39 protein-coding genes and 1 pseudogene are annotated in these 48,584 nt (G+C 56.1%); 25 read left to right on the forward strand and 15 right to left on the reverse strand.

The window, feature by feature from the left end; genetic code table 11:
* Nucleotides 1-462 precede the first annotated feature (462 nt).
* Complete coding sequence (locus KY379_RS22805; protein WP_058131653.1) at nt 463-3,153, forward strand: AAA family ATPase; 2,691 nt, start codon at nt 463-465, stop codon at nt 3,151-3,153.
* A 67-nt stretch (nt 3,154-3,220) separates the two neighbouring features.
* On the opposite strand, the gene KY379_RS22810 is transcribed toward KY379_RS22805, so the two are convergent.
* From KY379_RS22810 to KY379_RS22835, 6 genes and pseudogenes are all read right to left on the reverse strand, one after another.
* Complete coding sequence (locus KY379_RS22810) at nt 3,221-3,685, reverse strand: hypothetical protein (protein WP_023443007.1); 465 nt, start codon at nt 3,683-3,685, stop codon at nt 3,221-3,223.
* Complete coding sequence (locus KY379_RS22815; RefSeq protein ID WP_034039551.1) at nt 3,666-5,705, reverse strand: hypothetical protein; 2,040 nt, start codon at nt 5,703-5,705, stop codon at nt 3,666-3,668. The genes KY379_RS22810 and KY379_RS22815 overlap by 20 nt, the downstream gene beginning before the upstream one ends.
* Nucleotides 5,702-7,432 carry a site-specific integrase gene (locus KY379_RS22820; RefSeq protein ID WP_034039553.1) on the reverse strand — a complete coding sequence of 577 codons (1,731 nt, stop codon included), beginning with the start codon at nt 7,430-7,432 and terminating at the stop codon, nt 5,702-5,704. The genes KY379_RS22815 and KY379_RS22820 overlap by 4 nt, the downstream gene beginning before the upstream one ends.
* Nucleotides 7,425-8,714, reverse strand: a complete 1,290-nt coding sequence (locus tag KY379_RS22825) for a site-specific integrase (RefSeq protein WP_034039555.1) — start codon at nt 8,712-8,714, stop codon at nt 7,425-7,427. Before KY379_RS22825 ends, KY379_RS22820 begins: the two co-directional genes overlap by 8 nt.
* A gap of 73 nt (nt 8,715-8,787) precedes the next feature.
* Nucleotides 8,788-9,114 (reverse strand): annotated as a pseudogene (locus KY379_RS22830) (DNA polymerase V subunit UmuC); the annotation flags it as partial.
* On the reverse strand, nt 9,104-9,532 hold the full coding sequence (locus KY379_RS22835; RefSeq protein ID WP_084850860.1) for a LexA family protein: 429 nt from the start codon (nt 9,530-9,532) through the stop codon (nt 9,104-9,106). The gene KY379_RS22835 and the pseudogene KY379_RS22830, both read right to left, overlap by 11 nt.
* Before the next feature lie 1,086 nt (nt 9,533-10,618).
* Here KY379_RS22835 and KY379_RS22840 point away from each other — a divergent pair.
* From KY379_RS22840 to KY379_RS22915, 16 genes are all read left to right on the forward strand, one after another.
* Entirely contained in the window at nt 10,619-12,568 is a 1,950-nt protein-coding gene (locus KY379_RS22840) for a hypothetical protein (RefSeq protein WP_084852243.1), read from the forward strand.
* Between the two features lie 172 nt (nt 12,569-12,740).
* Nucleotides 12,741-13,553: a cold-shock protein gene (locus tag KY379_RS22845; protein WP_084852241.1), complete on the forward strand. Its 813-nt coding sequence runs from the start codon at nt 12,741-12,743 to the stop codon at nt 13,551-13,553.
* Between the two features lie 179 nt (nt 13,554-13,732).
* Complete coding sequence (locus KY379_RS22850; RefSeq protein ID WP_172402877.1) at nt 13,733-14,029, forward strand: hypothetical protein; 297 nt, start codon at nt 13,733-13,735, stop codon at nt 14,027-14,029.
* Between the two features lie 78 nt (nt 14,030-14,107).
* Nucleotides 14,108-15,115, forward strand: coding sequence for a nucleoid-associated protein YejK (gene yejK, locus KY379_RS22855; protein ID WP_084852239.1), 1,008 nt, complete (start codon nt 14,108-14,110; stop codon nt 15,113-15,115).
* 468 nt (nt 15,116-15,583) lie between these two features.
* A complete protein-coding gene (locus KY379_RS22860) occupies nt 15,584-15,970 on the forward strand; it encodes a phage protein NinX family protein (protein WP_084852233.1) in 387 nt (128 codons plus the stop codon).
* 1 nt (nt 15,971) lies between these two features.
* A complete protein-coding gene (locus KY379_RS22865; RefSeq protein WP_084852229.1) occupies nt 15,972-16,520 on the forward strand; it encodes a hypothetical protein in 549 nt (182 codons plus the stop codon).
* Nucleotides 16,517-16,720, forward strand: a complete 204-nt coding sequence (locus tag KY379_RS22870; protein ID WP_084852222.1) for a hypothetical protein — start codon at nt 16,517-16,519, stop codon at nt 16,718-16,720. Before KY379_RS22865 ends, KY379_RS22870 begins: the two co-directional genes overlap by 4 nt.
* Before the next feature lie 151 nt (nt 16,721-16,871).
* Complete coding sequence (locus KY379_RS22875; protein WP_084852221.1) at nt 16,872-17,507, forward strand: hypothetical protein; 636 nt, start codon at nt 16,872-16,874, stop codon at nt 17,505-17,507.
* Between the two features lie 460 nt (nt 17,508-17,967).
* The gene (locus tag KY379_RS22880) at nt 17,968-19,074 is read left to right on the forward strand and encodes a hypothetical protein (RefSeq protein WP_084852220.1); all 1,107 of its coding nucleotides are present in this window, start codon (nt 17,968-17,970) and stop codon (nt 19,072-19,074) included.
* Between the two features lie 245 nt (nt 19,075-19,319).
* The gene (locus KY379_RS22885) at nt 19,320-20,828 is read left to right on the forward strand and encodes a Fic family protein (RefSeq protein WP_084852219.1); all 1,509 of its coding nucleotides are present in this window, start codon (nt 19,320-19,322) and stop codon (nt 20,826-20,828) included.
* A 159-nt stretch (nt 20,829-20,987) separates the two neighbouring features.
* Nucleotides 20,988-21,734 carry a hypothetical protein gene (locus KY379_RS22890; RefSeq protein ID WP_084852218.1) on the forward strand — a complete coding sequence of 249 codons (747 nt, stop codon included), beginning with the start codon at nt 20,988-20,990 and terminating at the stop codon, nt 21,732-21,734.
* Between the two features lie 57 nt (nt 21,735-21,791).
* Nucleotides 21,792-22,751, forward strand: coding sequence for a hypothetical protein (locus KY379_RS22895; protein WP_084852216.1), 960 nt, complete (start codon nt 21,792-21,794; stop codon nt 22,749-22,751).
* A gap of 571 nt (nt 22,752-23,322) precedes the next feature.
* Complete coding sequence (locus KY379_RS22900) at nt 23,323-23,829, forward strand: hypothetical protein (RefSeq protein ID WP_139813993.1); 507 nt, start codon at nt 23,323-23,325, stop codon at nt 23,827-23,829.
* 209 nt (nt 23,830-24,038) lie between these two features.
* A complete protein-coding gene (locus KY379_RS22905; RefSeq protein ID WP_084852212.1) occupies nt 24,039-24,431 on the forward strand; it encodes a hypothetical protein in 393 nt (130 codons plus the stop codon).
* Between the two features lie 80 nt (nt 24,432-24,511).
* The gene (locus KY379_RS22910) at nt 24,512-24,748 is read left to right on the forward strand and encodes a hypothetical protein (RefSeq protein ID WP_084852209.1); all 237 of its coding nucleotides are present in this window, start codon (nt 24,512-24,514) and stop codon (nt 24,746-24,748) included.
* A 543-nt stretch (nt 24,749-25,291) separates the two neighbouring features.
* Nucleotides 25,292-25,900, forward strand: coding sequence for a lasso peptide biosynthesis protein (locus KY379_RS22915; RefSeq protein ID WP_084852207.1), 609 nt, complete (start codon nt 25,292-25,294; stop codon nt 25,898-25,900).
* A gap of 795 nt (nt 25,901-26,695) precedes the next feature.
* Here the strand turns inward: KY379_RS22915 and KY379_RS22920 are convergent.
* Nucleotides 26,696-27,436 (reverse strand): hypothetical protein, encoded by a 741-nt coding sequence (locus tag KY379_RS22920; protein WP_249414268.1) that lies wholly within the window; start codon nt 27,434-27,436, stop codon nt 26,696-26,698.
* 940 nt (nt 27,437-28,376) lie between these two features.
* Between KY379_RS22920 and KY379_RS22925 the strand changes: the two genes are divergently transcribed.
* The 3 genes from KY379_RS22925 to KY379_RS22935 all read left to right on the forward strand — a co-directional run bounded on the left by KY379_RS22925 (nt 28,377) and on the right by KY379_RS22935 (nt 31,688).
* Nucleotides 28,377-28,763, forward strand: coding sequence for a hypothetical protein (locus KY379_RS22925; RefSeq protein ID WP_102059611.1), 387 nt, complete (start codon nt 28,377-28,379; stop codon nt 28,761-28,763).
* Nucleotides 28,764-28,944: 181 nt separating this feature from the next.
* Nucleotides 28,945-29,136 (forward strand): hypothetical protein, encoded by a 192-nt coding sequence (locus tag KY379_RS22930; RefSeq protein WP_145994193.1) that lies wholly within the window; start codon nt 28,945-28,947, stop codon nt 29,134-29,136.
* Between the two features lie 2,015 nt (nt 29,137-31,151).
* Complete coding sequence (locus KY379_RS22935; RefSeq protein WP_158242121.1) at nt 31,152-31,688, forward strand: RNA chaperone Hfq; 537 nt, start codon at nt 31,152-31,154, stop codon at nt 31,686-31,688.
* A 9-nt stretch (nt 31,689-31,697) separates the two neighbouring features.
* Here the strand turns inward: KY379_RS22935 and KY379_RS22940 are convergent, their stop codons facing one another.
* A complete protein-coding gene (locus KY379_RS22940; RefSeq protein WP_261241507.1) occupies nt 31,698-33,575 on the reverse strand; it encodes a hypothetical protein in 1,878 nt (625 codons plus the stop codon).
* Nucleotides 33,576-33,921: 346 nt separating this feature from the next.
* The gene (locus KY379_RS22945; RefSeq protein ID WP_145994194.1) at nt 33,922-35,091 is read right to left on the reverse strand and encodes a hypothetical protein; all 1,170 of its coding nucleotides are present in this window, start codon (nt 35,089-35,091) and stop codon (nt 33,922-33,924) included.
* 607 nt (nt 35,092-35,698) lie between these two features.
* On the opposite strand from KY379_RS22945, the gene KY379_RS22950 reads away from it, so the two are divergent.
* From KY379_RS22950 to KY379_RS22960, 3 genes are all read left to right on the forward strand, one after another.
* Nucleotides 35,699-38,305: an autotransporter outer membrane beta-barrel domain-containing protein gene (locus tag KY379_RS22950; protein WP_102059620.1), complete on the forward strand. Its 2,607-nt coding sequence runs from the start codon at nt 35,699-35,701 to the stop codon at nt 38,303-38,305.
* 120 nt (nt 38,306-38,425) lie between these two features.
* Nucleotides 38,426-39,235: an alpha/beta fold hydrolase gene (locus KY379_RS22955; RefSeq protein ID WP_102059621.1), complete on the forward strand. Its 810-nt coding sequence runs from the start codon at nt 38,426-38,428 to the stop codon at nt 39,233-39,235.
* Between the two features lie 1,273 nt (nt 39,236-40,508).
* Nucleotides 40,509-40,706, forward strand: coding sequence for a hypothetical protein (locus KY379_RS22960; protein ID WP_145994195.1), 198 nt, complete (start codon nt 40,509-40,511; stop codon nt 40,704-40,706).
* Between the two features lie 74 nt (nt 40,707-40,780).
* On the opposite strand, the gene KY379_RS22965 is transcribed toward KY379_RS22960, so the two are convergent.
* Nucleotides 40,781-41,752, reverse strand: a complete 972-nt coding sequence (locus KY379_RS22965) for a TonB family protein (RefSeq protein WP_102059624.1) — start codon at nt 41,750-41,752, stop codon at nt 40,781-40,783.
* Nucleotides 41,753-41,925: 173 nt separating this feature from the next.
* Here KY379_RS22965 and KY379_RS22970 point away from each other — a divergent pair, with 173 nt between their 5' ends.
* Entirely contained in the window at nt 41,926-42,627 is a 702-nt protein-coding gene (locus KY379_RS22970) for an ERCC4 domain-containing protein (protein ID WP_102059625.1), read from the forward strand.
* Nucleotides 42,628-42,666: 39 nt separating this feature from the next.
* Here the strand turns inward: KY379_RS22970 and KY379_RS22975 are convergent, their stop codons facing one another.
* Nucleotides 42,667-43,401, reverse strand: a complete 735-nt coding sequence (locus KY379_RS22975) for a TonB C-terminal domain-containing protein (RefSeq protein WP_102059626.1) — start codon at nt 43,399-43,401, stop codon at nt 42,667-42,669.
* A 337-nt stretch (nt 43,402-43,738) separates the two neighbouring features.
* Between KY379_RS22975 and KY379_RS27500 the strand changes: the two genes are divergently transcribed.
* Nucleotides 43,739-44,392 carry an Ig-like domain-containing protein gene (locus KY379_RS27500; protein WP_409977293.1) on the forward strand — a complete coding sequence of 218 codons (654 nt, stop codon included), beginning with the start codon at nt 43,739-43,741 and terminating at the stop codon, nt 44,390-44,392.
* A 45-nt stretch (nt 44,393-44,437) separates the two neighbouring features.
* On the opposite strand, the gene KY379_RS22980 is transcribed toward KY379_RS27500, so the two are convergent.
* From KY379_RS22980 to KY379_RS22995, 4 genes are read right to left on the reverse strand one after another with little or no spacing between them, the layout of a single operon-like run.
* Nucleotides 44,438-45,400, reverse strand: a complete 963-nt coding sequence (locus KY379_RS22980) for an SdiA-regulated domain-containing protein (protein WP_010794530.1) — start codon at nt 45,398-45,400, stop codon at nt 44,438-44,440.
* 45 nt (nt 45,401-45,445) lie between these two features.
* Nucleotides 45,446-45,805: a TraR/DksA family transcriptional regulator gene (locus tag KY379_RS22985; protein ID WP_003090764.1), complete on the reverse strand. Its 360-nt coding sequence runs from the start codon at nt 45,803-45,805 to the stop codon at nt 45,446-45,448.
* The gene (locus KY379_RS22990; RefSeq protein ID WP_003090760.1) at nt 45,805-46,656 is read right to left on the reverse strand and encodes a universal stress protein; all 852 of its coding nucleotides are present in this window, start codon (nt 46,654-46,656) and stop codon (nt 45,805-45,807) included. Before KY379_RS22990 ends, KY379_RS22985 begins: the two co-directional genes overlap by 1 nt.
* A 14-nt stretch (nt 46,657-46,670) precedes the next feature.
* Nucleotides 46,671-48,158: a SulP family inorganic anion transporter gene (locus KY379_RS22995; RefSeq protein WP_003090759.1), complete on the reverse strand. Its 1,488-nt coding sequence runs from the start codon at nt 48,156-48,158 to the stop codon at nt 46,671-46,673.
* Between the last annotated feature and the right edge of the window lie 426 nt (nt 48,159-48,584).

Genomic DNA, 48,584 nt, shown 5'->3' on the forward strand with positions numbered 1-48,584 from the left:
GGCTTGCAGTCACTTCGACAGCAGGCACACCTGATCGGCAGGCCGCCGCTAAACCTACTTTTTCAACAGAATCGGCCGTTCTCTGACGGTCGTGACAGTGACACGCCCTGGTCAAGTTGAACGCAATCCGTGGTCAACGCCAACCCAAATTGGTGGTCAAGAGGAGTGCAATTTCGCACATACCTGAGGACTGCTCACCACATCGCTTGCGTCGGTAGTAGCTTCCGCACTTTCCCCGTCTCTCACCGCTAAACAGCGCTTTCCGGTAGCGGACTTTAGAGCGGCTTGATACTGGCCAGCATGCAGAAATTCTGCCCGTGTAGCGTCACGACCGGACAAGCCACTAGGGTGGCGGTCAGGAAGGCAGGCAAACGGAACACGGCGAAGCACCTCGAAGGCGCTGGCCACTTGCCATCCAACTGGGCGCGGCCTTTAATCGGCGGATCTGGAAAGGAGACGGATATGCCATTGTTGGACGAGATTATTGGGTGGGCCGGCGGACTCAGACCCTGGCAGCAGGAAGCACTGCGCCGGATATTTGCCCGGGCCGAACTAACCCAAGATGACATCGAGACCATTCTGCGAATGGTTCGCGAGCAAGAACGGGAAGACGCAACCACGGGGGGAGCACGGCCATTCACGCTGGACGACGTACCAGGCGCCGGAAGTGGCGCAACCGTGCGGTTGGTGGGTGTCTCGGGGCTAGACCAGGTAAACGGCTTCCCGTCCGGTCGTGCCTTTGACCTCGCACCGGAGGGCATGACCATTTTCTTTGGTCATAACGGCGCCGGCAAATCCGGCTACGCCCGCGTCTTCAAGAATGCCTGCAACGCTCGGCATCGGGTGGAGGTCCTGCCCGACGCTTTTGGGGCGGCAACCCCAGCTAGACTGCCATCAGCAGATTTCGCCATTTTGGTGGATGGCACTCCGGAAACCGCACGTTGGGTCCAGAACGGGCCGGCCCATTTGCATTTGAGTTCGGTCTCGGTCTACGACGCGGCCTGTGCCAATGACTACATCGACGCGGAAGGGACCCCTGCATTTCAGCCCTACGGACTCACTCATCTGACGCGCCTGGTCCTACTTCAGCGTGATTTACAGGCACGGATTGGGACCGAACGCAATGCCTTGGCTCTGGATACCCGGCAATTCGAACCGCTGAAGGGTGACACCGAAGTCGGCCGCTACATCGCCAAATTAGGTGGGGACTCGGACCGCGCCGTGCTTGCTCGATTAGGGACGGTCGGTGACGATGAACTCCGGCGACTGGAGTTTCTGAAGCGGACATTACTGGAAAGCGATCCTGTGCCGCAGGCGCTGGCCTTGGAACGTTTGGCGACACGCTTGGACCAGGCGCAGCGTCGAGCCGAGGAAGTCCAGCGCTGGGTGAATGATCGTGCCATAGCACGGGCAAAGGAACTGATTACAACGGAAAAAACCGCGCATCTCGCCATGCAACTGGCGCAAGCGCGTCTTCAGGATCGAGACACACTGAACGCCATGGAGTTGCCGGTAACGTCCTCACCCACCGCCACGCTGCTGGAAGGCACAGGAGCTGAACTCTGGCAAACGATGTACCGAGCCGCTGAGGCTTTCTCTCAGCAGACGGCATACCCTGAACATCCCTTCCCGCACCTGGAACCGGACGCTTACTGCGTACTCTGCCAGCAACCTTATTCAACGGATGCCTCGGAGCGCATGCGGCGTTTCGCGGCATTTGTCGCCGACAGCGCCACGGCGGATGCGCAAGCCGCCACGCTTGCGCGCATGAACGCTCTAGGGAAGGTGCAGGCTGTCGATCTAAACGTTCTGGATGTGCCAACACGGGCTGACGTGGAGGAGCGACTGCCCGACCTACACGCTGCCATCACCGCAGCGGCATCGGTCTGGACCGCCCGGCATACTTGGGTTAGCCAAGCCCTGCAAACTGGAAACTGGTCCCCCGAGTCAGAACCGCTTCCTATCGAAGCAAACCTCGATAGTCTCTTCGCCGCCAAAGCTGCTTCGCTCCGAGTCGACGCCAATACCCTGCGGACCTCTGCCGATCCCGCTCTACGCTTGGCGCTGACCCAAGAACTGGCAGAGCTAGAAGCCCGACAACGCCTCGCCAACCAGCTTGGCGCGGTGGAGCGCTTTGTTCAGGACAGTCAGGTCCATGCCACATTGAGCCGCTGCCATGCCGCCCTCAACCCAGCGGCAGTGTCACGCAAACTGACGTCCCTGGCGGCGACGCATGTGACCGAGGCTCTGGCCGCTTCTATGAATGCTGAGTTGAAAGCCCTGGGCTATAAGCGACGGGTGCAACCCGACCTGAGCGGGCGCACAGAGCTGGGGGTGACCAAGGTCACGCTGCGCCTGCAGGAAATCACGGCGAAAGCCTCCAAGGTGCTGTCAGAGGGCGAGCAGCGCGCGTTGGGGATGGCTATGTTCCTCGCCGAGCTCGAATCCCTGCCACATACTTCGACCGTTATTTTCGACGATCCGTCTACGTCGCTGGATCACGTATATCGTCGGGCCATAGCTCGGCGTTTGGTAGCGCTGGCTGAGACCCGCCAAGTGCTGGTGTTCACCCATGATGCGGTGTTCCTGACCGAGCTCGCGATGGCGCTTCAGCGCGCTGATCGCTCGGCCAGCTACAAGACCATCGGTTGGGACGAGTCGCCGGGACTAGTGAGCGAGGGGCTGACGTGGACGACGATGGACACCAAGGCCCGCCTGGCCGATCTCGAAAGTCGTGCGAAAGCACTGAACGTTCCGGTCGGCAGCGACCCGGATGATGAGCTTGAGCGGCAAATCGCATCGGGATACTCAAGCCTCCGAGGCACTGTCGAGCGCGCCATACGCGAGGTTTTTTTGAACAATACCGTCCAGCCGTTCAGCGATGTGGTGAGCGTAGAAGCATTTGGTGCTGTCATTGGCCACCCCGCAGAGGAGTGGGAGCAGTTGCTGGCAGTGTATGCGCGGGCCTGCGAAGCTACCGAGGCCCACGACACCCCAGGCGAGCGCCAACTACCGCTTCCCGCGCGTGAGGAGTTGCTCGGCGATATCGCCCAGGTCCTGGAATTAATCAAAAACGCGACTAAACGCCGAACTGCCTACGAGAATCTACGCCGGGAGCGGACCGCGCAACGCAAGAAGCTCTTCGGCGGCTAGCCCGACGTTTCATGCCGGGCTGGTCGGGCATGGCTGTGTTTCTTTCGAATATTGCGAGCTCTCCGTTTCAAAGTTTTTTGTGGCCTCGCGGATCAAGAGGAAGCACATTGGAGGCCGGCAGTTGGCGCTCCAAGTCCGCAATACGGTCGTACAGCTCAAGAATGGTGGCGTCGGCCTCACTGAGTAGGCTGGCTAGGTGGTCACGCTGCTGCGTGATTTCCTCGATCCGTTCTCGAAGTCCACGATTTTTTCTGCGGGCTAATAAGCTGACTTGGCGCACTGATGGCGGACGTTGCTCAGCGTGTCCTTCCACGTACTTTTGGATCTCAGCGATCAGTAGGGGGAAACGAGCTTTTTTCAGTGCAGAGGGGTCGCTGCCGGCCTCCTTGGCAACGTTGTTCTGACTTACGGGCGTCCCCTTCGGCAGTCGTTCGGGCTTGTTGCTCTTCAGCCGCTCGAACGCTGCGCGATACTGCTCGCCGGCACTCATTCGCTTAGCCGGGTCAGCGGATTCATGTTTGCCGGATGACATGGCGATAATTCTCCACACTACGTTTCTGGGCTTCCAACGAAGTCCTTAGCGGACTGTCTACCTCGGCAGCGGCCAGGCGCTCATCCAATACCGCCTCCAACACTTCGACTTCGTCGAGTTGCTCGGGGTCATAGAGAACGTCCGCACATGGTTTGGTTTCTCCGGGGGAGTCGCCCCCTCCGCAGCGAGCGATATTGTCGATGCCCCCATAGGGACAGGGGGTACGGCTCGTGCAGATGCCCAGCAAAATCGGTCGATGAGTGACCGTCCCCTTCTTAGCCAGATTGATCGCTTTCTTAGCATCAGAGGCTGAGATTAGGCGGACAATCTCAGATTTTCGCTTCTCGCCGTGGGGGCTGACGAATCGGTTGCTCGTCAGCTGTTGCAGCTGCCTACCCAAAGTTTCGTACATGGTGCGGACGTAGTAGGTATGGGCCTTCTCTTCCAGCCGTACCCTGGAATGGTTTTGCCCGTAGTAGAGACTCATCGCTCTGGCGACGTGCTTTAGCTGAAACTGCAATGAAGCGTCGCTGACCAGCCCGGATGCCTGCATATTCACTGCGCCGGTTCGTCGGAGTTGATGCCAGGCCAACGGCCAGATTTTGCCGACCGCAAACTCGTCGGTCAGCGTCGGCGTCACCAACCGAGCCAATTCGAAATCTTCCGGCGTAATGCGCAATTGCTCACGGTCGAACAGCTTGTCGAACCACTGAAGCACATGGGCATAGCTCGGAATCGATGGCCGAATCGTGCGGTTGATCTTGGTGAACTTCGTTCCCCACGGTTCAAGGCAATAATCAAGCAGATAGCGCTTGGCCGGATCATCCGGCACCGAGGCCTCGCCGGGGGGAGAGTCGCATTCTGCGCGGAGGTCTGCGACCACACGCATGGCTTCAACTGCCACCTGAGCTGACGGGGACGTCACCCAAAGTGCCTCAGAATCCGACATCGTCTTGGTCGTTCGTCCGCACAATACATGGATGTCGCCAAACTGCGGATCACGTTCTATGTGCAAGCAATCGGCGCGCAGGTTCCAAGCCTCTTCGACTCGCATGAGGCTGAAGTTCAGCAGATAGCACAGTCCAGATCGACTCACGAGGTTGAGGTAGCGACTCAGAGTTTGAATGCGAATTTCGTCGTCGCTCACTCCCAGCCAGCGACGAAATAGTTCCACCATGCCAAACCGATGCGCGGTGTCGATGAATGGGCCGTAGTACTGCCGCCCAGTCCACTTTCCGTTTGATCCATCCGACGGCCACTGAAACGGATAGAACGATTGTGGCCTGCGTTGTCCTTGGAGACTGGCAGAGTTGTGCCGATAGGCAGCCAGACAGAAGCGGAAGCACTCCTCGACTTGGCCTCGATGCGCCAAAAAGTCATCCAGGCATTCGCGCAAGCGTGTGATTTGATAGTGCCAAATGCGGGGCGGGATATAGGGGGTCTGGAGCTTCTGGTGGTCGGGCATGGCCGCTGCGAGGCGTGCCAACCCTGCGCGATCCAACAAGGTGAACCCCAGCGCATCCCGCCGCTCGTACAGTTCGTGCAGCAATGCCAAGAACTCACCGGACCGGGAAGCCTGGAGCACCTCCGGGAGACGGTCGGCAACGCGCGGAAAATGACTCAGTTCGGATGCGAGAATGCCTTCTTGAGTGCACAAGACGAACAGCCGACGCATCTGGTCGAAGCGCGTTTTCAGGCCTCGGTATCCACGGGCTCCATTGGGGCCGTATAGCCACCAGCCGATTACGGTCCGCAATAAATCGGCGTTCGCAGGATCGATCGCGGCGACATATTTCTTAGCTGGGCCATCGCCGAAATTGAGAGTGAGCCGTTTTCCCGCCCATGGGTCGAGCCGCCAAATGGCATCGCCCCAACGGCTCACCACCTGGCCAGCGGCATCTATGATGACCGGCCAATCACGCTGCGGTGGCCAGCACGGCGGACGGTAGTTCGGCGCATCAGGAATCGCTAGGGGCGAGTCGATGCCGAGGCCAAGTTCGGAAAGAATATTTTTCGTCATGCTGATCTTTGTCGCAGTTCTGCCAATCGGATGAAGCCATCCCAGGCCGGGTGGTAGTCACCTTCACTTATGCGCGCTCTGGCTTCTTCGACCCAAAGCCTGCGGACCTCGCTACTTTCTTCGAAGAAGCGCAGTTTGGCCGTCAGCCGATCGATCACCAGCAGGGCCGGATGCTCTGTCGTCAGGTGCTTACCCGAACTGGATGGGCGGTAGCGTGCCAGTTCAAGCGATTTGAGGTGGCGCAAGCTACCGAGAGACCACACATGATCCTCACTTTCGATATCCCGGTGCTGGGTACAGAACAGGCAACCGGCAGCATTGATGCAGTCGGGTCGCGGACCATTCTTCGGCATCGTGCCCACTGGTTCAGGTGTGGCCGATACACATCTACCAGGAGCAGGAGGTGAAAGGGACGGATCGGTTTGCTGATGGAAGCGCGTAATTTCCACCATAGCGATCTGCGGATGGGGGTCGGCATATACGCGTATCAGCGTTTGCACCGTATGCTGGGCCAACTCCGCAACCTGTTGGGGATTCTGGGACTCCCGAAGCAACCAGTTGATGCGCGTCCCGCGCAGTTTTCGCGGTCTCACTATCGGTATGCCAAGCTCGCGGCAGATGCGCGTAACGTTCGTGAACTGCGTCGCCTCTTCTAGGATTCGTCCCCCGCTACGTATAAGCGGAAAGAGCAAACCATCCGGCTCATTGGGAAACCATTCGGAACGCCATTCGAGATAGCGCTCGAACCACTCTCGATAACTGGCAAAGATCTCGAATAGCACTTCTCCTTCCCGTCGATTTTTGTAGGTACGTACCTGGTAGCCGTCTATGTGGCTGGTGTAATGAAACTGCTCAACCCGCAGGGTATGTGCTTGCTGGAGGTTCAGACCGGTCTGGGCGATGAACATCAGCAATTCACTCTCGATCCGTAAATTGACGATGGGGAAACGGGTCCGCAGTGTCCGATCTGCATCGTGGGCGGCACGCGCCGCCAGGGATGCTTCGATTTGCGCTTGGTTTTGCGGCCTGGTACGGCGGGCCGCTACTTTCTCGGGGCTCTGCAATCCCGACCATAGTTCCAGCACTTGGCCGGTGCGTAACGAAATACAAACTGGGAGGGGGGCCATTGTCCCCCTCCAGGTCAATGCCTCGCATACGTCAGCTAGAAGGTGTCCGAATGCGAAGGTGTTTTGCAGATTCTGCTTGTCCGCTTTGCTCGTATGTACCTTGCCTTTGCCGCGCGGCTTGCGAATACGTGTGCTCTTGCTCAGGCTTGCTTGGCGGTCCAATGCTCGGTCCAGCATCGTCGCCGTGAGCCTGGTGAGATCGTACAGGGACCCATCGCTGAAATTGCGTTCGACTCGATGACGCTGGAGCAAGTGATCGGTCCAACGAATGAACGTGTCGGCCGCCGTCTCGAGACTGAGATTCACGTTTTCTGAATCGATCCAGGCAAAGAATCGGCGCAATGCACTGATCTTGTTCTGCACCGAGAAGCGACTTCCGCCACCAGCAAGGTCGTCAGTCATGTGCTCATGCAGCTGCGTCACCAGCTCGAAACGTTCCGGCAAGGGACTGCCGAGTTCGCCCTGCGCGATCTGGCGGCCCACATGCTTCACCTTTGCTGCTGCACCTCCGCGAAACAGCAGCGGCCGGAGGTCCCAGGGCGTTTCAGTGGCCCCATACTCAAGCATCGGGAAAGTGAGGTCGAATTCGGAACTATCCATCGTGCCGCGCCCCAGCGCCGATCCCGCTAAATGCCGCCATGAAGCTATTTGAGAGGGCTTGTTTGATCGGCAGTGCCTGTACGAATCGGATGTATTTGAAGGTGGTGGCTTCAGAGTTAGGCCCATGGAGCAACGCGTCGCTGACCGTCGCAATTACAATAGCGACATCGGCACAAGCCGATAGCGCCAGACGTGCCAATTCGGTACCGAAGGTGCAGCGCGACTGATGGAAGCGGAATTTACGGAGCACCTGTAGTTCTGCTTTGACGCCCCGTTTTCGAAACTCGGACATCTCAACATTCACAGCAGATGACTGATCGGTGCCGCGCCTGCCATAGGCGTTACCAAAGCGGGTCAAGAACAGCAAATCACGATTCTCGGGCGAGGCTTTCGCCTCTCGTTCCATCCTCCGCCAGCCTTTGGCATATTCCAGCAATTCATCACGCAACGCTTCGGGTATCCAGACCTGGCCAGTCACACCGAATTTCGTGTGCACTGGCGGAGCTGCGCCTGGACCAACTGCAAGGCGTAGAAGCCCTTCAGCGGAAGGGTCGGGGGCGGCGCGCTCCAGAGACTGAATCTTGAGATCACAGATGCTGCCGAGCCGCATCCCGGTAAAAAATCCAAGGGCCAACATGAGGTAGAGCTCGGGCGTGGCGTTCTCTGCGGCGAAATCCAGAATTGCATCGCGATCGGTCTCCGAGACTGGCAACAGCCCATCTTCAAGCGTTTGGCCTGGGCGCTTACGGTTCGGGATGCTGAGGTCGGTGGTGGTTCCGCTGATCGTTCGCTCGAACCCCACCCGGTCGAAGTATTTAACGACGTAGGGTTTTTCCCGCCACAGCTGGACGTGTGGAGAAAGAAGCTCCCTATGCCTTACCCACCGATAGAACATGATGCAATTGCGCATGTACTCAGACGCCGTGGATGGGCCGATCTGGCCGGCATCGCGCATCTTGATCAACGCCCCTCGGTATAGCACCAGGCAGCGGTCAGCTTTGCGAGCGGGAAACTCGAACCACTGCAAATCACGAGATTCAAGAAATTTAGCGTAATTGAGAAGGCCATTCATGTTACTGGCAACGGTCTTAAGAGAAGCGTCACCAGTCGTTGCTCGCTCCACTGCCCACAGGTTTGCCTCCCTCCAAGGTGCATAGTCTGCCCAAAAGATTTGGGGCAAGCCCTCAATGGATGGCCGGCTGCTACTGGGGGAGTATGCGACGGCGTTCTCTCTGCGCACGAGGTAATGGGGCACGAAATGAATGCGCTCTAGCGTCGCCATTCAACGCCCCTGGGACGCTTAACAATGTCCATAGATAGAACTCAATAGCTTAGGCGTCCGCACTATACAACTTACTCTTATCAATACTATATACTTCGACTCGTGGCACCATGCTCTCTATGGTTTGTTGCACTCTGGAGCTTATGTCGCCATAAAGAGCATAATTGCTAGAAAAGGCGATAATTCCATGTTTTTTAAGTAATGGCTTGATCTTGAAGTACGGATCTCCCATTGCGACCCCCAGCTTTTTCGCCTCTGCGGTGCGCGCAATTACACAGCCGTCGTTGTTCGAGAGTGCGACGATTGGAGTTGACTTTAAGTCCGGCCTGAAGAGCCTTTCGCAAGAGCAGTAGAACGCATTAACATCAATCAAGGCATATGTTGGTCTGTTATGGTACATGGCGCGTCAGGCTCCAAGTAACCACTCCGAAAATATCAATGTTTTCCCCTTCAATGGGAGGATAATTTGGATTGTCGGAAGAGAGAAACAGCGTGTCATCGCTCCTCTTAGCGAGCCGCTTTACGACTGGCTGATTGTCGACGTACGCGACGACGACCAACCCAGCGTATGGGGTTCGTGCTCGATCGACGATCAGTTTAGTGCGGGTGAGAATTGCTGCCGGGGCCATGCTGTCCCCCTCAGCTTCGGCAAGAAAGACATGCGGCGCTCGCAGCTCGACCAACTCATCCAAGGAGATAGGCGGCAGGTAGTAGTCTGCAGCCGGGCTCGGAAATCCGCCTGCAACCGTACCTGACAGTACAAGGAGCAGCCCGGGTATCTCTGACTCGGTAATCTGGCGAATGCTGGTTACAAGCACGATGCGTCACTTCAAGATAACTGTATTGATATACAGTAGATAACGAAGGTGGGTTTTGGTCAATCGCCTCGAGACGGATACCCGATAGACAGCTGCCTCGCCACCCCCTGGGCGGTGGGGTAAGACACGTTAAGCTGTCCAGCAATTATGAACGAGGAGCATCCGATGACACCGGAAATGGTGGTACCGAACAGAGAAGCTGGAGAGTGTGGCTGGGAGGGTGGCTCGTGAATCCAGACGCAAATTTCGAAGAGTTTCAGCAATCCCTGCGAGACCTCGCCGCTGCTCATGAGGCGTCTCGGGATGACCCAGTGCCTACCTGTCATTTCAGGGCAATGACTTTTCACGAAAGCGATTCGAATCCAGACTGGGGTGGCTATCAGTGCGATCACTGCGGGCATACCGAAAGCGTCGAGGAGGCCTGGGCGAAAATCGAAGCTCGGAGCGCTCGGGCTGCAAAACACCAAACTTCAGGTTCGTAGGTTATCTGCGACCGCCGCGTATAGACGGCCAGTTCTGCTTCTGATGGCATAGGAGAGGATAGGCAACCTACGAGTTCTGGTTGCCACAATACAGTCTTTGCTCCTTTAGTCGACCGTCAATTCACCCAGCTTGCAGGTCAGTGAGCCGGCCGTACTTGGAAATGGCCTGTAATCGACGGCCCACGCAAAGGGGGCAACGTGGCTTGGTATCAGCGCCAGCTACGCCAAGATAGTCGCTTCGAGAGGACTCTCCACCGTGCATCGCCACTGGGGACCGGCCATTGCCTACTAGTGGTCTTCTGAATTACCCCCGGTCGCACCTCTGCGTTACCTACCCGCTCTATGTCGCTGTCGATCATTCCCGCTTGCCAGACGTATTTCCTATCCCCTATGCTTGCCGGGTCTTGAAAAGGGCCGCTGGCGTTGTGGCTTGATACGAGTGATCTCAAGACGCTGAGTTACATGAAGCATCCGCATTACTGGGAATCTGTCACACCGAGAAGTATCGGTTTTGTGCACACCGACCAGGTCAGCCAGCAACCGCAGTCATCGTGCATACCCGTAGGCATGGGCATTTCGCTCGTGCGACTTCTGAGAACATGTGATGAACCGACCCCCTTTTACTCTTGGCCGCCTTGTTTTTCTAAGGTCTGACGTTCGTGAATTTGTAGGTATTGTGAAACGCCTATACCGCGGATTAGATACCCTAAACACCCAAAATCCTGACCTGCTCAAGGAGCGCTTCGCGAAGCTCGCCTTGTATAGCGGCATGCACGAGCTTTTTGCTTGCCTCGGTCGCGGTCCAGTTCCTGCTGCAGGGTCGATCACCCGGGCTGACATTCAACTGTTATTCGCCTACCAGCTGCATCTCGATGCCGATATCCCCCTCGTCGACGCCTGGCTGCGCGCTGGCCGGGCCCGACTTCGTGGGTTGAGCTTTGACCAGTACACGGTTGAGCGTCAGCAGGAGGACCGTCTGAAGGGGCAGTGTGAGATTGCCGACCAACAAGGTGATACTGAAACCGGACTTCCTGGCGTTAACTGGCACGAGGAACAGGCTCGTTTCTTTAGACTTGGCGCACCAGCCTACGACCTGTGTGTGCGCCAGGACGGCCGTGCATTCAACTGGGCTTGCTTCACTGCAATGTACGACGCTATCCGGGGTTCCCGCCTGGAGCGGTCAATCGTTGACCCTGAAGAGCTCTATCCTGCCGGCAGTGAGGAAGCGATCGACAACTTCTTGAGCAAAACTCTCATCCCTCAGTCATGGGTACCGCTGTCGCAGCACATCCAAAATGGCCTTACCGTTTCTGATCATGAAGTGGTTTGGCTCTTTGAAAAATCCGGGCGTTGTATTGGCCGTGCAATTAGGCACACGACACATGGGGGGTTTCTGCCGCGGCTTTTTCTCACTGAAGAGGAGGTAGCAGAGGGCCTTTCGTTTGTAGTGAGAGGGGCTTACATCCAGGGCGGCTCCTCCCTGCTGGACCCTCTGATTCAGCCTGCAAAGGGTGACGATGCGGTATACAGGTTGAAGCCTGGCATCCGCAATCCTGGTGCCGTTTTCGACCCCCGCAAAGAAGTGATGGTACCGACGGAAGATCTCGAGCTTCTCCCGCACCTCTACGCCGGGTATCGCACCATGGTCCAGCCCTATCTCGGGACAAAACAAGACATTTGGGCTATTGACGGCAAAGCGATTAAGGTCCGCGCTGACGGTAAGCTCACTAGCACGTACTACGAAACCACACCATGGCTGAACGAGTCGGACATGCCCTCGCTTTTTCCGGATTTCCGTCCCGGCCCTGCTGTCAACGATCGTGACAGGTTTGCCTTCGCACATGATGTGTCGAACAAGGTGTTTGTTCCCCCCAAAGCGTTGGATTTTCAGGATCGAGCTACCAGTGTTCTCGCCAGGAAGGAACAGTCTGCGCATGAGTTGTTGCACAAGCTTGCGGAGAACGGCGAGCTCCTCATGATCTGTAGGAACGAGCTTTTGCCATATCAGCATGCGGCGATTGCAAATATTCTAATTGCCGAAATGTTGCCTGCGGCGTCTTCAGCTCAGACCCAGCGTCTTGAGAGTGTGTCGGACCGGATCCTTAAACGGTATCCGGCCCTAAGTGTTTTCCCGCCCTTGGCGTTGATTGGCGCTATCTGTGTTCACTGCAAAGGCATCACATTTGATGACGACTACCTGGCCACGCTGACACTCTCTGACGTGCTTATTGGCTTGATTATGCTGGGGGCTGGATTTCAAGGCGCTGGCCCATTCCGCTTCTTCAAGGCCGGCCCTGCCAAAATCGCCGTAGCGCAATGGTGGGCAAATGAAATTGAGCTTGATGGTATCCATGACGCTGCTGCTACGCTTGAGAGCTATTCTGATGCGCTGGTGGCCCAGCAATCACGCATCACCCTCGTTAAGGCGGCACTGGACCTAGATGCTGATCGCCGCCGCGCGGCCTTCAACCACGGCTACGTCTATGTAGGTTCGGAGCTGCCACGGGCTAAGCCCCGCGGCTTGATGCAGAACTTCGGCACCCTCGAAGGCTGAGTAGGGTAAGGCGCCCGGCTGCAAGCCAGCTGGGCATCTGGAGTTTCTGCATGGGGCTGTGTGGGGAGCCCGTCCTCGCGGAGCGGCAGTGTTCGTAAGCTGACCATGTAATCCTCTAGCCCCCAACATAGACGGTAGAATCCCCACTATCGGATTTGAAAGGATGCACGCTTTGACTCATGAGAATGCCATCGCCACCATCGAAGGCGTTGTGACGAGTTTCGTCCAGGTGAAAGGGTATGGGTTCATCAATGGCGATGACGGCGAGCGCTATTTCGTCCACGGGAGCGATGTCCTGGGCGATCAAGGATTGGTGACTGGCCAGCGCGTGACGTTTGTCCCGACACCCTCGCCAAAGGGATCGAAGGCTAAACAGGTTGTACCGGGTTTAGGGCCGACACCAATTTACTTGGAGCCTGACAATTTCATTTGGTCGAAGGGTGGCGCTCCCCGTGGTATGGAGGTAGTGCTGATTACTGGTACTGGGTGGGGCAAATCGAACGACCCCAATGAAGCGCGAGAGATTCTGGCCAGCCAGGCCCGCGAATGGGGTGCAAACGCAGTCCTAAATGTGACGATGGACAAGTGGACCGAGAGTGATACCTGCTCGAACTATCGGTTTACGATGCACCGGTATAATGGGGAGTTCGCAGTCGTCAAAGTCGTTAGCAGTAGCTCCGATCCAGCGGTTATAGCTCAGGCCCAGCATGAGATGCAGGCGCTGACCGACTGGTGGAACAGCCGCGACACCGGCGACACCCCAGCTGACAATCCTTGGAACCAGCCGGTAGGCGAAACCCGGTTGGTAGAGCCCGCAAAAGTGAAGCTGGTTCTCGGGTTGGTTGCTTCCTGGACATGGACCTTCCTGAGGATCTTCGGACTGAGTATTCGCTATCTGGGCCGGCAGGCCTTTGCATTCGTCAGGGAGCGCCTGGCAAGCGGGAAGGGCGGTGGCAAGGACAAAACCGATGCTCCTGGGGAGTAGTGAAGTCATGGCGCTCGCTGTTGCCTTCCCCGTGCTGACTAGGCAGTAGAGCGTGACTGCAGTTTTTCGTCCCCCGGCAACTGACCGTCCAAAGGTTTGAATTCGGCGAGGGCGCTCCAGCTGGGCGCCTCCGACTCCGCCGTTATCATAGGTGCTATTCGACTAGGAGTAGCGGCCATATGAACCAAGCTCAGAACGACCATCTGACTTCTTTGCATTTCAACGGTGGGCAAGAGCCTACCGTCTTGAATGTCTTTGCCGCCTTCTCCACTCAAGCTGGCGATCTGCTTGACCTCATTATCGCTGCAACAGGGTTCGACCTTACCCCGGGCCAGCGGGCTAACGCGATCGAGCATGGGTTGCTGGTCGCGCAGAGTGGTGAACCAAGTGCTGAGTCCTTGGCGGCCTCTTGGGCTAAGCAAAAGGACCTAGTTGAGTTCGCAAGCGCCGTTCGCCGGGTATTCATACCGGTTTAATCACGATTCCAACCTCCCTCGCAGAACGCGAAGATCATGTGATGCCGGCGCGCCCGGCACCCAACCTAAGGACCAGTTATGCCAATTCGTGCTTGCGCTATACATTTTTTAGATAAAAAACCGGATGGCAACCCGGCCGTGCTTCATCTTGCTGACAGCGTTCTAAATCAGTCCGACGCGATTGAAAACCTGTTGGCGGACTTGAACGACGCTTACAACGCGAAGCAAGGAAAGGCCTGGGGCTACTTCTATCCGGAGTCTGGCGCCTATCCAATGAGCCGATGGCTACGCGAATTTCTCGATGGGGACAAAAATTTTCTCGACTACTCGACCGAGGCGGTCGAGCACCTGCAAAAGCTGATGGAAGAGTCCAACCTCTCCACCGGCGGCCACATTCTGTTCGCTCACTACCAACAAGGCATGACCGACTACCTGGCCATCGCCCTGCTGCACCACAGTGAAGGCGTAGCAGTGAACGCCGAGTTGAACGTGACACCGTCACGCCACCTCGACCTTAGCCAGTTGCACCTGGCGGCACGTATCAACCTGTCCGAGTGGAAGAACAACCAGAACTCCAAACAGTACATCTCGTTCATCAAGGGCAAGAACGGCAAGAAGGTCTCGGACTACTTCCGCGACTTCATTGGCTGCCAGGAAGGCGTCGACGGCCCGGGTGAGACGCGCACGCTGCTCAAGGCGTTCAGCGACTTCGTCGAAAGCGAGGACCTGCCTGAAGAGGCCGCCCGCGAGAAGACTCAGACCCTGGTCGAGTACGCCACCACCCAGACCAAGCTGGGCGAGCCGGTGACCCTGGAAGAACTGTCGAGCCTGATCGACGAGGACCGCCCCAAGGCGTTCTTCGACCATATCCGCAACAAGGATTACGGCCTGTCGCCGGAGATCCCGGCCGACAAACGGACCCTCAACCAGTTCCGCCGATTCACCGGGCGTGCCGAAGGCCTTTCGATCAGCTTTGAGGCGCATCTGCTGGGCGACAAAGTGGAGTATGACGAAGCCGCCGGCACCCTGATTATCAAGAACCTGCCTACCCAATTGAAAGATTCCCTCAAGCGCGCATCTTCCTAAGGATTAGAACGGCCGGCGCCGTGCTGTTGGCGCCACCGAAGGACAAACAATCATCTAGTGACGCGAGGGAATAGATGTGACGGAAGAGAACACTACCGCCGAGACATTCGGGGACTGTGGTTACGAGGATGGTGATTGGCGCTGCAGAGAGGGTGGTTACCTGTGGTATGCAGGCGATGGCGAAGGGTTTGATCCCAGCGACTGCTCGTACCTGTGCCCACATTGCCGGACGCAGGACTACCTGGAAGCGGCTAAGGAAGACGCTGAGTCTTGCAGTGAGTTCAGCAACAATGGTGTATCAGGCACCGGGCTTGATCTCTGGAGAGCAGCTGAGGCCAAAGCACTTGTAGCCAATCGTGCGGAAGCGCTCAAGGCTCTAGCGAGTCTCGGCCCGGTATCTGCACTGGAGGGTGACACGAGCCCACAGGGCTACAGGGTGGTTCTATGCAACACCCAGCAGATCAGCCAATGATTGAGTTGGAAACAGCAGCCCTTGAAGGCGAACCCCTTGGCTGGGCCGTTGGAATTGCCCTCGGCTTGCACCTTGAGGTCGCACCTCCAGAGTACGGAAACTGCTGGCGCACGTTTGCACGATACCGCTACATAGCTACCGAGCGAATTGCCCGGTACAACCCACATGAGGATTGGGCACTAGGTGGTCCTGTGAGCGAGATGCTAGAGCTGTCCACCGGTCCAGCTGAATGGGACCGGGACGGTAAGTGCGTGCTACGGCGAGCCCAGGCGAAGGGCACTGATGTGTGCTTCGAGCACGCGAGCCAACTCGTGGCATCAATGCGCGCGGTTGTGTACGCCCGGCTTGGAAGAACTGTCCTGGTACCAAAGGAGCTTTGCTGACATGGCCATCAATCATCTTGACCTGGTAGCTCTTGCTAACCGGGTAACGACAGACCGGCTATTTTGTGGCGACGAACACCACCGCGCGTTAGCAGTTGGAGTGCTCTCCCTGATCGAAGAAAACAAGCGATTGGAAGCCCCATCGCGGCAGACAAATGATCCCGTTGCAGCTTCGCCCGCGGATAGCCCAGATGGCCTCGCGGAGGAGTGCAGGGCGCTGAGGGCCGAGAACGAACAGCTCAAAGCTACGAACGAAGCATGGGACGCTGCGTGGGGTGCCCACGTAGAAGCCCGAGAGCGTTGGGCAACCGAGGTCGTCGATGCAGGTGATCTCCGAAATGAAGCCGCATTGCATGCACAGATGGAGCGGGCCACCGCCGAGCTGCCCCTCGGCTGGAACATACGCATCACAGTTGAGCCGCACGCTGCTGGTGTCGAACTCCGAAATGCATGTGGCAAGGTTGATCTGAAGGGCCAGGGTTCTGTAAGCGATCAGGTATCCAAGGCGATCGACTTGGCTAGATCCATGGCCGGGGAGGTTTTGTCTTGAGCGGATACCAGATAGCTGGCATCGCAATCGCATGCGCTGCGGTGCTGATCCTCTCTCTGGGGGGACTGTTTCATGCCCTGTTCAACAATATGGGTGGCAACGGATCGTGGCTGTCTGCCTCGCTTGGTTGTGCAGTCTTCCTAGGCGGCATAGTGGTCATTGTGAAGCTGCTGACGATGGTGCCTCTCCAGATCCTGTAAAGCTAAAACCCTCCTACAATGGTCGCCTACGAAAAAAGAAGGTGGTCCATTCAATTGCCCGTGGCTCGTCAGGCGGACATCTGTGCGCGACAAATGTCCGTTTGGCTGGCCCTGGCAAACCGATAGCTCCGCGCCAATAACGGAAAGTAGAATGGTTTCGAAGACGTACTCAACAAAGAAGCTTGCAATTATCGCGATCGCGGCACTGGCCTGGTTCCTAGGCACAGTCGTTTGTACATATGCACTACACCCCATTGTCAGTGGTTATACCTTGGTCATCTCTGCAGCTGTGCTGATGGCAGCCGCACTCTACTGGCTGCAGGATCGGCTCACCAAGGGGTGGAGCTTGGTTGGTTTGGCGGTAACCACGACGTGGATGTATGGCTACATAATTGAGCCGAAATTTGCTGCACTCGCACCACGCCCCGGTGATTGGATCTCATTGAGTGTTTTGATGATTAAGACCCTTATTGAGTGCTTAAATCTGGCATGCGCGGGTGCCGGTGGCAGCATCATCGCCAGTGACGGTGAGCATAATCGTGTTGAGCTGCCCATCCATGGCCGGGCCCCCGGCGAGGAGAACGCTCCACAAGGCAGCGAGCAGTTGTCTCACCTTTCCAGTTCCATTCATCTCAAGCTGGATGGCCAGGCTCAATTGGTGAGGTCGCTCGAAACCACCTTGCAGGTTTTGACTTCCGAGCATCGTCAGCTGAAGCGATTGATTTGGATTTGTGCTGGGAGTGTGGGGGCTCTGGTGGCGCTGGCGCTGGTCACCCTGAATCATTAGCCAGGCGTGGATCGTGCCGGCAGGGAGAGCTGCGGGCTCTTGAACGCGGTGTTGATACCGCCTCACATCCGACCGGGCCGGCAATCAGTAAATAAAAAATCAAGAAAACGGGCTAGAGTTAAGATTTTCTGGGGCACCTTAAGGAAAAATGACTGACCAGGGGCCAAAATGAAGGTTTTGCGCCAGTGGCCAGCCATACGCCTTTGGCGGCCAGATTCTAGGCCCTTGCTGACCAGCCCTTTGCGCCGGCCCGCAAAGGTGCACCAGGTAAATCCCATTTAGCCGATCTGTGAGAGAGCAGATACCGCCGCTAAGCCTGGCACGCGCCTCGAGGTCCGGCCCACGAACACTATAGGATTCGTGCATCCATTCTTTGGCCAGAATCCCCTTTTCTTTCCTTGGAGCGTGGATGTTGCCTGCCTATGATTGGGAGTAAACCACACGTTTCGCGAGGATCATCATGTCCACTGAACCGTTCGTCTTGCGTGACGTCGACCGAGCTCAAGAGTGGGTGGCGGCGTGCACAAAATCATGTGGTTTCGAGTCAGACAGGTGCGCTTCCATCCTGGCATCCCTCTGCGGTTTCGGGTCGTGGGACATCATGGTTTTTGCCATGGGTAGCTTGCCTTCATCTGCATGCGACGAAGAGGTCGGCAGAGATCAACTCCAATCTCGGCTCGAGCGATATTATGAAATGTTGCTCACAGAGCACGAGGTACATCCTGACGTCGCAGGCGCAATCGTGAATTTCCTCTCACCGTCGTCAGGAAAGCCATTTCTGGAATTCGGTGAAACAGAGGTCGCTCAGTTTCGAGAGGAGATGGAGGCTACAGGGCAATTCGACATTGAAGATCTTTTCGCCGCGGATCATTCGCTTCTCAACATGGAGGTGCTGGCCCCGCTGACATCCGAGCCAGACCTCGATGCTTGGTATGAGGTTTTCCGGTATCTAGGATGGGACGCAACCGAATTGGAAGAGGACGGCATCATTGGCAAACCCTCGTACCAGGTCAGTGATTCATCCCTCGGCACCCGAGCTATGCAGGTGTACTTCATACATGGGTTACCGACTCCTCGTTTCGATGGACTCATCAGCGACAATCCCAGCGTTGCACTTGCGCAGTACGCGTGCCTTGGACATTACTCAAGCGATTTGCTTCCGAGGAGCCTGGGCTTCCTGCTGCTTCCCGCACGGCCACAGCTCCTGCAGTGGCGCGGTGAGTACTACTGCTTTCTTGGCAAAGCATTTCTGGATGCTGAAAGGCGTTGGTTGGACATTTTGATCAGCCGCAGTTGCAAGGACCTCCTCGGGTTGATGAGGCTGAATCTTAAAGTGAAGCCAGGACAGCTGGAGACGTCCGGCCTGGCCGAGCAGACTGATGATTTCTGCAAGCAAATTGCTCTGCTGCTGTCCGGATTCGATCCCGATTTTGAGGACCCCTACGAGTGGCACATCGTAGCGATGGAAACCCAGGATGGTTGGTCCATTGTTACCGCTGTTGAGGACGGGCAATACGAGGATGAGCATTTGGCCCCTTACTTGTTAGGTCGAGTGGACCGGCTGTAGTGATCAGCCGGAACAGAGCGCCAGGCCATTCCGGATAGCCGAGTTGAGCCGGCACAGCTCGACCAACATCCGGAGCGCGCGGTTGCAGACTCCTGTTTATTGGGGAGGGGCCAAGCACCTGTCCCCGGGACATAATTACCGCTAGCCAGTTAAGAAAAAGTCAGGCAAATTGCCGAAAATTATCTTTTTCTTGGCTCGCTGAAGAAAAATTGCGTGGCCATAGGCAAAAATCAAGGAACTGCGCCATGCACTCAGCTGGATACGCCTGGCTGCGGGAGTCTCTGCGGCTTTCAGCTTTCCCTCTGCGCCGGCCGGCGAAGGTTCAGCCGGTTACTCGCATCAAGGCAATCGGTGAAACCCTTGCGGTACCGCCTCACGTAGTGCCAGCCCCAGATGATCTGCTTGGCCACCTGCTATTCGCGCTTAAGCATGAGGGTGTGAATCTTGCGATCCTGGCTCAGGCTTTGCCTCAGATCCCAGCTGAGAGCCTCGAAGCCGAATTGGAAGGCGCTCCTAACGGCATCTACATCCGAAAGGCCTGCTTTCTGAGGGAGGCATTCACGGGGGAGGAGGTACGCCAGCATTCACCAGTCAAAGGTGGATTCGTCCCCCTGTTTGATCCCAAGCAGTACGTGACAATGCCTGGTGAGCGTAACTCGCGCTGGCGGGTCGAATTCAACGGCCTTGGAACGATTGGGTATTGCGCAACCGTTGAGCGCACTCCGGAGATCGAAGCGCTGCTCGAGCACAACATTCTTGGCCGTGCTCAAGATTTCGTTAAAAACCTCCCCTCAGAAATGATGGACCGTGCTTTGGCATGGGCATACCTGCACGAGACCCAGGATTCTTTCGCGATCGAGAAGGAGTCGCCGAGCGAGGATAAAGCTCGCAAGTTCATTTCGTTGCTCCGCCAGGCTCATGAACGCATTCCGCTGAGTGAGGAATACCTGGTCCAACTTCAGAATGCGACGATTAGCAGTCCCTACGACATGGCTGCGGCATTCCGCCATGAGCAGAACCACCTGGCGAGTGGTTTGCAGGGCGCGGCCGGGGTTACGTACGTGCCTCCTGAGCCGGATCTGTGCCGAGAGTTGATGGATCAACTTATGGCCTTTGGGAATGACGCCCCGGCGCGCATCGACCCGCTGGTAGCTGCGGGGATCATCTCGTTCGGTTTCGTCTTTCTCCATCCTTTCATGGATGGCAACGGGCGACTGTCTCGCTTTCTGATCCACCAGGCACTCTGTCGAGCTGGTGCGCTCGAGAACGGCTTGTTGCTTCCTGTCTCGGTGGCAATGAAGCGGGAAGAGCGTAAGTACCTGGAGACTTTGCAGGCGTTCTCCAAGCCGGCTCGGGAGTTCTGGGACGTTCGATGGTTCGACCAAGGGCAGTTTTCGTTCACCTTCACTGGCGATCCCGCAATCTATCGATTCTGGGATGCTACGCCAGGTGTCCATTTCACACTTCTTATGGCGCAGCGCGCCTTGGAGGTGGAGCTTCGCGAAGAAACGGTCTTCCTTGAAAACTATGACACGGTAGTGCGAACGGTCAATGAGACGTATGACGTCCGCGGGAGTGACTTGGCAACCCTCGTGATGATGTGCCTCTCGAACAATGGCGTGGTTTCAAAAAACCGTCGGAAACAGTACGAATATAAGGTAATGCCAGAGGTGCTGGATTACATCGAGCAGGTAGCGCAGGACCTGCTTCGACAGCAAGAGCTGGACAAGCAGGGTGTTGATGCCACCGAGTGAACAAGGAAATACCCCTTCCGCTAGCATCTGACGTGCATCATGAGCCGATATTAGTATTGGCTTACGGGAGGGGAGTGATGGCGCGAGATCGATGACGCTGCGCTCGATCTATTTCAGACCGGACAGTTCATCGTGCCTATAGAGTAAAGGAGCAGAACAATGTCCCAGAAACGCAGAGCTCAGGAACCTGAAGTTTTGACTCGCGCTGCCGGCATCACCACCGATGTGGTCTTAAAGTTGAGTCTGTACCGCACCGCAAAGGAGATGCGTTCGGTGCAGACCGGCTTAACCACGGCCGCGCGCGAACTCCGCAGCCTGACCCAGTCTGGTTCACTTCTCGGTAGCTTGGGAGAAAGACTTTCCCCAGAGCAACGTGAGCTACTCACTAATGCTGCTCGATTATTGGACTCGATCAAGTACAACGTCGAGCATGCAAAGGAGACTAAGGTCAGGACCGAGAAAGCCCTGGCAAAGAAACGGGATCAGTGGACCCGAGAGGCTGAAAAATTGGTTAATGCCAATTTTGTAATGCCCATGGAAAGTCTGGCGGACCATTTGCGGATTCTAGAGTTGTACCTGGTAGCCAGGGTGGTGCTCGGCCCGGCCATATACATGCTGGATCACCCCCAGCTTAGGCAGGTGGTTAAGGAACAGCCACCGCTTTGGTCGAAGGTCACCATGGCTCAGTGGCTTCAGGGGAGGGCCGGGACCTTGTTGGTAGATATCCGTACGGCCTTCTGTGATTACCTAAAGTCGGATTTGAACCTGACGCCGGCGAAGCGTTTGGAAGATCTCCAGGTCAGTCTGGCGGAGCGCCGTCAGCAGATCCTTGCGCAACCACAAGCCGTTGAAACTGTGCAGGTCTGGTCTGACTCGCTGAAGGGGCTGACCTTGTTGCCACCGTGACAGAGTTCTGAGCGAAGACTACCGGATTTCTTATCTTGCTTTTGGAGTAAAAACATCGTGAGCGACATCAAAATTAGTGGGCCAGCTGATGTTAAAGAGGTTAGTGATCTAATCATTGGATCTTTCGATGAACAGATTCGAGTTTATGCAGGGTATGAAGAAAACGTGGCTAGCATAAAAGCTGAGATTTCGCCAATTTCGATAGATGAATACCAAAAAGCTTACATAGAAGATTTGGATGATTCAGCTGACCCTTTTAGCGAGGAGGCATTCAGGGCTGATTACGATAGGTACGTGAAAGAGTTACAGGATGAACTTAAAGACTCGCTGCAGGAGGTCTATGAGGAATACTCTTCCATCAAAGGGGCTGTAGTTATGACCAAGCCAGGGCGGCACGGTTATTTTGAATTCGCAATGTGCCGATATCCGACTGAGGATGCGGAAGAAACTGTGCAGCCGTACGAGTGGCGATCCAGGCTGATAGACGGGCATGGTAAAACGTTAGCATTGTCATATGGATCATACTATATGGCAGAGGGTGGCTCTAATGCTCGAGAGATGCCATATCTTGCAGATATTTATTCAAGCCAGGAGCTTCAGGTGGTCAGTAAATACCTGGAGCGATTAAGTGAGGAGGCTGATGAAGAATGTGGAGATGAGGGAATTGGATTTGACAAATTTGACTTGGCTGATATGCAGCTTGAGGCAGGAGGAATCTTCCTTGTTCAATATCTCAAGCGCGATCTGACTCGCATTGATTTGAAGGGGGTTGGATTTGAGGTCCTCAGGTATGCGGTAGAATGCATACGAAACCAACTTGATGAAGATATGGCAATATCTGTTGGTGTGTTCTATAACCTGTATATGCAAGTAGATACCTCATATCTCCGGGACCCCACCCCTAACTTCATCAAGAAATTAAATTCTTTTGTCGAGGGCGTTAATTGTATAAGTGGCGTGGAGCTTATTGACTTCTGGAATGATCAAGGCATGTCTAGGAATGAATCACACCCGTAATCGGGTGCGTGTCAATTGAGTGACTAACAGAGCTTATTGGCGCTGGAGAGGGTGACTTCGGATGCGGCTTAACTCCATTCTGCCAAATGGTAGGGGGCAATCAGCGGATTGTGCGGTATTTTGGCTTTCAGGCGCTCATTCTTCGCGTCTCAAAGTTACTCACACCAAATGCGTAGAGGGAGTACGGTAGCGAGTAGCTTAGCCTTCCAATCAGCCTCGGCCTGCGGGTTTTCCTCCACGTCGACGGATGTGTCGTCGCAGTCCTTCAGCTGCGCCTGAAACAGCCTGGCTGCAGCTTCACTCGTGAATACCCGGACGGGTTCGCATGGCTGGTGTCAGGTCGTGGCTGTGCGATAAAGCAGATTTTGCGAATCTTTCTCGCACTGATACGGGTGCGTTCTGGACGATGGGCAACTCAGACCCGAATCCGTGACGGCCGCAACAATGTGTAACTCAATCGCCTTGGATGCCTCCCAACGATTTGAGGGTTAGGTTTTGGCTCTGGCCGGTATGGGTTGCCGGGTAAACTGTTGCCTGGCCCTAACCTTTTCAATACCTGAGTGGGATTTCCATGAAGAAAGCACTTTCTGCCCTTGCACTGCTGGCGCTGACATCTCCCGGCCTGGCTGCCGCCGGCGAACCATCTGCCCAACCATCCCGATCGCTGCCTGTCATTGAGCCTGGTCCTGGCAAAGAAATTCTGGTGGTATCACTGGTAGCGCTCCCCTTCATCGCAAAGCCGGCAGGTACTGAGGGTGTTCTGCAGGCATACGTGAAGAAATGGGGCAGCCTGGCTGAAGGGCGTGGTTCATTCTCGAAAATGGAGAGTAATGTCGTTCAACAGATGGAGGACTGCAGGTGTTCAATCCGCATGACTGTGCAGAAGGATGGTACGGGGCGTATTCAACCCAACGACGGGGTGGCCACGATCGCGTGCGAACAGCCTGGGGGTAATGTGATCGTCAGCGATGTACCTGGATTCCTTATCGGTACCGACCGCCAGCTGGGTCTCGTAGAGAGTGATGGCGAGAAAGGCTTCTTTGTCCCACAAACCACACTCCATATTCCTATGGAATAGGCAGGATTCCCTCTCAAAGGATTAGCCCACTCTATCCGGCAGGTTCTAGCCCTCACAGAGCGATAGGTCGTCGGGGCCGGCGGACCTAACTTGGCGCCCTGCCGTACATTGCAAATCAACGCAGTCACGTTACGTTGTTGAGCTAAGCACCCGCCGCTGGAACATGCTGCGACGGCCGGGACTCAAATTTCTTGAGAAGGGAACCGAGGATGTCAGTTGAACACCAGGATGGAAACGAACGTCTGCAGCTAGAAGCCGCCGGCGAGATGCTCCTGGAGTTGGTGCGGCTCGTCCGTGCACACCAGGCTACCCCAGTGGATGCATCTCAGCGTGATGAGGCGCTAACGGTGGCGATCGCTCGATATCTCCCACTCATCCAGGAACTGCGACGGGACCATTACGATGCCCTCGCGTCGGACATTGACTCGTTCACTCAAGCTCAGAAGAACGCTGCGCAGATGCGCCACGCCGCTTTGGAGGTCAGTGGAGGAATTCAGGAGTACATCGGGCTTCCTTGCGATTCTCTTGAGCGCAGGATGCAGGAGTGCTTGGTGCGCTATCGCGCCATCATAGAGCTCCAAGAGAGCGGATGGGGTTACTAGATGATCGGCCTCCCTTACGACCCCCAGCCGCTCTATCAAGGCGGCCAGAGCACGCTGATAAATGAGGTAAAGAAACTTCAATGACGCTGACAACCAATCCACCAGCGCTGCTTGACGGTCCCCTGACAGTCACCTTCACAGGTGAGGCTTTGGCTCTGTTAAACAAATGCCGGCAGGCCCAGCATGCCTTCGCTACAGAGGATGCGTTCGACCAGCCATGCAGAGCCGATCGTTTGCGTTGGGAGTATGAGGAGGCCCAGCGCCAACTCGCTGAAGCTGTTTGTGGTGCAGTAGGTTCCATTCTGGACGAATCCTGATCTCTACAAACTCGTTATTGCGCTGCTGGCCGCTGCAGAATTGAAAGGGCCGGTCGAAGCTATCCTCTGGCCCTACAGAGAAAATGGCACAAGCGGTAGTGAGATGCTTTCACTGGATCTCGCTGGTCAGGAGGGTGGTGATTTCACCGTCACATTCGGTACTGGTAGGGTGAGCGCTACGGAATACCAATTCGACAACCTCGGAGCTAGCTGCTTCGAAGTCCCAGCTGAAGAACAGAGCCCTTCGGTAGTGGCGACGCTCGCCGGTACAGCCCGGCGTGGCTGGCCAAACATCGCTTGTCTTCAACTGTCATAGGCGACGATTCCATTTGAATATCCGAGCAGCGGCTTTGCTGAGGATTACCTTCCTCTTTCGGCCGTTCGCTCAAGTGGTTGCAGATGGTGGCCACCGCCCCCATATAGTCGACTTGCCAAGGGTGGCAGCCTTCATGCGAAAGCCGGCACGGAGTCCGAGGAAGTCGAATTCCAGCGGCTGTCGAGCGCGCGTACGAATAAAGACACGATCAAACCAGCGGAGCAGATATGAGCCAAATGATGACGTGGCGGGCAGCGGCCAAGAGGATTGCTGAACAAGAGGGGGTACCAAACGCAACGCTTGAGGTCTTCCTCCATGTGCTTGAGCACATTTCAGATGAGGACTGGTTAGGTGCATGTCATTCGAGTTCTACAGTGCTGTACATGATGCTCGCTGAGCACAACGCTGAATCGGAAATCGTGATCGGCGATGTGCAAGCACAGGCTGGGGTTTTCGAACATTCATGGATTGAGATTGATGGCGCGATCTTCGATGCAGCGGTAGCGTTTCCGCACCCTGACGGCTATCCAGTCGGCGGCCCTGTTTTCGCTGGCTATGATCTCGACACAGGGTTGCCGACAATCAACAGCTACGGGATTGGCACGTTTGAGGGCTTGAGCGCCGATACTAAATCCATCACCTATCTTTCAATCGGCACGTACTACACGTGGGCTGATCAAAAGGCCTTAGTAGAAAGCGCGGTGGAAGGTAATCTACCGCCAGAGCCGCTTTGGCACCGTGCAACGAGAATTGCTCAGAACATGGGTGTCTCGAAAACCTCCGAAGAACTCGCTTCTGCGCATTTCGAGGTTAGGCGGACTGTTCGTACAATCTAGCAGACACAGGTCAGTCGGCGCACCGGGTACCCAGGATATGGGTGCCCAACTGCCGCCCTGCGAATGATCTGTCTGCAGCGAGGTGGTCAGCTGTGGCCTAGACGTTATGTTGACCAGCCCACTCACAGAGGATCATGTAATGTCAGCCACCCACCTGAATTGTCCTTCTCCTAGCAAGCTAATTGGCGAGTTGAGGCAGGACCTACTGAGTGCTCCGCCTCCCATCCGAGCTGAAGCCCTGACACGAATTGGGTTGTTGCTCGAGCGTCTAAAGGCTCAGTTGATTGTTCAAGATCGAGCTTTGGGTTCCAATCCCTCCGCTGGGGTTTAGTGCCCGCCACCTCCTGAAGTAGAGTAGCAAGGCCCGATCGGACGTCCCCGGCCTCAACACCGTTTTTTTGGAGATACCGTGCCATGCAAATCAAACCCCTCACTACCTACCGATTCGTAAAGTCTGGAAACCTCGTGACCACCAAAGAGGCTACTTCCTACGGGGGGAAGGGGAACTGGATTGTCGAGCGAGTCGACACTGGGAAAGAGATGGTCGTGCGCGGCTCAGCTTTGATCGACCCGAACAGTGCTGATTGGTCTTAGGGTTGATCCTGCACAAGCGCATGGCGGGAGCATCGTTCGTGGACCATCCTCCCACACATACCAAACGAAAACGGTTGAACGTCCACAAAAAAGCCCGCCTATGAGCGGGTTTTTTGTCTTGAGCACGTCTGATTGAGGGGCGGCCGTGCGTTCATCGACGGATAACTGTTGAGGCGGCGCCCACTAGCAGGGGCGCTGCCCCTAGGTGCCTCGAGCTCTACGTAGCATCCTGATTCGAGCACCAGAGACGCCCGCGAGCTTCGAGAGCACATTGTTCGGTACGACACCGAAGAGATGCACAAATCGCTCGGCGCGCGACACCCGCTGATAGGGTTTAATGCCCAAAAATTGCCGGCGGTCTTCAATGACAGACACCGGTACTCCCACCTCTCGGCTGATTTTCGCGGCCGACATGGTGCCCAGCAGCGATTCGTAGCCCAGGCCTGGTCCGTGGAAGTCCTCGATGGCCACCGGCGCGGGCGCGGCGGGGAGGGGAGGCGCAGCTGGGAGGCCGAGGTCCACGCGCACTTGTTCAACCTCCTCCACATCCAGGCCCCAGGCGGTTGCGATTTCAAGATCGGGAACCAATCCCAGAGCGGCCTGGTACGGCCTGGCTGGCGGCGCGATCGGGCAAAGCTCCGCCAGCTCCGCGGCCGTGGGCTTGCGATCAATGCCCCGGGCTTTCCGATACGTGCGGACACTCTCTACCGACACGCCACACTGGTCAGCGATGAATTGGTCGGACTTGATGCCGAAGAGGTGAGCGAAAGGCTCGATGGCCAGGTCGACCGAATAGGCCTTAATCTTGAACAGCACACGTCGCCGGCGGATGCTTTCCTCAGTGGTGCCAACAAGGTTGGCCAGCGCTCGATCGGTCATCCGCCCCAGCTTGCAGTCGTACCATCGCGCTATCCCGACGGCAATCCAGTTTACAGGCTTCAAAATTCCCTCCTCGAGTAGCGCCCAGCTGCAGCGCTCAGCATAGCCACCAACCTTGGAAACGGCGACCACCCAAAATATACCCGCCAAATTAATAACATCATGACAGGGGAAGGGGCACTTGCTGAGGTGTGTCCCCCTTGAGATCCCCTAACGGCTGATGCCCCACGACCACGGGCCTGGACCTGACCACCCTCCTGTACAACCGCTTTTCCTTTCTTTCCTTTGCCAGGCTTTCGCCTGGCATCTTTTCTTTCGCTTTTTCCCCAGCTTTTCCTACGCGGCGCGCACCTTGGCCCGGCCGGGCAGGGCGCTTTAAAGGAAAGGGTGAACAGTGGAGATGTACCAGGAGGAACGCGGATGGGCCTCGGAAAGGGCTGCGCCTGTCATGATGTTATTAATTCCCGGGCGGCGGCCGGGATGCCGGCAGTGAAGGGAGGAGAGCTGGGGAATTAAAACTGTCGCCGGCGCTACGGCTGCTTCCGGCAGCGGGGTTGGGACGGGACGATCAAGCTGGCTTTTGGCGATATGCAGGCTAGCCGATCGGCATTGGGAGTCACCTGCTAGAACTGGAATGGGAGCGTTGCTAGATACGGAGAAAGCCTGGCCCCGGGTGGGTAGGGCTAGCGTCTTGAGTGCTGTCACGGAAAGGTCACATCAGAAGCGAGGTGGCCACTTTACTAGTCGATCCAGCGAGGACAAACCCAAAACAGGCCCTCGTTTTTCGACTATTAATCTTGTGCTAGACACATGCAGAAGCTGTTGAGTTACTGCTGGTCGCCCGAATCCATAACCACTCTCAGCATCGGCTATTGATTTGCCACCAGCGCCAGATCGTAATGCTGGGCACGTGCAAAATGGCGATACCAAAATCCATGCGTGGAAACGTGCTCTGCGAGTACTATTGGCCGCTAGAAATGCACCAACAATCAAAGGAGAATTCATGCAGACCATGCTTCAACAACGCATCGCACGGCTTAGGTGGCTGAGCGCCTTGCTTCTTATCAGCCTGACCGCGGCTTGGGTTGGGCTGATGTTTTACCTCCCGCTCTATGACGGTGAAACCCTAACCTCCATGTCAACCAAGTGTGCTCTGGTGTTTGCACTGGTAGTCATAGGGAAGGTCCCGAGCAGACTGAAGTCCGGGGTCAGAAACACATGTCTTACCTTGGCATGGATCGTTTTCTTCTTTTTCATCCCGGTGGATCTGGCTTGGAATTTCACAAGCCAATTGGCCTTGGCTGTGATCGTCGTTTTCGGAGCTCTGGACCTCATTGTCGAGACACGCCTATGGCGACTGAGCCGAAACCCGATGTATTACTACAAGTAGCCTAACGTCAATTGCCGGGATCGCCCGGGCTGGCTGTAGGAGATTGTGATGCTGGGGGGCTTGCGGGTGTGGAGATGGCGGAGGAGGAGGTGAGCGGTGACTAAGCAAAAAGGCAATTCTGACTATCTTAGAGGGTAATGCAATGCTAGATGAGGGTTTAGTGAGGGCTGTGGGCAGTTTCTTGATTGAACTGTTCTGCTGGGGATGGTCAGGATTCGGGCGAATCTTCCCTGCAGTCGGAAGATGGGTTTTCAACGACCTGTTTCGTGCCAAGCGCTTGCTCCATCCGTTCTTCGAGGGCGTTTTGGGCTTTGTTGTGATCATTACCATCGTGGTGTCGGTTGTCTATTTTGCTGCTCCAGCCATGTCCTGAAGCTGACATCAAATGATGAATATTCGAGACAAGTGAAGTCAGCTACAGAAGCCCTGGCAGCCTGGCAAGTCAAAACGCCGGTAAGCTGTATGACAGCGCACGTGCAGGCGTGACAGTGGCCATGGATACGGTTGGAGACGCCGCCAGCGTAGCTATCCAGTCCGGCCGGGATGCAAGAAAGGTTGCAGATCTGCGGTGGCCAGGATGGAGTCTACAGCGCTACGCGCGATGCCCTAATGCATGCTGAAGAAATGATCCCGGTGACGATCAACAAAACGTCACGGCTGTCTAATTGACCGAACGTGCATCATCGTTTTGATCGTGACGTTGCACTGCTGAGGAAGCACGGCAATTCCGCATACGCCCGTCCGTCCTCTCCACCGACGTTCTGAGCTTCGGATCAGCCTCGAGCAAGGCACAATCACTGGGCGAGTTTGAAAGGGGAGCATGCCGGCTTACCAGCCCAGTACCTCACAGCCGAGGAATTGCACGCCATTGCATAGTCCATTGATAACAAGGACACCGCAGACATTGTGAAGGCCTCTACCCGCTACCGTGAATCGGTGCAGAAAACTTTCCTAGCATTCGAAATCCCGCACTCACTGCGCTAGGGTCCTCCGTACGGCCTGAGCGTCCCACCCTCCGATCGCAGCATTTCGTTGACCGCAGGTACGGCTGAAAGGGTCCAATCCGCGCCAGTACTTCAGGTCTGAATATCCATGTCTCTGCAAACGTGACGCTACTGGCATGCTGCAGCATGGGCGGCCGGCAGGCCGCTCAAGTCTTGAAGGGGATCAGAGTACACCAGTCGGCTTTGAGCCGTCGGATGTGAGTTCTGGAGCTGGGGTTGGGGCGATTACGCACTGGCGTAAGCCGGCACTGATTGCCGGAGTGGCTCCATCTCGGGCATAAGCCTTAACCAGGGAATCGCATAGCGCATTCATGGCCTCCGGAGACATGTCTTTGCTGAGTGCTGGCACGTCTGCCTCGGAAAGGACCTGAGGAGAAATCGGCGCTGCTGCCAGTGCGAGTTCAGGTGCCGGCAGATGCGCATAGATGTCCTTCGCAGCCTCAACCCCTACGTGAAGCGAAGAAACCAGAGCAATTGGTGGAGCGAGAGAGCTGATCATTGACGCGAACATAGGCATTCCTTTTGAGAGGGCACGAAGACCCATATCGGACTGGCCAGGGCGATGCCACGGCCGGCTTGGTGACCCGAAGAGAATAACTATGTTGGCCTCCGTCACAAGCCAAATCGATGTTCCAGAAATCATCTAGCATTAGCCCTGGATGCCCCCACGGCCGGCAGCCTACGGGTACGCCATATTCTGTCTTCTGAGCCTGGATAATGCCGAGGTATACACCACCGATGATCTCGGATTTTCAGCCATTTTCTGGACCATAGCCGCGCGAAATATTTCTCAGCCGTGGTACGTCATTTCGCTCCGTGCCCATGCGTAAGAGGCCTCCCAGCGCGCTTCAATGGAGCCAGGAAAGATCGCGAATTTGGTCTTGCGCCTGTCCGAACAATGGCGGGAGCACTCACGCCTTTACCAGGAAAACAAATGAGTGGGCTGTTCCCGATAGGCAGATTTTGGCTGATCTTTTGCCATCAATTGACAGGGTAGACGCAGCGCCCAGCAAGCGAAAACTCATTCGTCATCAAATGATAAGTCCGAATGCTGAAGGGCCGCCCAAGATGTAAGGAACCCCCTTTTGTAGGGAATTTCCTACGTGTTCCCGGTATATTGAACGGAAAATTCGAAGCCTCAAACCTCTCAAAATGCTAGCCGAAATAGGCATGTCTTAACGAGCACCGGCCTCTGCCAGCTCTCGGCTCTGTCTGACAGGCGGGATTTTATTACGATAATCCATGGAATTTCAGACAGATAGCGGCATCAATAGGTAGGCATGCACTGTTATGCCATCACTTTCGCCCGTAGAATGTGTGCTTTAGCGTTCACAACACTGTTGCACGAGCTATGTCCCACAAACAGAGCGACCAGGATGGCCGCATGACGAATGAGCAACCTGACCGGCCCATACCGCAGTATGACCGCTCGACCAATGAGCAGGACCGTTTCCTCGATTATTGCCAGCGGAACCAGATCCTAATCACGGTCTACCTTGATTCGGGCAGGGCTCTACAGGGAAAGATCGTGGACCACGATCGGAAATGCCTTCTCCTAGGCGCTACTCGCCAAGAGAAAATTCCGAAATTGATCCCAAAGTCATACGTTGCGCTTGTGCGCGCCGAAGAGATCCTTCCACTTTTCCTTGAATACAAAGGGAGAGGGAATCATCTCACCCGTAAGAAAGCTCGCAAGGCCAAACGTAAGGCAGAAATAGGAGCGATTCCTACTAGTGCCCCAGTCCGTAAAATACGTGCGGCGAAGGCGCCAATGGCGGTGAAATCAACCGAGGAGGGGCCTGGCAAGAGCTCGCCCCCGGTCAAGGTCCTGATCAAGAAAGCACCGAGGGCTAAAAGCCTGGTCCCAAAGAAAAGTCCGTCGTCGCCCTCTGAGCATCAGGACGCCGACGGCAATTCTTGAAACTCCACATCAATTGGTCGTCGCACACTCCAGGTGAGGCCCTGCGTAAGCGATGACGACCTTCCTATCGATGATGTCGAAATGGATTCTCATGCCGTCGAGACCGGTACCGCTGCCGGCCTTCAGGTGCCGCTCGAAAAAATAGACCTTTTCCTGGTACTCAAACTCTCGAAGCCCGCGCAACCGGCGATTTGTGCTCACCGTTTCGGATTCGTTGGCAGAATAGGAGCTTCCCAGGATCATCCGAGCTGTGGCATCTGGGTTACCCGCCATCAGGGACTCGTAGTAGGGGAATACCATCGCATCCAGAACCTCAAGCATCCGCTCCGTATGCTGAAAGGTCGAAGCGTCTTTGGCCGACTTCCACGCCGAGTCAAGAATCACCACTCGCCCTTCAGCGATGGTCTCGATGTAGAGGAGTACATCAAGCGGTGTGATTCCATCACGGGCTGCGATGCGACGCATCAGGCCCATGTTTAACTCGAGTGGCTCAGGACGGTGCATAGGGAGGCTGAGGGTCTCCTTGAACGTTCGAAGAGAATACAATTCCGCGCGCATCTCACTGTTCTCTGCATTCTTGGCACTCAGGGCCTCCTGCAGGCCGGCGACCTGAGCCTGCAGGGCTTCATTCCCCGGCAATTCAGCTGGTTTGGCTACAGGTAGCACCTCTACGACCGACAGGGCAGTAGGCTGCTTATTTGTGCCTGGAGGCCCTTTACGCAGCAGGCGATCCCAATCTTCGTAGAAACGCTGCCAGCCGCGAACCAAGGGCACTAAACCTTCGAGTTCAGCCTTGAACCACTCGCGGTTGGCCATGATCTCGTCGCTGCCGGCCTGCGCCAGTGATGCGATTTTAAGCATCGCGCTTGCGGTAAGGTTGGCACTAAGGCCCGATATCTGTGCCTCGAGCTCTCGGGCCTTGGCTAGCTTTTTATCGGCGCGCTGGATGAATCCGTCGGCATCCAACTGAGCATTGTTCAAGGCGATCAAGCCGCGAAGCAATGTGATCGCTTCAATTGATACGCTACGAGGTTGCTCTATACTCCGGCCCACGAGATCGCGCGGAAATAACTTGTGGTCGAACTGCAGCTCCATCGACTCTGCGTGCTTACCCAGAGCTTCGAGCAGCGATTTCCAACGGGGCACTGCCAAATCTTCACAGAACTGCCCATAGGCGATCGACAGAGCGTTCTCACCATTCCGAAGTGACAGAGCGCTAGCCTCTGCCATCTCCAATAACCGCGGAATGACTTGCTTTGATCGAGGCTGGGATGAAGCGTTGAACGCAACCAGCTCTTGGACGATGGCCGAAAAACCCTCAGTCGACATTTGAGATGAAAGAGGGAGGCACGGATCAAGGGGTCCCCGGGCGGCGACCATGAGGTGGTTTACCTGCATGACCTGATCAGGGAAAAGCTTAATAATGTGCGGGCAAGTGCTGAAAATCAGTCCTGGGATATACGGCGGCAATTCCAAGAACAGGACCGTGATGGCCATCTCGATCCGAACACGTTCGTTCTGTGATGGCCTTGCATTGGTATCTATCAGTCGCTCGCTAAGGGCGCCCAGGTAGAGCAAAGGCATCGCGAGTTGTCGGGAAAATGCGCCTGCATGGAAGAGGCTGGTCAGCACGGGGAAGCTCTGTTGGATCGTATTGACTAGATCTTCAGCCGGCGCCGTTTGAACAGAGAATCGGAGCTTGTCGCGTCGCTCATTGCCCAGTATCTGGCCTAGGTTGTATTCAAGCTTTGAGAAGAGGTCGACCCGGGCGAATGCTTCGCCCATTACTTCCTCAACCAACTCACGATGCTCTGCGATTCCGAGGTAGCTGAGTACGATGTGACCTGTCGGTGCACTCATTCCTTTGGGGACGTTTAGCGTGGCCATGGACCTGACGGTATGGAGTAACGGGTCGCGTAGCCTCATGAGAGTATCTGCGACCTCAGCTAACGCTTTGGCTGATCCGTACCAGGTTGTCCAAGCCACCTGGCTTATCACGCTTTGCCGAAAGGCAGTGGGGACGATGAAATGGAACCCGGGGCCATTACCACCCGCACCGCCATCAGCACGGCGATCCGAACCATCTCCAGCCTTCACTTCCTGCACAGCAACACAACTGCTCGGTTCTCTACAACTAACTGAATCAACCGCTACTTCCATGACTGGTCCTTAGGTCGGGATAGGAGGGGCTCAACCTAACGGCGAGCCCCAAATTTCCAAGCCAGTTCGGCCGCTAACACAGCTCAGATGGGATTCCATAGCGAGGTACCGGTTGAGGATGGATACCCGAGGGCAGAAACAGGTTTCCTGTATTTTCGAATCGCTCCAGCGTGATCGTTCCAAGAGATCGACTTCGAGAGCGAATTTGCGCTCGAGATCGCGATAGACGTAGTCTCGTAGAAGGCGGTCTAGGGAGTGGTGGAGTGGGTAGCGAAAGAATCCCTTCATCAATTGTGGCTACAGGAAGGGTAGGTGTGAACTCGGCGAGAGCGAGCTGATCTGCATCAGGCAACGGGGTAGCATTTGATGGCACGCCAAACCCGAACTGAACCTCCAGACCCTCAGATCGGATTTCACTTTGGATGGCAGCGGTTGGTGCGGAAGGTGCGGAAGGTGCGGAAGGTGCGGCAGTAGTGGAGACTGCTACTTCAGTCACTGCCACTTCATTAGCAGCATCGTCCAGGCACATGTCTGCCATGTAAGAGTGGTCGCCGTCAGAGTCGCCCTCTGCAGCAATTGCCGCAGCAGCATCGGTCAGCACGAAGTTGAGCTGCCAGTGCTTCGCATACCCAGTCAGGTAGCGCGTCGTCACGTTCAGTTCTCTAGCCGCATCCTGGATTTGAGCGTTCTGCCCAGCCAGCACAGCAGCTCGATCGTAAAACTCGTTCTTGACGTCTAACGAAGGGCCGCCAACGAAAGTGATTTGCTCGTTGTACGCGAAGTTTTTTAGGAAGCGGTGGCTTACGCCAAGGATGTCAGCCGCCTCTGCAACGGTGAACAGCTCTGCGAGCTCATTGCACCGAGCCAGGAATGCATTCTGACCTTTAACCAGGGCTTTGCGCCCTTTGAGTTCCATGCCGGGGGTGATCTCAAGATCACCAGGCTGAACTGGCGCTGTCGGCGCCTCTACCTGGCGCAGCTCATAATGAATCAGATAATGATCCCAGAGCTTTTTGATCTCGCGCTTTTGAGCGGGGGTGCGGTTGTCGCGATCAGCGTAGGTAATGTTGCGCTGATTTGAGTACGTCCTCAGGTATCCGGTGCTGACGCGAAGAAGGCGGGCGGCCTCCTTAATAGAGAACTTGTCACAGAGCTCAAGGACCTTGGTGTGGAATACGCCAAGGGCCGCGTTGTCCGCCGCCTTCGCTTGGTCAGCTATTGTCGGATCCAGATGCTGCATCATCACTACTCACCCCCTACGTTTGTTTGTGAGGGGGCCGTCCGTGACTGGACTCTGGCCAAGCAGCAGGCAGATCTTGGGATGGGGATCGCACCGAATTTCGGGTGCGACCTTTCCCTAGCGAATAGTGGGGGTGCTCCCCCAGCCTTCGGTGCCGTTTACTACAGGCAGAGAGACCAGGTCTCCCCCTCTACACGTGTGTCTGGCGGCGGGATAATTCCCAGCACGTCAAACTTTATGAGCCAATTCTTTGGCTTCGGGGTGCGATAGTACATTGCCACCTTCGTATGTGAAACCCTTCACACAAAATTTCGATTCCTCACTGAGGGCCTCAAACAAACGTTTAGATCAAAAAACCAGTAAATACAATGAGTTACGAGTTTTTTGAAAGTTCCCTTTGTCAGACGAACGGCATTTGTGCTACCAAGGCATCCGGCTTTTGCAGGCAAAGTGCCTGCAGGACGCCACACTGCGGCTTTTGCATTTCTCGACCTCGTTTTGACTGGTCGATTCGATTTCGGTCGTTATGCTCTTTCTCGCAGCCGACATCCGAGGCGATTTGGAAACCCTACGGACGCCGGACCCTCCTAACAATGCAAGGATTCAAGACGTGAGCCGACACACCCTGAGCAAGACCATCCTGGCAGTAGCCATCTCCGCTGCATCCGTAAATGCCTTCGCTGTAGTAGTGCCAAGCGACCTGAACAAAGACGTTAGCGGTGCGACTGAGGTGGCATATAACAGAACCGTGTTCGAGAACGTCACCCTATCCGGGGAGGCCAATCGCGCACCAGATGAGGACGGGACAGGCTTTGAAGGTGTGAAAATCCTCGGAGACTTGACCAACAACGCTAACGTTTATGGCAGCGGTCAATTCATCGACGGCTTGGATCTTGACTCTTCCGATGACGCCGACGCTGTCGCTACCACCGTTGGCGGCAACGTCACGAACAACGGCAACATGAAGCTGACTGGTATTGCCCCGGTCGGCATCATCGTCGACGGCGCCAGCATCGGTGGCAATCTGACGAACAACGGCAACATCACCCTGGTTGGCGAGACCAACAACATCGACTCTGACACTCCTCGCGGGATCGAGGTGGGCAACACTCAACTCGGCGGTGACCTGGTCAACGCGGGCACTTTGTCGGTCGACGGAACTGGTGCTAAGGGCATTTACGCGTTCACTTCGGATGGGACCCTGGACCGGGGCACTATCGGCAAGGACGTCATCAACAAAGGGGCGGTTTTCGTCTCCGGCGACAATTCCTCGGGCATCGAGCTCGACCGCATCAACTTCGGACATGACGTCATCAACCAAGGGATCATCGCTGCAAGCGGCAACGATACCTCGGGAGTTGTAATCAAAGACATGCGGTTCAACTCGGTGCTGAATACCGGCACCATTCAGGCTTCCGGCGAAGATGCTGTCGGAGTTCGCCTGGTCGACGCCTTGGCTCCAGAAGTTAAGACCGATTCCAATGGCATCATCAACACCGGCAGCATCATGTCGACCGGAACCGCCATCAGCGTCGAGAGCATTGACTTCAATCCGAACGAAGGAGGCTCTGACAACTCGAACAACCTCTTCGTCATCCACCAGAAGGATGGTTTGATCCTGGGTGGGGAGAAGTCGATTAACGGCAACTTCCAGACTCAACTGGACTGGACTGGCGGCACCATCACCGGCGATATGGAAGGCATGAAGCTGGTTCAAGTCGCAGGCTCCGGCACCTTCAATGGCAAAGAGATCGAAGCCTTCTTGGTGGACGTAAAATCGGGCACCCTGTATCTGGCCTCGACCGAAACCAATTTCACCGGCGACCTGAATGTAGCTTCCGGCAGCACACTGCAACTGCGCGTCAGCGACGAAACCAACCCGGCCAACCCTATCCTGAGCGTCGGTAGCGAAGCGAACTTCGCAAGCGGCAGCACCATCGGCGTTACCGCAACGCCTGGCGATTTTACCGGCAACCGTGCCGGCACCACTTACACCCTCGTGAAAGCTGGCACCCTGACTGACAACGGCCTGTCGGTGGTCAGCAACTCCGCGCTGCTGGATATCATTGACTTCAACGTAGACGGCGAAACCGTGACTGCGACCGTTGCTGGCAAGTCGGGCACATCGGTAGCGGATCAACTAGCTGGCATGGGCGCATCCCGCAACGCCTCCAATGCTATCCGCCCATTCGCTGATAGCGTCCTGGGCAAGCTGGATGCTAACGACGCCGTGTTCAAGGCCTTTGCCAATGCCGACGAAGCCGAACTGGCGCGTCTCGCCGAACAGCTGTCTCCAAACGTGAACGGTGGCTCGACCCAGGCAGCCCTGGGTGGCCAGACCTTGGTATCCAGCGCCCTGAACGGCCGAAATGCCGAAGTCCGCGGTCTGTCCTCCGGTGATGTACTGCAAGAAACTGGCGTATGGGTGAAAGGCCTGTACTCCAACGCTGACCAAGGGACTCGTGATGGTGTTGCCGGCTACAACGCTTACAGCAGCGGCATCGTGGTCGGCGCTGACGGCAAGCTGACCCCTGACCTGACCCTGGGTGTTGCCTACAGCTACATCAATTCGAAAGTGAACGGCCTGGGCAACCAGACGGACGTTGATGCTTATGCTCTGACTGCCTACGGCAGCTGGACTCAAGGACCGGCCTTCGTTGACGCCAGCGTGACCGTCGGCAAGAACGAAAACACCAGCAAACGCGACATCGCTACCACTGTTGCCAAGGGCGACTACGATGCGGATCTGTTCGGCATCAACGTGCTGGGTGGCTACGGCTTCAACTTCGACAACGGCCTGCTGGTCGAACCACGAGCCGCTCTGCGCTACAGCAATCTGAAAATCGACGGCTACACCGAGAAAGGTTCGAGCGCGGCCCTCAGCGTCGGTGGCCAGCGTATCGAGGTGGGTGAAATCGGCGGCGGTGTCCGTGTCGAGAAAGACTTCAACTTCTTGGACGGCACCCTAAAGCCAACCGCAACTGCCATGGTCTACCACGACTTCATCGGCGACAAGGCAAACACTACCAGCACCTACACCCTGGGTGGCACTCCATTCGTTAGCTCTGGCGCTTCTACCGCGCGCAATAGCTACGAGCTGGGCCTGGGTGCCGAGTACTCGATCGGCGCGGTAACTGTAGGCGCCAACTACAGCTACCTCAAGAAAACTGACTTCAACGCCGATACCTTCACGGTGTCCGCTCGTTATGACTTTTAAGTCTTAACCGTCTGATTTTAATAACGGCCAGCACTGCTGGCCGTTTTTTTAACCCTGATGCAATTGTCGATAGCTACCTAGTGGGTGCTATCGAGAACTGCAACATCAAAGGAGACATGAATGCTCAAATCACTGATTGCAGTCAGCCTCGTAGCAAGCGTGTCACTACTTTCGGGATGTGCGTCGAAGGTCGAGCTTTCGAGCTATGCCACAGGGAATTTAAAGCCGGCAGTACTTACGGCCACAGGTTTCCCGATCCAGTCCATGATCCCAGCGGCTGGAAGCTATAAGCACATGCGTGTGTACATCGAAGGTGATGGCCATGCCTGGGCAACCTCTTCTCAACCCAGTACTGACCCTACACCTCATACCTCGATCATGCTGCGCTTCGCGGCCGGCGATCTGAACCCGGCTGCTTACCTCGCCCGTCCCTGCCAATTCGTTACCACCAAAGCCTGCACTACTGACGTTTGGACCCACTCCCGGTTCGACAGGCCTGAAATCGAATCCATGAACTCAGCACTCTCACTCCTGAAAAGCCGATTTCAGGTCGAGTCATTTGAGCTGGTCGGACATTCCGGCGGGGGAGAAGTCGCATTGGTTCTAGCCAGCATGCGATCTGACGTTAACAAGGTCCAAACAATCGCAGGCAATGTCGACCCGATTTTCTGGGGCAAGCTTCATCAGTTGACTCCCCTCAAGTCCCCACTTACCCCACTGCAGTACAAAGACCGCCTGCGCGAAATTCCTCAGCGCCATATCGTCGGCATGCGTGATCGGGTTGTACCTCCTTCGGTAGCCGCAGCGTACAGCGCGCAGCTGGAGGGGAAGTGCCTTGAAATCGTTGCCGTCGACGCCTCCCACAATGAGGGTTACGACACTATCTGGCGTCGACTTTCTTCCACCCCTTTGCTCTGCAAGGAGCTGTAACAGACCGGCCGGAGCCGGTTGCAAGGAATGCCCGCTATGAAAGGATTGTCCCCAGAACAGCACCAGCTGGATCTAACTGGGCAGATAGAAAAATTGCGCTCACAACTCAGCTCCGAGCAGCACCAGATTGAGACACCCACGTTAGCCTACGGCCCCCATAACCCCCTTGAGGTTGACCTGACGCTGTGTGATACCTGCTCAGGTGAGGGGGTACTTGGCCAAAGCAATGCTGATAATCCAAAGCGGAGATGGCAGGTGCGTTGTAGATGCTGCTCGAAAGTCAGTGGCCAGCCAACCCGCAACCCTTGGACCGCCGCGCTGATGTGGAATGGCGTTAACCTCCAAAGCATGAGGTACTCAGAGCTGCCCCTGTTCGGGCTCACAGATTTGAGCCCGCGGGACGCACACGAAAGGATCAAGGGAATTCGTGCAAATCTGGTCCTTCGAATCGCTCTGTGCAGTGCTCAGCGCCAGCTATTCAACGCCGGGGGGAGCAACCGCAAACCTGGGACTACGTACACAGCAAAGCTTGAGGCTTACCTAATGTGGGCAATGCTTGCGCACCGTCTCATCAAATTGGCGAAGGCCCGGCCGAGGCCTCAGCGATGACGTGAGTCCGAAATCCAATAGATCTGTTTGGTTTGCCCGATTGGGTACTGAACCCTAGGATTGGCTCTAGCAATGACCTTACAGCGCCGCGCCAGCACATGACGATTCACTCAAACCCATTGGCCCGCCCTCAAACAAAGGACCCCCTATGCTCCTCAGTCAAAACTCCATCGCAGGGACAATCGGTGGGGAAGGGAAGGGAGTGCTCGCAGCGATAGGAGGGGCGATTGCTACATTCGCGTGCGTCGTAACCGTGCCGGCTTACACATGGACCCCTGAAGGCTTGATTGGGCTCGGCAGCCTGGCTGCACTGTCGGGCGCGCTAATGTTCTTCAGAAAAGAGAGTCGGCTGCCAATAACATTCAGGCAGCTTCTAGGGACGTTCCTTGTCGTGTATGGGACAAGTACGATAGGGGGAGGCGTTGCCGGTCATACATCGCCTACAACGCCTCTGCTAGCAGCTACTTCGGTGAGTATCCCCCCCAGCAGTCATTGGAAGACAGCCACATCGATAACAGAGGGCAAGGCCCTGGTCGACGCAGCAATAGGCGCAAACCAACGTACCCTGGTTCTTTGGACCGCTCCCGACTGCACTCCATGCACCGCAGCTTTGGGCCTGGGAGCATTGAACCCGTCGATTAACCCTGCCTTAGCCGGATACAGATTGCTCAACATCCAGATCCCAGAGCAGGGCTCTAAGGCGCTAATGGAACGATACGGCGTTACTGGGTTGCCGTCACTGATCCTCATGCGCGGTAACGGGATGGTTCCTGAATTCGGGCGCATCACTCGCGATATCGACGCCCTCAGCATCATGGACATGCTTGACCTGCAGACACAGGCCGAAGCTGAATTGCGATGATGCCGTAGTAATCATCGATGCGTACGTCTGAGCAAAAAAAACCGGCCAGCGGCCGGCTATCACCTCAATAGCGGTTATCCCGAAAGATCCTCAGGGCTGAATCTCACGCGGCGTTCCTTGTACAACTGTTTGTAGGTGCTGTCGCTGACTTGCGACATCTCAGGTACTGCCTTCACTGCTTTGATCGCCGAGGTAGCAGACTGATCGAATGCTCTATCACCGCTGGATTTCACAACAGTTGCCGATCGAACACCGCCATCACGGGCCATCTTGATATCGATGACAACGGCCATCCCATTACGCGCACTAGCTGGGCGCTTCCAGTTGGAAATGATCCGCTCAACCAGAATTCCATCCACGTTCTCAAGCCGCTTGGTCACCCGTGGTTCCTTCACGAGCGCGGGTGCCTTTACCTGCTCGAGTACAGGGTGAGTTTTCATTCCCATAGTGGGGGTTTGTAGTGCAGCAAGGATTGTTTCATCACCCTGCGTTGCATTTGCCTGGGGCGCTCCAGTTTCGGCCGCAGGCGGGGGTGCTACCAGGCGTGATTCAGGTGCAGGGAAAATTTTGACGCCTGGGGGAGTTGGTGCAGCCGGCCGGGGATTGGCCGACGGTTTGGCAATGGTCACAGGTATCCCTTGTGCCGGCAGACTTACCCGCGGAGGAGGTACATCTCGAGATACAGCTTGGACTTTGGCGGAAGCTGTCGTCAGCGGTTCTGGCGGTACCGGAGACTGATTTAGTTCAGCAATAGGGGCGGGGGCCTCTGGACTGTCGGACGAAACGTGACGACGCTCAGGATCCAGGAAGGGGAGCATGGCAAGCTGGTTGCTCTTGAGCTGCCCCACAATGGCCTGTAGCTGCTGAATGTGCTTCGCCTGGGATTCCAGCATAAGCGCCTGCTTCTGGCTGGCTTCAGCGTAGGCCTCACGCTGTGAGTTCAAGTCAGAGCGTACAGAATTGACCATGATCAAGGCTGTCGCAGACATTGTGGCCAGGACCATCGATATAGTCGACGCCAGAAGCGCCAGATGCTTTTCGGACACCGCACATACCTCGTAATTGGTGTGCACAGAGTACTCGGTTCACGTCAAACTCAAAGTCAAAACAGGGGCATGGAATTCCCGAGGAGCCCTGGTTTCCGAGCGGCGGCTCTAGCTAGGCGGCAGTCGAATTGCCGTTATATTGGGAGTACACACTCACAGGACCAGGAACTGACATGGTCAAGTTATTTGTCGACGCTCGGGAGTTGAGCACCCGCATCCCGGAAGCTCTGAGGGAGCTCGGAGCCGAGGTCGAGATGGGGAATTTAGAGACCGGCACCTACGTGCTCAGCGCTGACCTGGTAGTAGAGCGCAAGACGGCAGCGGATTTTGCTGCATCAGTCCTTGATTCTCGCTACATCAACCAAGCCCACAAGATGGGTATGCACTTCAAACGAGTCATCTGGCTGATTGAAGGCGACATCTTCAGTACCAGACACAGTGCTCATCCAGACGCCTTGGACGGAGCGCTTAGCTACCTGTCCGTCGTTCTTGGCCAGACCGTGGTTTGGTATAAGGCGCCCAAGAGAGCGGCGTTCATCTTGTACCGAATGGTGAAGCACGAGATGGAAGGCGAGGGGTACACCCCTCCAATGCGCAAGGGTAGGGTATCAGCCGGCGCTGGCCAGGCATTGTTCACGATTGAGGGATTAAGCGGATGCGGCCCTGTCGCTGCTCGCAATCTGCTTCAGCACTTCCGTTCAGTGTTCAAGGTCATGACCTCATCGATGACGGACCTGTGTGCTGTAAAGGGCATCGGACCTAAGAAAGCACAGGCCATACACGATGTAATCCACTATGAATTGCCGGAAGGTGAGTCGCTAGAAGATCAGCAAAGCCTATTCGCTGACCCTCCTTCAAGGGAGCCTCTTGTTTGAAGGCAGCCCCCAGCCAGGCGCTGGGGGATGGCCAACCATTCAGATTTCGAACTTGATAGAACGCTGCTGCAGGTATTTCAGGTACAGGGGTCGACTGACTGTGGCGATCTCAGGAATCTTACCCAGATCCGCCGCGGCTTTCACAAGCGAAGCGTCCAGCTCTGGAGATCCACTGGTCTTTGGAACCAGCGCATTGGTGATGGTGCCGTCTGCGGCGAACTGCACCACAACTTCGATTGCTAAGCCTGCAGGGGCCGCGGACGGGCGAACCCAATGGACTTGAAGGCGAGTCAGCAGCAAGCGATCGAAGTTCTCAACACCTTTCTGCTCCGCAGCTTCTTCAGCCTTTCGAGCCTCAGCTTTGACTGCATCAGCTTGTGCCAGGGCTGCGGCTTTCTCGGCATCGATTGCAGCCATAGTCGACCGGTACGAAGTGGCCTGTTCAACTGACTGTTTTAAAGCCGTGATCCGCTTACCGGCCTCGAGCAAGCCTTGCTGAATTGCTGCCTGAGCCAGCTTTACTTCCTGGGCGTCCGTACTGGCCTGAACCGCCTTGGCTTCGATGTTCAGAATTCTTTCTCGCTGAGTCTGCCAGGCGCCGTCTACCTCGCTAGCTGCGTTCAGCGCCTTGAACGAAGCGTAAAAGGCCAGAAGCACCATCGCGGCAAACACCACCGAGATAATGACTACCATCGTGACCACCGTCGTCCGTTTGACGTTGATGGTCGAGTCGTCGCCTTCTTCCTGACTCAATTTTTTCAAAAGGGTTAGCATTGCGCTCTATCACCTCTAGAGATACCACCCTGGCCTTCCAAGGCGACTAGGCGGCTGCCCAGCTCGCACATTCTCTACATGTGGAAGCCCAGACTCCAACCAAAACGATGGCTCGAATTTCAGGCGCCTAAGGTTGTGCTGGCTGAAAAGGCAATACTATTTTGGCTTGTCTTATTTGGACTCGGGTGCCAACCTGCTGACCGCAAATTACGCAAGCCACAATGGGTTAGTGATGAATCAGGATCGAGTGAAACGGCCGCGTGATCGGGCTCGTCGTAGAATACCGATGGCCTTAGCGACCCTCGCATTTGCCCTTTCCACCTGGCCCGCGCTCGGGATGGCTTCTACCTGGGAGAAGATCAGGATTTCTGGAGCAGGTGCCAGTGGCTGGCAGCCCGTAGTTTGTTCTCACGGAACGGGTTGGCAATCATGCGAGCTGCCCGTCACTATCACCCTCTCTGCTGCTCCACCGAGCATCCCGGCCAACGGATCGTACACAACCATCTCAGCGCTGGTCACCGACTACTATGGCGTCAGCACCGGCGCGGGAACACAGTTAAATTGGACCACAAGCCTCGGAACTTTATCTGCCCCCACGTCTGTAACAGACGAGAATGGCGTGGCGCAGGTCAATCTTAAGTCGGTACCGGTGATTGGGAATGCAACGGTTACAGCGACCAGCTCTGAGGGCGGAATAGCCTCTATCCTGATTCCGTTCACGGACAATTGGGTTGCGATCGCCTCGTTGTACACTCCGTGGACGAATAGTGGTTCGCCCTTCAACTGCTCTGCCTGGACGCCAGACGCAAGCACAGTCAACGCTGGGACCGCGTTTACTCAGAGCGCAACCTGCAACCAAGCACAGCTGGCCTATAGACAGGATCGAGAGCAAAGCACTACAACAGGGGCAATTCGAAATGTAGGCAATCCTGTAGCGCTATCCCAGATCATTAAGGGGAGCCCGCAGAATTCGGAAAAAATCGTACGCTAACAGTTCAAGCGTCCCGGCCACGCCTGACTGTAGCTTGTTGACTGGTCAATCTGTCTCGCGGGTAAAGCGATAGAACAAGTTCGGCTCGCTGACCACGTACAAATACCCTTCATCGTCGATGGTTACGCCTTCGGCTTGGGGTATACCTTTCAGCAAACCAGCAAACCCCCTCGCCAAGGAGCGGAAACTCACCACCTTGCCCTCGTCGGTCATTTCAATCAGCAGTTTCGACTCGTCGCTGAGCAGGATCAGATGGCCGCTCTGTTGATCGAATACAACCGAAGACAAGTCAGTGGCAAACACCTTGTCTTTTACTAGGTTGGACATGTCGCGGACGTGCAGGGAAACGCCTCCTTCCAGGCTGGCACGAAGGCCGCTCACTTCCAGTAATTGCCGGGGGTCACGCTCCTTGGTCACAAACAAACGATCACCTTTTAGGTCGTAGGCGAGCCCTTCAAGGCCTTTGTTGTCCTCCTTGCCAAGCGCCAAGGTTAGCGCTGAATACTGGTCTAGGCTCAATGGTCGATCAGGAGAAAGCTTACCGTATTCGTCGATGGGGATATCCACGATAACCAGGCTCTGCCGCCGCTCTTCGGCAATGACCAGTTGACCGTTGCCGGCATAGGACACCGCTTCCACGTCGTGGAAGCCATCCAGGCTGTAACGTCGCTCCACGTCACCGTCACGACTGAGGGCCAGCAGCTCGTTCGGGCCATTGGTAACCGCCCACAGCAGATTTAGGTCAGGATCGAAGGTCAGGCCCGAAAGGTTGTTGTCCACACCGGGAACCGCCTTAGCATCCAGCTCAACCCGATAGCCAGGCAGCCACACAGAGCGCTCCTGCCAATCGTCTGTGTGCCAGTGGGTCTTGATCCAAAAGTACAGACGATCATCAAGGTGATGAGTACGTACTTGGAATACGGTGAGCAACACAAGGCATACAAGCGCCCACATCCAAACACTTACTTTCCGTGTTCGGCCCAGCCAGTTTTTAGCCATCAAATACATTAGAAGCCTCGTTAAATCAGACTGACGCCACGAGCCGTGATGGTTTCAACCCGACTCGGCGCGGCTGGCACAGGTGATACACAACGGCGTGGCCGGATCGAACTCCAGACGGCCCGAGGCGATCAACTCGCCGCATTGGTTACACCAGCCATAGTCGCCCTCGTGCCAGCGCTTGAGGGCCAGTTGGAGACGGACACGTTCATGCCGTGCACGACTGCGGATCGCATCGTTCATCGCTTGTTGCTGGAGTGCGTCCATTCTCGATAGACGCCCCACCTTGCTTTGATCCAGCTCTACCGATTGCGAGCGAGACTCAGCGTCTCCCAGCAATCGATCCAGCTCGGCAGCCCGCTGTTCCAGTAGGGTCTTGAAATGGGCAAGATCGAGGGCGTCGTCCAGGCTCATTAGCGCAGCAGTAACAGCGGACTGGTGGTGGTACGGAGCATGCTGGTAGTGGTGCTGCCGACCAGGAACTGCCGGATACGTGAGTGTCCATAAGCCCCCATCACTAGCAGATCGATGCCATGCTCTTTCTGATAGGCGTGCAGGGTACGTTCTATTTCACCGCTCCGAGTCTCAGCGCGAACGGTAAATCCGGCGTTGATCAGCACTTTCTGCGCCCAGTCCAGCTGCGCGGACGCTTCGTCGTTCACGGGCCCAACCATGACCAGATGGATCGGCAGCCCCTTCAGCAGCGGGCTGGCTGCCAGCATCTCCACACCCTTGCGGGTTGTAGCGCCGCCATCGAATGCCAGCATCGCGCTCTTGGGCTTTTGGAAGTTGGCCGGGGTGACCAGGATTGGCCGGTGCATGATACGAATAACGCTTTCCAGCTGGCTTCCGACATGCTGACTCAGACCGCCACTAGACTCGCCCTGGCGACCGATAACCAGCAAGCGCGTTTCACTTTGCAGCTCTTGCAAGCTCTCCAGTAAATCGCCATGTCGCTGCTTGGACTCCGGTGCGCGCACACCATCATTCACGGCCCGTTCTTTCGCGGCTGCAAGCATGATTCGCCCTTGTTCAAGGGCCAACTTGCCGCGCTGTTCATCCAGGGAAGCAAGCTCATCAAGCAGGTGCTCGCGGCTGCCAAGGCCAATGTTGCCACTCAAATCTGCTGCAACCGGATACTGGCGCTGATCCAGCACATGCAGGAAGGTCAGCGGCGCTTCCAGGCTCAGACTGGCCCAGGCCGCGTAGTCGCAAACAGCTGGAGCCGAGGTGGAACCGTCGATACAGGCAATTACGTGGGTCATTGTTGTTCTCCTTCTCAGTGGCCCATGAGTTGATCAATGGCGTCAGGTTTATCGTGAACACCAAAGCGATCCACGATAGTGGCGCTGGCCTCGTTTAAGCCCAGCACTTCGACTTCAGTACCTTCACGGCGGAACTTAATGACTACCTTGTCCAGGGCTGCAACAGCGGTGATATCCCAGAAGTGTGCACGATTCAGGTCGATGGTTACCTTGTTCAGGGCTTCCTTGAAGTCGAAGGCTGCGACGAACTTGTCAGCCGAGCTGAAGAACACCTGACCGGTGACGTTATAGCTACGATGCTCGCCGGCTTCGTCCAGCGAAGAACTGATCGCCATGTAATGGCCAACCTTGTTGGCGAAGAACATCGCAGCCAGTAGCACGCCGGCTAACACGCCGAAGGCCAGGTTGTGGGTGGCCACCACGACCACCACGGTGACGACCATGACAATGTTGGTCGACAACGGATGCTTCTTCAGGTTGCGCAGCGAATCCCAACTGAAGGTGCCGATGGACACCATGATCATCACTGCCACCAGCGCAGCCATTGGGATCTGCTTCAGCCAGTCGCCGAGGAAAACCACCATCAGCAGCAGAAATACGCCTGCGGCAAGAGACGACAGGCGAGAACGACCGCCGGATTTCACGTTAATGATCGACTGACCAATCATCGCGCAGCCAGCCATACCGCCGATCAGACCCGAAGCAATGTTGGCCACGCCCTGGCCCTTGCACTCGCGGTTCTTGTCACTCGGGGTGTCGGTCAGGTCGTCGACAATGGTCGCGGTCATCATCGACTCCAACAGACCGACCACAGCCAGTGCTGCCGAATAAGGAAAGATGATGGCCAGCGTCTCGAATGTCAGCGGCACATCAGGCCAGAGGAAGATCGGTAGCGTATCCGGCAGTTCACCCATATCACCGACCGTGCGGATATCCAGACCAACCGACATGGCGACGGCGGTCAGCACGATGATGCACACCAGCGGCGATGGGATGAGCTTGCCGATCTTGGGGACATAGGGGAACAGATAGATGATGCCGAGGCCTGCGGCTGTCATGGCGTAGACGTGCCAGGTGACATTAGTCAGCTCGGGCAGCTGAGCCATGAAAATCAGGATCGCCAGTGCATTGACAAAACCGGTCACCACCGAGCGCGAGACGAAGCGCATCAGCGATCCGAGCTTCAGGTAGCCAGCAGCAATTTGTAGCACGCCACATAGCAGCGTGGCGGCCAGCAGATATTCAAGACCATGGTTCTTGACCAGAGTCACCATCAGCAGTGCCATGGCACCCGTTGCGGCCGAAATCATGCCTGGGCGGCCACCGACAAAGGCGATCACCACAGCGATACAGAAAGAGGCGTAAAGGCCGACCTTAGGGTCAACGCCAGCAATGATCGAGAAGGCGATGGCTTCAGGGATTAGGGCCAGTGCGACCACAAGACCGGCGAGGATGTCGCCACGGATGTTGGATAACCAGGTTTGTTTTAACGAGTGGAGCATCAGAATTCCCAAGGCAATGGATCGCGCAGCACAGCATGGCGCAGGCCAAGTGCAGCTGGTCGATACGAGGTCAAATGTCGGATGTAGAGGAGCTGTGGCGGGTGTTAAAACCTAAAGCACAGCAGAAAGCGACCGCTGGCAGAGCAAGCAGTCACAGATGATGCGGGGGGGCGAAGCGCTATGGCGGCGTAGGCAGCCAGATCATGTTTTGCAGGGTAAGCATGAGGTCTTATCGAGTGTCTTTAGTAACTCAATGGCCGCAACAGTCTACAGGAAGAGGGCAATTTCTGCGAGTCACCCCCGGACTAGGGCGTCCTGTTTGGATGTCAGCCTGAGCTATACCCTAACTGTGTCATTTTCAGAAGACGACTGCACCAGTTGATTGGGCGTAATGGCTGTTGTGCAGCCAGCTCCTGACAGTTCAAT

It is taken from the genome of Pseudomonas sp. HD6422, from assembly GCF_025377065.1.
GTDB lineage: Bacteria > Pseudomonadota > Gammaproteobacteria > Pseudomonadales > Pseudomonadaceae > Aquipseudomonas > Aquipseudomonas putida_U.

Excerpts from the sequence above, each read along its gene's own strand:
- KY379_RS22805 (WP_058131653.1), top strand. The coding sequence starts at position 463 with ATGCCATTGTTGGACGAGATTATTGGGTGGGCCGGCGGACTCAGACCC.
- KY379_RS22810 (WP_023443007.1), bottom strand. The coding sequence starts at position 3,685 with ATGTCATCCGGCAAACATGAATCCGCTGACCCGGCTAAGCGAATGAGT.
- KY379_RS22815 (WP_034039551.1), bottom strand. The coding sequence starts at position 5,705 with ATGACGAAAAATATTCTTTCCGAACTTGGCCTCGGCATCGACTCGCCC.
- KY379_RS22820 (WP_034039553.1), bottom strand. The coding sequence starts at position 7,432 with ATGGATAGTTCCGAATTCGACCTCACTTTCCCGATGCTTGAGTATGGG.
- KY379_RS22825 (WP_034039555.1), bottom strand. The coding sequence starts at position 8,714 with ATGGCGACGCTAGAGCGCATTCATTTCGTGCCCCATTACCTCGTGCGC.
- KY379_RS22840 (WP_084852243.1), top strand. The coding sequence starts at position 10,619 with ATGAACCGACCCCCTTTTACTCTTGGCCGCCTTGTTTTTCTAAGGTCT.
- KY379_RS22850 (WP_172402877.1), top strand. The coding sequence starts at position 13,733 with ATGAACCAAGCTCAGAACGACCATCTGACTTCTTTGCATTTCAACGGT.
- yejK (WP_084852239.1), top strand. The coding sequence starts at position 14,108 with ATGCCAATTCGTGCTTGCGCTATACATTTTTTAGATAAAAAACCGGAT.
- KY379_RS22860 (WP_084852233.1), top strand. The coding sequence starts at position 15,584 with ATGATTGAGTTGGAAACAGCAGCCCTTGAAGGCGAACCCCTTGGCTGG.
- KY379_RS22865 (WP_084852229.1), top strand. The coding sequence starts at position 15,972 with ATGGCCATCAATCATCTTGACCTGGTAGCTCTTGCTAACCGGGTAACG.
- KY379_RS22875 (WP_084852221.1), top strand. The coding sequence starts at position 16,872 with ATGGTTTCGAAGACGTACTCAACAAAGAAGCTTGCAATTATCGCGATC.
- KY379_RS22880 (WP_084852220.1), top strand. The coding sequence starts at position 17,968 with ATGTCCACTGAACCGTTCGTCTTGCGTGACGTCGACCGAGCTCAAGAG.
- KY379_RS22885 (WP_084852219.1), top strand. The coding sequence starts at position 19,320 with ATGCACTCAGCTGGATACGCCTGGCTGCGGGAGTCTCTGCGGCTTTCA.
- KY379_RS22890 (WP_084852218.1), top strand. The coding sequence starts at position 20,988 with ATGTCCCAGAAACGCAGAGCTCAGGAACCTGAAGTTTTGACTCGCGCT.
- KY379_RS22900 (WP_139813993.1), top strand. The coding sequence starts at position 23,323 with ATGAAGAAAGCACTTTCTGCCCTTGCACTGCTGGCGCTGACATCTCCC.
- KY379_RS22905 (WP_084852212.1), top strand. The coding sequence starts at position 24,039 with ATGTCAGTTGAACACCAGGATGGAAACGAACGTCTGCAGCTAGAAGCC.
- KY379_RS22910 (WP_084852209.1), top strand. The coding sequence starts at position 24,512 with ATGACGCTGACAACCAATCCACCAGCGCTGCTTGACGGTCCCCTGACA.
- KY379_RS22915 (WP_084852207.1), top strand. The coding sequence starts at position 25,292 with ATGAGCCAAATGATGACGTGGCGGGCAGCGGCCAAGAGGATTGCTGAA.
- KY379_RS22925 (WP_102059611.1), top strand. The coding sequence starts at position 28,377 with ATGCAGACCATGCTTCAACAACGCATCGCACGGCTTAGGTGGCTGAGC.
- KY379_RS22935 (WP_158242121.1), top strand. The coding sequence starts at position 31,152 with ATGACGAATGAGCAACCTGACCGGCCCATACCGCAGTATGACCGCTCG.
- KY379_RS22940 (WP_261241507.1), bottom strand. The coding sequence starts at position 33,575 with ATGGCCACGCTAAACGTCCCCAAAGGAATGAGTGCACCGACAGGTCAC.
- KY379_RS22945 (WP_145994194.1), bottom strand. The coding sequence starts at position 35,091 with ATGATGCAGCATCTGGATCCGACAATAGCTGACCAAGCGAAGGCGGCG.
- KY379_RS22955 (WP_102059621.1), top strand. The coding sequence starts at position 38,426 with ATGCTCAAATCACTGATTGCAGTCAGCCTCGTAGCAAGCGTGTCACTA.
- KY379_RS22970 (WP_102059625.1), top strand. The coding sequence starts at position 41,926 with ATGGTCAAGTTATTTGTCGACGCTCGGGAGTTGAGCACCCGCATCCCG.
- KY379_RS22975 (WP_102059626.1), bottom strand. The coding sequence starts at position 43,401 with ATGCTAACCCTTTTGAAAAAATTGAGTCAGGAAGAAGGCGACGACTCG.
- KY379_RS27500 (WP_409977293.1), top strand. The coding sequence starts at position 43,739 with ATGGCTTCTACCTGGGAGAAGATCAGGATTTCTGGAGCAGGTGCCAGT.
- KY379_RS22980 (WP_010794530.1), bottom strand. The coding sequence starts at position 45,400 with ATGTATTTGATGGCTAAAAACTGGCTGGGCCGAACACGGAAAGTAAGT.
- KY379_RS22985 (WP_003090764.1), bottom strand. The coding sequence starts at position 45,805 with ATGAGCCTGGACGACGCCCTCGATCTTGCCCATTTCAAGACCCTACTG.
- KY379_RS22990 (WP_003090760.1), bottom strand. The coding sequence starts at position 46,656 with ATGACCCACGTAATTGCCTGTATCGACGGTTCCACCTCGGCTCCAGCT.
- KY379_RS22995 (WP_003090759.1), bottom strand. The coding sequence starts at position 48,158 with ATGCTCCACTCGTTAAAACAAACCTGGTTATCCAACATCCGTGGCGAC.